Origin of the sequence: Microlunatus ginsengisoli (assembly GCF_039537205.1) — a bacterium.
Taxonomy (GTDB): domain Bacteria; phylum Actinomycetota; class Actinomycetes; order Propionibacteriales; family Propionibacteriaceae; genus Microlunatus; species Microlunatus ginsengisoli.
Genome location: NZ_BAABAB010000002.1, coordinates 36170 through 93840 on the forward strand (window position 1 = coordinate 36170; position 57671 = coordinate 93840).

At 69.8% G+C, this 57671-nt stretch carries 52 protein-coding genes and 3 rRNA genes (1 of these 55 cut by a window edge); 13 read left to right on the forward strand and 42 right to left on the reverse strand.

Translation table 11 applies throughout. The features are described 5' to 3' along the window. Window positions 1–104: 104 nt before the first annotated feature. The 6 genes from ABD747_RS00690 to steA form a co-directional block, all read right to left on the reverse strand. Entirely contained in the window at window positions 105–1772 is a 1668-nt protein-coding gene (locus ABD747_RS00690) for a CTP synthase (RefSeq protein ID WP_344801142.1), read from the reverse strand. Between the two features lie 76 nt (window positions 1773–1848). Then, on the reverse strand, window positions 1849–2886 hold the full coding sequence (locus ABD747_RS00695) for a glycosyltransferase family 4 protein (RefSeq protein ID WP_344801143.1): 1038 nt from the start codon (window positions 2884–2886) through the stop codon (window positions 1849–1851). Further along, complete coding sequence (gene murJ, locus ABD747_RS00700) at window positions 2879–4531, reverse strand: murein biosynthesis integral membrane protein MurJ (RefSeq protein ID WP_344801144.1); 1653 nt, start codon at window positions 4529–4531, stop codon at window positions 2879–2881. Before murJ ends, ABD747_RS00695 begins: the two co-directional genes overlap by 8 nt. Then, window positions 4521–5339, reverse strand: a complete 819-nt coding sequence (locus tag ABD747_RS00705) for a hypothetical protein (RefSeq protein ID WP_344801145.1) — start codon at window positions 5337–5339, stop codon at window positions 4521–4523. Before ABD747_RS00705 ends, murJ begins: the two co-directional genes overlap by 11 nt. Before the next feature lie 80 nt (window positions 5340–5419). Next, complete coding sequence (locus tag ABD747_RS00710) at window positions 5420–6346, reverse strand: copper transporter (protein WP_344801146.1); 927 nt, start codon at window positions 6344–6346, stop codon at window positions 5420–5422. Window positions 6347–6365: 19 nt separating this feature from the next. Beyond that, window positions 6366–7544 carry a putative cytokinetic ring protein SteA gene (steA, locus tag ABD747_RS00715; protein ID WP_344801147.1) on the reverse strand — a complete coding sequence of 393 codons (1179 nt, stop codon included), beginning with the start codon at window positions 7542–7544 and terminating at the stop codon, window positions 6366–6368. Between the two features lie 93 nt (window positions 7545–7637). Here steA and ABD747_RS00720 point away from each other — a divergent pair, with 93 nt between their 5' ends. Continuing rightward, window positions 7638–8846 (forward strand): cation:proton antiporter, encoded by a 1209-nt coding sequence (locus ABD747_RS00720; RefSeq protein WP_344801149.1) that lies wholly within the window; start codon window positions 7638–7640, stop codon window positions 8844–8846. 302 nt (window positions 8847–9148) lie between these two features. Here ABD747_RS00720 and ABD747_RS00725 read toward each other — a convergent pair whose 3' ends face one another. The 7 genes from ABD747_RS00725 to ABD747_RS00755 all read right to left on the reverse strand — a co-directional run bounded on the left by ABD747_RS00725 (window position 9149) and on the right by ABD747_RS00755 (window position 15100). Further along, window positions 9149–10177 (reverse strand): NAD kinase, encoded by a 1029-nt coding sequence (locus ABD747_RS00725; RefSeq protein ID WP_344801150.1) that lies wholly within the window; start codon window positions 10175–10177, stop codon window positions 9149–9151. A gap of 44 nt (window positions 10178–10221) precedes the next feature. Then, window positions 10222–11025, reverse strand: a complete 804-nt coding sequence (locus tag ABD747_RS00730; protein ID WP_425562457.1) for a TlyA family RNA methyltransferase — start codon at window positions 11023–11025, stop codon at window positions 10222–10224. 15 nt (window positions 11026–11040) lie between these two features. Next, window positions 11041–11202, reverse strand: a complete 162-nt coding sequence (locus tag ABD747_RS00735) for a hypothetical protein (protein WP_344801152.1) — start codon at window positions 11200–11202, stop codon at window positions 11041–11043. Between the two features lie 41 nt (window positions 11203–11243). After that, entirely contained in the window at window positions 11244–11960 is a 717-nt protein-coding gene (locus tag ABD747_RS00740) for a hypothetical protein (protein WP_344801153.1), read from the reverse strand. Between the two features lie 68 nt (window positions 11961–12028). Continuing rightward, complete coding sequence (locus tag ABD747_RS00745; protein ID WP_344801154.1) at window positions 12029–13036, reverse strand: HAD-IIA family hydrolase; 1008 nt, start codon at window positions 13034–13036, stop codon at window positions 12029–12031. After that, entirely contained in the window at window positions 13033–13785 is a 753-nt protein-coding gene (locus tag ABD747_RS00750; RefSeq protein WP_344801155.1) for a hypothetical protein, read from the reverse strand. The genes ABD747_RS00745 and ABD747_RS00750 overlap by 4 nt, the downstream gene beginning before the upstream one ends. A 529-nt stretch (window positions 13786–14314) precedes the next feature. Further along, window positions 14315–15100 carry a DeoR/GlpR family DNA-binding transcription regulator gene (locus ABD747_RS00755; protein WP_344801242.1) on the reverse strand — a complete coding sequence of 262 codons (786 nt, stop codon included), beginning with the start codon at window positions 15098–15100 and terminating at the stop codon, window positions 14315–14317. A gap of 222 nt (window positions 15101–15322) precedes the next feature. On the opposite strand from ABD747_RS00755, the gene ABD747_RS00760 reads away from it, so the two are divergent. Genes ABD747_RS00760 through ABD747_RS00780 form a run of 5 tightly spaced genes read left to right on the forward strand, consistent with a single transcriptional unit; the run spans window position 15323 to window position 20475 of the window. Beyond that, window positions 15323–16720 carry an ABC transporter substrate-binding protein gene (locus ABD747_RS00760; protein ID WP_344801156.1) on the forward strand — a complete coding sequence of 466 codons (1398 nt, stop codon included), beginning with the start codon at window positions 15323–15325 and terminating at the stop codon, window positions 16718–16720. A gap of 1 nt (window position 16721) precedes the next feature. Next, complete coding sequence (locus ABD747_RS00765; RefSeq protein ID WP_344801157.1) at window positions 16722–17684, forward strand: carbohydrate ABC transporter permease; 963 nt, start codon at window positions 16722–16724, stop codon at window positions 17682–17684. After that, window positions 17684–18577, forward strand: coding sequence for a carbohydrate ABC transporter permease (locus ABD747_RS00770; protein WP_344801158.1), 894 nt, complete (start codon window positions 17684–17686; stop codon window positions 18575–18577). Before ABD747_RS00765 ends, ABD747_RS00770 begins: the two co-directional genes overlap by 1 nt. Beyond that, window positions 18578–19600: a zinc-dependent alcohol dehydrogenase family protein gene (locus tag ABD747_RS00775; protein ID WP_344801159.1), complete on the forward strand. Its 1023-nt coding sequence runs from the start codon at window positions 18578–18580 to the stop codon at window positions 19598–19600. A gap of 35 nt (window positions 19601–19635) precedes the next feature. Continuing rightward, window positions 19636–20475 carry a DeoR/GlpR family DNA-binding transcription regulator gene (locus tag ABD747_RS00780; RefSeq protein WP_344801160.1) on the forward strand — a complete coding sequence of 280 codons (840 nt, stop codon included), beginning with the start codon at window positions 19636–19638 and terminating at the stop codon, window positions 20473–20475. A gap of 126 nt (window positions 20476–20601) precedes the next feature. On the opposite strand, the gene rrf is transcribed toward ABD747_RS00780, so the two are convergent. The 12 genes from rrf to argC all read right to left on the reverse strand — a co-directional run bounded on the left by rrf (window position 20602) and on the right by argC (window position 35635). Then, window positions 20602–20718: ribosomal RNA gene (gene rrf, locus ABD747_RS00785) — 5S ribosomal RNA — on the reverse strand. A gap of 91 nt (window positions 20719–20809) precedes the next feature. Next, window positions 20810–23921: ribosomal RNA gene (locus ABD747_RS00790) — 23S ribosomal RNA — on the reverse strand. Between the two features lie 324 nt (window positions 23922–24245). Next, window positions 24246–25766: ribosomal RNA gene (locus ABD747_RS00795) — 16S ribosomal RNA — on the reverse strand. Together the 16S, 23S and 5S rRNA genes form the textbook arrangement of a ribosomal RNA operon. 703 nt (window positions 25767–26469) lie before the next feature. After that, window positions 26470–27738 carry a tyrosine--tRNA ligase gene (gene tyrS, locus ABD747_RS00800; RefSeq protein ID WP_344801243.1) on the reverse strand — a complete coding sequence of 423 codons (1269 nt, stop codon included), beginning with the start codon at window positions 27736–27738 and terminating at the stop codon, window positions 26470–26472. A 208-nt stretch (window positions 27739–27946) separates the two neighbouring features. Next, a complete protein-coding gene (argH, locus tag ABD747_RS00805; protein WP_344801161.1) occupies window positions 27947–29350 on the reverse strand; it encodes an argininosuccinate lyase in 1404 nt (467 codons plus the stop codon). Beyond that, window positions 29347–29874, reverse strand: a complete 528-nt coding sequence (locus tag ABD747_RS00810; protein WP_344801244.1) for an arginine repressor — start codon at window positions 29872–29874, stop codon at window positions 29347–29349. Before ABD747_RS00810 ends, argH begins: the two co-directional genes overlap by 4 nt. Window positions 29875–29882: 8 nt before the next feature. After that, on the reverse strand, window positions 29883–30812 hold the full coding sequence (gene argF / locus ABD747_RS00815) for an ornithine carbamoyltransferase (protein ID WP_344801162.1): 930 nt from the start codon (window positions 30810–30812) through the stop codon (window positions 29883–29885). Next, window positions 30812–32056, reverse strand: a complete 1245-nt coding sequence (locus ABD747_RS00820) for an acetylornithine transaminase (RefSeq protein ID WP_344801163.1) — start codon at window positions 32054–32056, stop codon at window positions 30812–30814. Before ABD747_RS00820 ends, argF begins: the two co-directional genes overlap by 1 nt. Further along, window positions 32057–33049, reverse strand: coding sequence for an acetylglutamate kinase (gene argB / locus ABD747_RS00825; protein ID WP_344801164.1), 993 nt, complete (start codon window positions 33047–33049; stop codon window positions 32057–32059). Beyond that, window positions 33046–34197, reverse strand: a complete 1152-nt coding sequence (argJ, locus tag ABD747_RS00830; protein WP_344801165.1) for a bifunctional glutamate N-acetyltransferase/amino-acid acetyltransferase ArgJ — start codon at window positions 34195–34197, stop codon at window positions 33046–33048. Before argJ ends, argB begins: the two co-directional genes overlap by 4 nt. Further along, on the reverse strand, window positions 34194–34604 hold the full coding sequence (locus ABD747_RS00835) for an ACT domain-containing protein (protein ID WP_344801166.1): 411 nt from the start codon (window positions 34602–34604) through the stop codon (window positions 34194–34196). Before ABD747_RS00835 ends, argJ begins: the two co-directional genes overlap by 4 nt. Next, complete coding sequence (gene argC, locus ABD747_RS00840; RefSeq protein ID WP_425562458.1) at window positions 34604–35635, reverse strand: N-acetyl-gamma-glutamyl-phosphate reductase; 1032 nt, start codon at window positions 35633–35635, stop codon at window positions 34604–34606. The genes ABD747_RS00835 and argC overlap by 1 nt, the downstream gene beginning before the upstream one ends. 206 nt (window positions 35636–35841) lie before the next feature. On the opposite strand from argC, the gene ABD747_RS00845 reads away from it, so the two are divergent. From ABD747_RS00845 to ABD747_RS00860, 4 genes are all read left to right on the forward strand, one after another. Next, window positions 35842–36126: a DUF5808 domain-containing protein gene (locus tag ABD747_RS00845; protein ID WP_344801168.1), complete on the forward strand. Its 285-nt coding sequence runs from the start codon at window positions 35842–35844 to the stop codon at window positions 36124–36126. 104 nt (window positions 36127–36230) lie between these two features. Continuing rightward, a complete protein-coding gene (locus tag ABD747_RS00850; RefSeq protein WP_344801169.1) occupies window positions 36231–37265 on the forward strand; it encodes a glycoside hydrolase family 26 protein in 1035 nt (344 codons plus the stop codon). 54 nt (window positions 37266–37319) lie between these two features. Further along, a complete protein-coding gene (locus ABD747_RS00855; RefSeq protein ID WP_425562459.1) occupies window positions 37320–38087 on the forward strand; it encodes a CoA transferase subunit A in 768 nt (255 codons plus the stop codon). Then, a complete protein-coding gene (locus ABD747_RS00860; RefSeq protein ID WP_344801170.1) occupies window positions 38084–38743 on the forward strand; it encodes a 3-oxoacid CoA-transferase subunit B in 660 nt (219 codons plus the stop codon). The genes ABD747_RS00855 and ABD747_RS00860 overlap by 4 nt, the downstream gene beginning before the upstream one ends. Before the next feature lie 24 nt (window positions 38744–38767). Here ABD747_RS00860 and ABD747_RS00865 read toward each other — a convergent pair whose 3' ends face one another. From ABD747_RS00865 to pheS, 7 genes are all read right to left on the reverse strand, one after another. Beyond that, entirely contained in the window at window positions 38768–39292 is a 525-nt protein-coding gene (locus ABD747_RS00865) for a flavodoxin family protein (RefSeq protein ID WP_344801171.1), read from the reverse strand. Between the two features lie 106 nt (window positions 39293–39398). Further along, window positions 39399–40928, reverse strand: coding sequence for an arabinosylfuranosidase ArfA (arfA, locus tag ABD747_RS00870; protein ID WP_344801172.1), 1530 nt, complete (start codon window positions 40926–40928; stop codon window positions 39399–39401). 90 nt (window positions 40929–41018) lie between these two features. Beyond that, entirely contained in the window at window positions 41019–42011 is a 993-nt protein-coding gene (locus ABD747_RS00875; RefSeq protein WP_344801173.1) for a LacI family DNA-binding transcriptional regulator, read from the reverse strand. A gap of 56 nt (window positions 42012–42067) precedes the next feature. Next, window positions 42068–43633, reverse strand: a complete 1566-nt coding sequence (locus tag ABD747_RS00880; protein ID WP_344801174.1) for an ArnT family glycosyltransferase — start codon at window positions 43631–43633, stop codon at window positions 42068–42070. Beyond that, window positions 43630–45360, reverse strand: coding sequence for a glycosyltransferase family 2 protein (locus ABD747_RS00885; protein WP_344801175.1), 1731 nt, complete (start codon window positions 45358–45360; stop codon window positions 43630–43632). Before ABD747_RS00885 ends, ABD747_RS00880 begins: the two co-directional genes overlap by 4 nt. Before the next feature lie 354 nt (window positions 45361–45714). After that, window positions 45715–48225 (reverse strand): phenylalanine--tRNA ligase subunit beta, encoded by a 2511-nt coding sequence (gene pheT, locus ABD747_RS00890; RefSeq protein ID WP_344801176.1) that lies wholly within the window; start codon window positions 48223–48225, stop codon window positions 45715–45717. Next, window positions 48222–49331, reverse strand: a complete 1110-nt coding sequence (gene pheS, locus ABD747_RS00895) for a phenylalanine--tRNA ligase subunit alpha (RefSeq protein WP_344801177.1) — start codon at window positions 49329–49331, stop codon at window positions 48222–48224. The genes pheT and pheS overlap by 4 nt, the downstream gene beginning before the upstream one ends. 185 nt (window positions 49332–49516) lie before the next feature. Between pheS and ABD747_RS00900 the strand changes: the two genes are divergently transcribed. Both ABD747_RS00900 and ABD747_RS00905 read left to right on the forward strand, forming a co-directional pair. Then, window positions 49517–49861 (forward strand): DUF6092 family protein, encoded by a 345-nt coding sequence (locus tag ABD747_RS00900; RefSeq protein ID WP_344801178.1) that lies wholly within the window; start codon window positions 49517–49519, stop codon window positions 49859–49861. Next, the gene (locus tag ABD747_RS00905) at window positions 49858–50397 is read left to right on the forward strand and encodes a nitroreductase family protein (protein WP_344801179.1); all 540 of its coding nucleotides are present in this window, start codon (window positions 49858–49860) and stop codon (window positions 50395–50397) included. The genes ABD747_RS00900 and ABD747_RS00905 overlap by 4 nt, the downstream gene beginning before the upstream one ends. On the opposite strand, the gene ABD747_RS00910 is transcribed toward ABD747_RS00905, so the two are convergent. The 5 genes from ABD747_RS00910 to ABD747_RS00930 form a co-directional block, all read right to left on the reverse strand. Then, entirely contained in the window at window positions 50351–51148 is a 798-nt protein-coding gene (locus ABD747_RS00910; RefSeq protein WP_344801180.1) for a TrmH family RNA methyltransferase, read from the reverse strand. The two genes, ABD747_RS00905 and ABD747_RS00910, sit on opposite strands and share 47 nt — an antisense overlap. Window positions 51149–51243: 95 nt before the next feature. Next, window positions 51244–51621 carry a 50S ribosomal protein L20 gene (gene rplT / locus ABD747_RS00915; RefSeq protein ID WP_344801181.1) on the reverse strand — a complete coding sequence of 126 codons (378 nt, stop codon included), beginning with the start codon at window positions 51619–51621 and terminating at the stop codon, window positions 51244–51246. Window positions 51622–51656: 35 nt separating this feature from the next. Next, window positions 51657–51851 carry a 50S ribosomal protein L35 gene (rpmI, locus tag ABD747_RS00920; RefSeq protein WP_344801182.1) on the reverse strand — a complete coding sequence of 65 codons (195 nt, stop codon included), beginning with the start codon at window positions 51849–51851 and terminating at the stop codon, window positions 51657–51659. Between the two features lie 101 nt (window positions 51852–51952). Beyond that, on the reverse strand, window positions 51953–52651 hold the full coding sequence (infC, locus tag ABD747_RS00925; RefSeq protein ID WP_344801246.1) for a translation initiation factor IF-3: 699 nt from the start codon (window positions 52649–52651) through the stop codon (window positions 51953–51955). Window positions 52652–52993: 342 nt separating this feature from the next. Next, entirely contained in the window at window positions 52994–53524 is a 531-nt protein-coding gene (locus ABD747_RS00930) for an SseB family protein (protein ID WP_344801183.1), read from the reverse strand. Window positions 53525–53679: 155 nt separating this feature from the next. Here ABD747_RS00930 and ABD747_RS00935 point away from each other — a divergent pair, with 155 nt between their 5' ends. Then, window positions 53680–54156 carry a hypothetical protein gene (locus ABD747_RS00935; RefSeq protein WP_344801184.1) on the forward strand — a complete coding sequence of 159 codons (477 nt, stop codon included), beginning with the start codon at window positions 53680–53682 and terminating at the stop codon, window positions 54154–54156. 287 nt (window positions 54157–54443) lie between these two features. Here ABD747_RS00935 and ABD747_RS00940 read toward each other — a convergent pair whose 3' ends face one another. The 5 genes from ABD747_RS00940 to pnuC all read right to left on the reverse strand — a co-directional run. Continuing rightward, a complete protein-coding gene (locus tag ABD747_RS00940) occupies window positions 54444–54983 on the reverse strand; it encodes a PH domain-containing protein (protein ID WP_344801185.1) in 540 nt (179 codons plus the stop codon). Then, on the reverse strand, window positions 54971–55816 hold the full coding sequence (hisG, locus tag ABD747_RS00945) for an ATP phosphoribosyltransferase (RefSeq protein WP_344801247.1): 846 nt from the start codon (window positions 55814–55816) through the stop codon (window positions 54971–54973). The genes ABD747_RS00940 and hisG overlap by 13 nt, the downstream gene beginning before the upstream one ends. A 105-nt stretch (window positions 55817–55921) precedes the next feature. Next, window positions 55922–56653 (reverse strand): hypothetical protein, encoded by a 732-nt coding sequence (locus ABD747_RS00950; protein ID WP_344801186.1) that lies wholly within the window; start codon window positions 56651–56653, stop codon window positions 55922–55924. Window positions 56654–56720: 67 nt separating this feature from the next. After that, window positions 56721–56993 carry a phosphoribosyl-ATP diphosphatase gene (locus ABD747_RS00955; protein ID WP_344801187.1) on the reverse strand — a complete coding sequence of 91 codons (273 nt, stop codon included), beginning with the start codon at window positions 56991–56993 and terminating at the stop codon, window positions 56721–56723. Window positions 56994–57038: 45 nt separating this feature from the next. Next, window positions 57039–57671 carry the 3' portion of a nicotinamide riboside transporter PnuC gene (gene pnuC / locus ABD747_RS00960; RefSeq protein ID WP_344801188.1) on the reverse strand. It continues 78 nt past the right edge of the window, so the window shows 633 of its 711 coding nt (coding positions 79–711); the start codon falls outside the window, past its right edge; its stop codon occupies window positions 57039–57041.

Genomic DNA, 57671 nt, shown 5'->3' on the forward strand with positions numbered 1-57671 from the left:
GGAGTGCAGGAGTGTTTTGTGCCGATACGCTTTTCGTCGGCACAAAACACGACGAACGAGCGAGATCCGGCGGAGCTCATGACCGCGGAGCGCGGAGCGACCATTCAAACCGTGCGGTCCACGGGCAGCCGGGTGGCGAGGTTGCGGTCCAGCGCCGCCTCCACCAGGCCGACGAACAGCGGGTGCGGCCGGGTCGGCCGCGACTTCAGCTCCGGGTGGGCCTGGGTCGCCACGAAATAGGGGTGGACCTCCGCCGGCAGTTCGATGAACTCGACCAGCTTGGAGTCCGGCGATGTCCCGCTGATCACCAGGCCGGCGTCCTCGAGCTGCTTGCGGTAGCCGTTGTTCACCTCATAGCGGTGCCGGTGACGTTCGCTGACCCGGCTCTGGCCGTACCGCTTCGCGACCACCGAACCGCCGGCCAGCTCCGCCGGGTAGGCCCCCAGCCGCATCGACCCGCCGAGATCGCCGTCGCCGGAGACGATGGCGATCTGCTCGGCCATGGTGGCGATCACCGGGTGCGGGGTGTCCGGGTTGAACTCCGAGGAGTCCGCGCCCTCCAGCCCGGCCAGGTGCCGGGCCACCTCGATCACCATGCACTGCAGGCCGAGGCAGAGCCCGAGGATCGGGATCTGGTGCTCGCGGGCGTACTTGATCGCGCCCACCTTGCCCTCCACCCCGCGGATCCCGAAACCGCCCGGCACGCAGACCCCGTCGACCTGGGCGAGCACCCGGGCGGCGCCCTCGGGGGTCTCACACTCGTCCGACGGCACCCAGCGCACGTTCACCTTCGCCCGGTTCGCGAAGCCACCGGCTCGCAGGGCCTCGACCACCGAGAGGTACGCGTCGGGCAGGTCGACGTACTTGCCGACCAGCGCGATGGTCACCTCCTCCTTCGGCTTGTGCACCCGCTCCAGCAGCTCGTTCCAGGTGGTCCAGTCGACGTCGCGGAAGGGCAGGTCGAGCCGGCGGACGACGTACGCGTCCAGGCCCTCGGCGTGCAGCATCTTCGGCAGGTCGTAGATGCTCGGTACGTCGGTGTTCTCCACCACCGCCTCGACGTCGACGTCGCACATCAGCGAGATCTTGCGCTTGGTCGAGTCGGGGATCTCCCGGTCGCAGCGGCAGACGATGGCGTCCGGCTGGATGCCGACCTGGCGCAGCGCCGCCACCGAGTGCTGGGTCGGCTTGGTCTTCAGCTCACCGCTCGGCCCGATGTAGGGGATCAGCGAGACGTGGACGAAGAACACGTTCTCCCGGCCCACGTCGTGCCGGACCTGGCGGGCCGCCTCGAGGAACGGCAGCGACTCGATGTCGCCGACCGTGCCGCCGATCTCGTGGATCACCACGTCGACGTCGGGACCGCCGATCCCGATCATCAGGTCCTTGATCTCGTTGGTGATGTGCGGGATCACCTGGACCGTGTCGCCGAGGTAGTCCCCGCGCCGCTCCTTGGCGATCACCGAGGAGTAGACCTTGCCGGTGGTCACGTTGGCGTCGGCGGTGAGGTTCACGTCGAGGAAGCGCTCGTAGTGGCCGACGTCGAGGTCGGTCTCCGCGCCGTCCTCGGTGACGAACACCTCGCCGTGCTGGAACGGGTTCATCGTGCCGGGGTCGACATTGAGATAGGGGTCGAGTTTCTGCATCGTGACCCGCAGTCCCCGGGCCACCAGCAAGCTGCCGAGGCTGGACGCCGTCAGGCCCTTGCCGAGCGAGGAGGCGACCCCGCCGGTGACGAACAGATGCTTGGTCGTTTTCGCGCGCGGTCCCACGGGCCTCCAGCCTATCCGGCGCTACGCGTTCCACCGAAATCGGCACACCGAACTGGCCGACTTCGGCTCGTCCGGATCAGCGCAACACCGAGTGATACGCGGCGAGCACGTCGGCGGCCACCGCGTCCTCGTCCGGCCAGGCCGCCGCCTCCGCCCGGCCGCGGGCGGCGAGCTCGGCCCGCAGGAACGGCAGCTCGGCCAGGTGCCGCAGCGCGCGGGCGGCCGCGGGCGCGTCGCCGGAGCGGACGAGCACGGCGCCGTCGCCGACCAGCTCGGGCACGCCGCCGACCTTGGTCGCGATCAGTGGTACGCCGGCCAGCAGCGCCTCCTGGGCGACCAGTGCCCGGGCCTCCCAGGTCGACGTCAGCAGGGCGACGTCCGCGGCGGCCAGCAGATCGGGCACGTCGTTCCGCGAGCCGACCAGGGCGACCGGCAGCCGCTCGGCGTCGATCCGGTCCTGGAGCGCGTTCCGTTCCGGCCCGTCGCCGACCACCACGAAGCCGAGCCGTACGTCCGCCCGGACCTCGGCGGCCACGTCCAGCAGCATGCCGAGGTTCTTCTGCGGGGCCAGCCGGCTGACGGTGAGCACCAGCAGCCGGTCGGGCCCGAACCCCAGCGCCGCGCGGACCGCGTCGCGATCGCCGGTCGGCGCGGCCAGCGCCGGCGCCGCGACCGGACCCAACCGCGCGTTCCGGGCACCGCACCAGCGGGCCTGCTGCACCAGGTCGGAGCTCGCGCCCAGGGTCAGGTCCGCGCCACGGGCGACGAAACGCTGCAGCAGCCGGGCGGCCGCGGCCTGCCGGTCCAGCCCGAGGACCGCGTTGTGCCAGCTGACCACCAGCGGCGTCCGGCGGAGCAGCCGGACCGGCACCGCGAGCCCGCCCGCCTTGTAGCCGTGCGCGTGCAGTACGTCGGCACCGCTGAGCCTCCGCAGCTCGGCCGGCGGGCGGACGTCCGCACCGGCGAAGCCGTGCGCCCGCGCGGTCGTTTCGGGCGCATAGACCCGGACCCGGTGCCCGGCGGCGGCGAAGCGCGGCGTCAGGCTCGCGACGTGCCGGCCGATGCCACCGGTGCTGGCGGTCAGCACCAGTGCGATCTTCAGCGACTCAGTCATCGCCATGCCCCCTGCCTTCCGACGCCGTCGACGGGCGCACCACCCGCACCACCTCACCCAGCAGCCGCCGATCCAGCACCCAGACCAACCCCGCGAAGACTGCCGTCGCGGCGAGCGCCGTGCCGACCGATCCCAGCACGGCGGCGACCAGCCCGACACCGGCGAACGCGGTCGCCGCGCCGCCGACCGCGAACCCGGCCACCGCGGCCGCCCCGATCCCGACCAGCAGGGCTCGGCGCAACCCCGGACGTACGCCTGCCCGGGCCAGCAGCAACCATCCCGTCACGGCCCCGATGATCATGGCCAGCGAGGTCGCCCCGGCCAGCCCGGTGACCACCCAGCCGGCGGGCAGCGCGCGGGCCGCGAGCACGAGCACGATCACCGCGGACCAGGCCAGCCCCGTGGTGATCCCGGCGTCCCGGGCGCGGTGCCGGGCGAGCAGCGTGCGGGTGGCCAGACCCATCAGGCTGAAGCCGATCACCGCCGGCGCGAACGCGATGATCGGCCGGGCCAGCGCGGCCGTGTCGCCGGAGCCCGGACCGAGCACGAAGACCCGGGCGACCGGCACCGCGGTCGCCACCAGCAGACCGGCGCCGAGGCACGCCAGCACCGTGATCGGTCCGGCGGCACCGCGCAGGATGGCGGTCACCGGCTCGTCGCCGTGCTCGGCCGCCGCACTCATCCGCGGGAAGATCATCTGCAGCAGCGGTGCGGCCAGCACCGCATACGGCAGCAGATAGATCGCGTTCGCCCAGGTGTAGCGGGTCAGCGCTCCCGGGTCGGGCGTCTGCTGGGCCGCCCAGCTGACCACCAGGATCGAGATCTGCTGGATGATCAGCCCGACCCCGCCGGCCCCGGCAATCCGGATGATCACCGAGCGGTCGTCGCCGGCGAAGCGGAGCCGCGGCCGCAGCCGAAGATCCAGCCCGGCCATCCCGATCACGCTCGTCGCGGCCAGCGCCAGCACCCCGAGCGTCGTCCCGATCCCCAGCACCAGCAGCGATTTCCGGCTGAGCGCGGTGAGGTCGGCGCCCGCGTCCGAGCCGGCGGTGAGCCAGAAGATCACGTACGCGATGATCACCACCAGCGACGACACCAGCGGCGCGGCCGCCGCCGCCAGGAACCGGTGGTGGGCCTGCAGCACTCCGGCGCTGACCACGGCCAGGCCGTACAGCCAGATCTGTGGGACGAACATGATCAACAGTGCGGCGATGGTCGCGGCGCTGCTCGGGCACTCCGGCTTGGCGAAGGCCTGGGCATAGAGCCGCGTCCCGGCCAGCGCCAGCAGGGTCGGCACGGTGAGCACCAGCAGGGTCCACGACAGCAGTGCCGACACCGTCGCCGACGACTCCTCGCGCCGTCCCGCGCCGACGTGCCGTGCGATCACCGGCACCACGACGCCGGCCAGCACGCCGCCGGCGACGATCTCGAAGAGCACGTTGGGGAGCGTGTTGGCCGCGTTGTACGCGTCGCCGAGGCAGGTGTCGCCGACCGTCTTGGAGAACACCAGCGACCGGCCGAAGCCGATCACGCGGGCGCTCAGGGTCAGTGCCGCGATGCCGGCGGCCACCCCGCCGAACGTCCGCCCGACCCGCTCCGCGGCCTCCGCCCGCGGGCCGCCGTCATCGGCGTCCTCAGCGGACACGACCCCAGCCGTCCACCGCGCGCAGCACCGCATTGCCCGCGATCACCTCGGTAAAGCTGACCCGCTCGCTGATCGCGGTCAGCGCGACGACCCCGGCGAGGGAGGCCAGCCGCGCCGGCCGCGGCAGCGCCGCCGCGGCGCTCACGCCGAGACCGGCACCAAGGGCGTTGGCGCCGCAGTCGCCGAGCATGGTCCGCTCACCGAGATCGCTCGGCAACGACCCGGCCGCGGCGCCGACCACCGGACCCGCGCCGCGCCCGGCGAGGGCGGCACCGAGCAGCAGCGCGACCTTGGCCGCCCGCCCGGGTCGCAGGTCGAACAGGTTCACCAGGTTCGCCAGCCCGGCGGTCAGCCCGGTGTCGATCACGATGTCGACCAGGGCACCGACTGCCCCCGCCCGACCCCCGGCCCGATCCCCGGCACGACCGCCCACGCGGGCCCGGGCGAGCAGGCCCGCCGCCGCGGCAGCGCTCAGCCCCACCCCGACGAGCTTGATCATCCCGCTGGTCAGCGTGCCGGCCCGGAGCGCCCGCAGGTGTCCCCGGAAACCCTTGGCCCGGGTGTCGCCGAACAGGTCGTCGTAGAGGCCCACCGCGCCGGCGCCGCCGACCGCGACCGCCAGGGGCGCGCACCCGCGGCGGGAGGCGGTTGCCGCCGCCCCGGCCAGGACGGCCGCCACCGCGACGGGGCCACCGGCCAGCGAGACCGTACGTCCGGCGAAGTTCGTTCTCCGCCAGCGCGATTCCAGGTCCCCGGCAGCGACCCGGTCCAGCATCCGGTTCCCGGCCAGCGCGACGCCCGCGGCCACGCCGGATCCGACAGCGGCTGTCACCGCCGCCGGTGCCCAATCGCGGGCACCTCGGCCGCACCCTCCCCGTGCCCGCACGATCAACGCACCGGCAGCTCGGGGGTGGGGGCGTCGGCGCCGGTCAGCGCGCCGTAGTGGCCGTGCCGGCCGAGCAGCTGCTCCTTGCCGGCCAGCAGAACGGTGGTCACCCCGCTGCTGAGGTCGGCGACGTCGACGGTGCTCAGCACGCCCGCGCCGTTCGCGTCGGTCCGGACCGCCAGCACGTCGGTGCCCTGGATCCCGGTGCTGTTCGGGCCGGCCACGACCGTGCCGGCGGACGTCCCGGCGACGCCGAGGTCGAACTGGACGTGCGCGGCGAGCTGGTCGGCGGTCGGCGTGACGGCCGGCGCCTCCGCCGTGACGATCACGGCGAGGTCGGCCAGCTCGGGTGCCTTTCCGTCGAAGGCGACCAGGCCGGCACCGCTCAGCGCCTTGGTCAGCGCCTTCGCCACCGCGTCCTCGGCGGCCGGCTCCTTGGCCAGCAGCGCTCGTCCGACCGCGACCCCCAGCTTGCCGGCCGCGCTGGCGTCGGGCTCGAGCCCGAGCACGGACTCCTCGCTCCCGATCGCCTCGTCCACCTTGTCCGGTGCGCTGTCGGCGAACGCGCTGTCGTCGATCCGAGCCGTCTTGGTGATCTCGCCGCCGGCCACCGGCACCGCCTTGGCGATGGCGTCCACGGTCGCGCTCGGCGCGTCCGGCATCACGATCAACGCCACCCGGCGCCCGGTCAGCAGGCCGGCGGTGACGGTCGGCGCGACCCGGTCGTCGTACGCCTCTCGATACTTCTCCAGTGCATTGCGCCGGTCGATCTCGGTCCGCAGCTCCTGCACCGTCTTGCGGTCCTGCTCGGCCTGCTGGGTCAGCCCGGAGTCCACCGACGGCCGCAGCGTCACCCCGATCACGATGCCCACGCTGAGCGCGAGGAACACCGCCATCAGCGAAACGATGTGGTAGCGGAAGTTGATCACGAGCGACCGGCTCGCATGATCATGTGAACAACTCCTTCAGCCAATACAGCACGTCGCGGATCCGTGCCAGCACGAGGCTTCCGACCGCCGAGCCGAGATCGGTCATCAGCATCGCCGTGATCAGCGCCAGCAGCGCCGAGGCGATCAGCAAGATCAGGTGCCAGGTCTTGATCTGGCTGTGATAGATCCGCGAGACCCCCTTCGCGTCGACCAGCTTCGGGCCCACCCGGAGCCGGGTGAGGAAGGTCGAGGCCATTCCGGCCCGGCCCTTGTCCAAGAACTCCACCAGCGAGGCGTGGGTGCCGACCGCGACCAGCAGCTGGGCCCCCTTGGAGTCGGCGAGCAGCATGGCGGCGTCCTCGCTGGTGCCGAGGGCCGGAAACCTCACCCCGGTCAGCCCCAGCCTCGTCAGCCGCTCCAGTCCGGGCGCCCGGCCGTCGGGATAGGCGTGCACCACCAGCTCGGCGCCGCTGCGCAGCACCCGGTCGGAGCAGGAGTCCATGTCGCCGATGATCAGGTCCGGCTTGTAGCCCGCCTCCAGCAGCGCGTCCGCGCCGCCGTCCACTCCCATCAGCAGCGGTTTGTACTCGGAGATGTAGGACCGCAGCGCGTCCAGGTCGGAGCGGTAGTCGTACCCCCGGACGACGATCAACACCTGCCGACCCTCGATCTGCGTACGGATCTCGGGCACGCCCACGCCCTCGAGCAGCAGTTCCTTCTCCGCCCGCAGATACGTCATGGTGTTGTCGGCGAACGCCTCGATCTGGTCCGCCAGCCCCACTCGCGCCGCGGCCAGCTGGCCGGCCAGCCGCTCCGGCGTCATCCGTACGCCCTCGGCCACCACCCGGCCCTGCGGATCCAGCAGCCGGCCCTCCTCCAGCCTGACTCGATCACCCTCGTGCAACCGGGTCATCGCCGCCTCACCGACGTCGTCGATCAGCGGGATGTCCGCGTCGAGCAGGATCTGCGGGCCCAGGTTCGGATAGCGGCCCGATACCGACTGGACGGCGTTGACCACCCCGCCCGGCTGTGCGAGCACCAGAGCCTCGGCGCTGACCCGGTCCAGGTCGCTGTGGTGGATCACCGCGATCTCGCCCGGCCGGAGCCGTTTGGTCAGGTTCTTCGTCCGCCGGTCGACGCGCACCAGGCCACCGACCTCGGTCGGTGCGGAGCGGCGACGAAGCGTGGGCAGTCTCATGGTCGGCATCCATCCTCGCACCTGCCAGCGAACGGCCGGGTTCTCACGCCCGGCGCGGTGGACGCCTCCGGACGTGTCACTAGAGTTCAGCCCATGGAGGCACCGGATCCAGCCGTCTCTTTGTTCTGGATCGCGCTCTGCGCCGTCGCGGCGCCGCTGCTCGCCGGTTTCGTGCCACGCAAGATGCTGCCCGAGGTCGTGCTGCTGCTGATCTTCGGCGTGATCATCGGGCCGAACGTGCTCGGTCTCGCCGTCACCGACGAGGCGATCGGCCTGCTCCGCGAGCTCGGGCTCGGCATGCTGTTCCTGCTGGCCGGCTACGAGGTCGAGCTCAAGGAGTTGACCGGCCGCGGCGGCCGCCGGGCGCTGGTGACCTGGCTGATCAGCCTGGGCCTCGCCTTCGTCCTGGTCTGGCTGGTCGGTCTGAGCGGCACGATGCATGCCGAGGTCGCGGTCGCCATCGCGCTCACCTCGACCGCCCTCGGCACCCTGTTGCCGATCCTCAAGGACGCCGGCATGCTCGGCACCCCGTTCGGCGCCGCGGTGCTCAATCACGGCGCCTTCGGCGAGCTCGGCCCGGTGGTCGCGATGGCGGTGCTGCTCAGTGCTCGTGCGCCCGGGCTGTCGATCGTGGTGCTGGCGGCGTTCGCCGTGCTGGCCGTGGTGATGACGCTGCCCTGGACCCGGCTGCGGCACGGCACGACGAGGGTGATGGAGCTGATCCGGTCCGGGTCGGAGACCACCGGGCAGACCACGGTCCGGCTGACCGTGCTGCTGCTGGTCGCCCTGCTGGTGCTGGCAGGGGCCTTCCAGCTCGACTCGGTGCTCGGTGCGTTCGCGGCCGGGTTCATCCTGCGTCGCGCCTTGCCCGACGGCGACGAGCAGCTCGAGCACAAGCTGAACGGGCTGGCGTTCGGCCTGCTCATCCCGATCTTCTTCGTCACCTCGGGGATGGCGATCGACCCGGCCGCGGTGGCCGCCCACCCGCTCGGGCTGATCGCGTTCGTGGTGATGATCCTGGTCGTCCGCGGGATCCCGGTGTACGTCGCCGGCCGGCTCCAGCGCAACGCGCTGACCGGCGAACGCCAGTTCGACGGCCGCGACAGTCTCCGGCTCGGGCTGTACGCGGCCACCGGGCTGCCGATCATCGTCGCCGTCACGACGACCGCGGTGAACGCCGGTCAGATGTCGGCCGAGAACGCCTCCCTGCTGGTCGCCGGCGGTGCCCTGACCGTGCTCGCCCTCCCGATGACGGCCACCCTGCTGGCGCATCCTGCCGATTCGCGCCCGCTCCGCGCTTGACCCCTCTCCCGGTCCCCCGGGCCGCAACTTCGCTCGCTTTGCACCCACTTCGCTCGACGTCATTCACGCGCGAACTGGGTCGAACCCGCGCGAAGACGAGCCAGGGGCCGGCCGGGGCCGAGCAGAAGCCGAGCAGGAGCCGAGCAGGAGCCGACAACCTCGTCCGCACCCCACCCGCTGCAACTTCGCTCGCCCCACGCCCACTTCGCTCGCCTTGCACCCACTTCGCTCGACGTCCTTCACGCGCGAACTGGGTCGAACCCGCGCCGAGTCGAGCCAGGGGCGGGCCAGCGCGGGGGGTGTCAGGCCGAGCGGAGGTGGGTCGGGCTGGCGAGGGCGGTGGAGGGGAACTCCTGGGGCTCGTCCTCCAGCTCGGCCAGGCCGCGCCAGCCCTCGACCCGGAGCCCGAACTTGCGCACCAGGCGGTCGGTGAACGGCGACTCCGACAACCGGGCGAGCCGCAGCCGGTGCCGGCCGCGGACGACCTCGACCTCCATCCCGGGACGGAACTCGATGCTGCGCCGGCCGTCACAGGTGATCAGGCCGCTGGTCGGCGACGCGTCCAACAGCTCGACCACGACCACCGAGCTCGGGCCGAGCACCAGCGGCCTGGCGAACAGGGCGTGGGCGCTCAGCGGGACCACGAGGAAGGCGTCCACGCCCGGCCAGATCACCGGCCCACCGGCCGAGAAGGCGTACGCCGTCGATCCGGTCGGCGTCGCCACCAGCATCCCGTCGCAGGCCCACCGCGACAGCGGCCGGCCGTCGATCTCCACCACCAGCTCGACCATCCGCTCCCGCGCGGCCTTCTCGATCGACACCTCGTTGATCGCGTACGAGCACCACACCGGTCGGTCGTTCTCGCGCAGCGTCACCTCGATGGTGAATCGCTCCTCCACCGTGTACGAGCAGGCGACGACGTGAGCCACGATGCTGTCGATCTCGCTGGACTCGGCCTCGGCGAGGAACCCGACGTGACCCAGGTTGACGCCCAACAGGGGAATGTCGGAGCTCATCACCCACTCGGCCCCGCGCAGGATGGTGCCGTCACCGCCCAGCACGACCATCAGCTCGTACGGCAGCCGTTCCGCGGCCTCGATCTCGCCCTGCTCGATCCGCGGCGGCACGAGCTCACTGATCGAACGACCCAGCCGTTCCTCCAGCACCGGCCGGTCCTCGGTCGGCACGGCCACATCCAGTCCGGCGGTCAGCAAACCGCCGACCAACCGGGTGGCGGCGTCCACCGCCTCCGGTCGGCCCATGTGGGTCAGCACGGCCACCCGGCGCGCGCACTCGGGGGCCGATGCCGGTCCAGCGGTCTGCGCGGTCACCGGGCCAGCATAAGAGGCACGGATCTCGAGCATCGGGTGGCTGCTCAGCCGAAGTCGACCCGGTCCAACGGGTCGCCGGTCGCGGCCGGCCCGCGGACCAGCAGAACGAAGAACTCCACGTTGCCGCCGCCCCCGGGGTGCCGGCTGCGGACACAGCCCCGGACGCCCCAGCCCAGGTCCGCCGCGGTCCGGACCACGTCGACCACCGCTTGCCGCCGCAGCGCCGGATCGCGGACCACGCCGTTCTTGCCCAGCCGGTTCCGCCCGACCTCGAACTGCGGCTTCACCAGAAGGATCAGCACCGCCGTCGGCGCCGCCACGGCCACCAGCCGGTCGAGCACGAGTCCGAGCGGGATGAACGACAGGTCGGCCACCACCACATCCACCGGCTCACCGTCCAGCCGGTCGAGACTCAGCTCCCGCAGGTTGGTCCGCTCCCGCACGACGACTCTGGCGTCGGTCCGCAGCAGCGGCGCCAGCTGGTCGGTGCCGACGTCCACCGCGTAGACGACGGTGCAGCCGCGTTCCAGCAGCACCTGGGTGAAGCCGCCGGTGGACGAGCCGGCGTCGAGCGCACGGCCACGGACCCGCAGGCCGAGATCGTCCAGCGCCCCGATCAGCTTGTGCGCGCCGCGCGACACATAGTGATCGGGCGCAGCGACCGCAACCTCGTCCGCCGGTGTCACCGTTGCGGACGCGCGGCGGGCCGCGACCTCGTTGATCGTCACCAGACCGGCCGTGATCAGTTCCCGGGCCTGGCCTCGCGACCGCGCCAGCCCGCGATCCACGAGGGCGCGATCCAGCCGGATCGCAGCCCGCACTTGCTGCTCGGGCGAGTCGGGGACCACCGGAGGCCCCAACGCTCAGCTCGCCGGTGGCTCGTTCAGCGCACGGTGCAGCGCTTCGTGCACCTCGGCCAGTCGATCATGGTGCTCGCCGACCGGGCGCTCGGCCAGGTCGTCCAGGCCGCGAACCAGCTCGTCGAAGTTCCCGGTCCGCTCCTCCTGCGTCCGCGCAGGGTCCACGGGCCGAGCTCCGGCGGGTGGCCTGGGTATGGGCGCCTCGGTCACGAGGCGCCGTCGGCAGCGGGAGCCTTCTTCGCGGCGGACTTCTTGGCGGCGGACTTCCTCGCCGGAGCTCTCTTGGCCGGGGCTTTCTTCGCGGCGGTCTTGCTCGCCGTGCTCTTCGCAGCTGCGCTCGTCGGGGCCGCAGTCGTCGAGGCTGCGCTGGCGGAGGCCGCGCTGGCGGAGGCAGCGCTGGTGGAGCTCGGGGCCTTCTTGGCCGGCCGCTTGACCGGCGCGACCGGCGCCGGTTCGGCCGCGGGAGCGCTGGCGGCGGGCTCCGCCGCAGCGCTCGCTGCAGCGGGTGCCTTCTTCGCCGGCGCCTTCTTGGCCGGCCGCTTGGCCGGCGCCGGGCTGGGCCCCGCCGCCTGGCCTGCCGCCGCCGGGCCTCCTGTAGTCGGGCCCGCCGCCGCGGTCGCCGCCCGCAGCGCGGCGATCTCTGCCTTGATGGCCTCGAGGTCCTCCGCCTTGGCCAGCCCGAGCTTGCCGACCGCCTTGGTCACTTCGGCGTCGACGAACTTCGTGAGCGCCTGCCGGTTGGCCTTGCTGGTCGCCAGCAGCTCGTCGGCCAGCTTGGTCACCCGGTCGCCCGCGTCGGCCGCCACGTCGCCGAGACCGGCCTGGTCCAGCAGGCCCTTGGCGGTCGCCATCGCCTTCTCACGCGTCGTCTTGGTGAGCCCGCTCGCCAGCTGGGCGTAACTCTGCAGGGCTTCGATGACCATCGTGGTCTCCTCACTCGTCCGGCCGTGCCCCTACCGTATCCCCGGCGGCTCGTCGGGCTCCCGGCGAGCTACGGCGTGCCGAGCAGCGGGGAGATCGAAGTGTGGTCGAGCGGTCGACCGGAATCGGCGTACGTCCAAGCGAGCCTGGCGGCCGCCCACAGCCCGGCGACCGCCTGCGCGCGATTCCGCGGCGGCGCGAGCAGCCGCAGCGCACCGTTCTCGACGACCGCCGTCGCCCCGCCGCTGCTCGCCCGGTCGCCGTCGACCGTCACCGACAGCGCGGGCTCCAACAGCGCCTGGACGTTCCAGCCGAGGTACGTCGGTCGGGCGTCCGGTCCGGCGGCCAGCAGCTCGGCGGCCCCGTGGGCTCCGGTCAGCACCATCATCGAGTCGATCCCGAGCGCCACGGCGCCGTTGATGTCGGTGTCCAGCCGGTCCCCGACGAAGATCGGCTTGGCCGCCCCCAGACGCTCGATCGTCTCGGCGAACAAGGGCCGGTAGGGCTTGCCGGCCACCTCCGGATCGACGTCGACCGCAACCCGGACGGCTGCGACGGCCGCGCCGTTACCCGGCACGATCCCGCGATCGGTGGGCCGGGTCATGTCGGTGTTCGTCGCCAGCCAGTGCGCTCCCCGGTTGACGGCCACGGCTGCCTCGTTGATCTGCTCCCACAACAGATCTGTCGACCAGCCCTGGATGACGGCGACCGGATCGTCGTCAGCGGATCGGACGCCGGTCAGGCCGGCCTCGGCCAGCGCGGCCCACAGCCCTCCCCCGCCGACGACGAGCACCTTCGCGCCCGGCCCGAACCGCTCGCGCAGCAGATGCGCGCCGGCCTGGGAGGAGGTGACCACGTCGCTGGTCTGCGCGGAGATGCCCAGATCGCGCAGGTGTTCGGCCACGCTGGCCGGCGTCCGGGCGGCGTTGTTGGTGACGAAACCGATCTTGGTGCCGCGCGCCCGCAGCCCGGCCACACCGTCGGCGGCACCCGGCACCGGCTCGGGTCCGAGATAGATCACACCGTCAAGATCGAACAGGGCAGCGTCGTAGGACCCGATCACCGGCTGGTCGCTCACTCGGCACCCCGCCGGGCCGCCGGACCGGGGTCCGCGGTCCGCACCCGATCGGCCGGGTGATCACCGTGATCGTCCCCGTTCAGATCGTCCCCGCCCAGATCGTCCCCGTCGTCGAAGTCGATCACCAGGCCGTCGAGCTCGTCCACCCGCTCGGCCGCGTCCGTCTCCTGGTCGGTGTCCAACGCGGCGGCGGTGGCGAAGGCGCGCCGGGCGTCCGGCTCTCGCTCGGCTCGGAGCAGCGCCTCGCCGTAGGCGTAGAAGAGTCGCCCGCGCGCCGCCCGCAGCCGCTCGCCGCCGGCGGCGAACCGCTCGACAGCCGCGGCAAGCACGCGCAGCGCCTCGGCCTGCTGGCCGAGATCGGCCCGGGCTCCGGACTCCACGATGATCATCTCGATCTGCAGCGCCGGGTCGAGGTCGTAGCGGCGCGACTCCTTGGCCAGCTTCAGCGCGGTCTGTGGCCGCCCGAGCGCGCGCTCGCAGTCGGCCATCACCGGCAGGTAGTCCTGGGTTCCGGTCATCCGGCGCAGCGCCCGGAACTCTTGCAGCGCAACGTCGAAGCGGCCACTGGCGTACGCGGTCTCGGCGACCGCTTCACGCACGATCGGAAGCCGCGCCGCCCGGCGCTTCGCCGCCTCCGCGTGCGCATGCGCTCGATCCGGATCGGAGTCGATCAGCTCACCGGCCACCACCAGGTGACTGGCGACGATCTCGGCCAGGTCCTTCGGCAGCCCGCGCAGCTCGGCTCGCACCGCTCGGTGCAGTGCGCGCGTGTCGACATCGGCCGGAATGGGCGGCTCGTCAGGTCGGCGGTCGAGTCCCGGCGGGGCCGGTGGCTGGCCTCCCGAGCCACGCAGGGAGTCCCGTCGCTGGCTGCTCTGGCCTCGTCGCTCGCCGCTCGGGCCCCGTCCCTGGCCGGACTGCTCCGGCCGGTCGCCGCCCTTCCGCGCCTGATCGGCCGATGACCGCGCCGCGCCGTGAGTGGTGCTGTTGGGCCGCGACGACGCCGGGCGGGAGCCGCGCGGCTTGCCAGCGGCGGTCTGCCCCGAGCTCGGCCGGCCGGCCGCGGCACTATCGCGTCCGCGCGAGTCCGATCCCCCGCGTCCACGCGAGTCCGATCCCCCGCGTCCACGTGCGCCCGAGCCGTCGCTCGCGCGACCACCCGAGCCCTCGCCCCCGCGACCGCGACCGGGCGGTCGGGAGCCACGCGGCTTCCTGTCGTCTACCACCGCTCAATCCTGTCTGGTCGAGACCGCCGACGCAAAGCGGTCGCCCGCCGGTTCAGCCCGCGGACGCGGATCCGACCACGACCACCTCCGGACCGGCCGCGGCGAGCTCACGGATGGTATCGGCGCCGGCGCCGGCGTCGGTGATCACCAGATCCACCTCGCTCACCGCCGCGAAGGCGCAGAACGAGTTTCGACCGAGCTTGCCCGAGATGACCGGCACGACCCGCCGCCGGCCCGCGAGCACCATCGCCCGCTTGGCCGCCGCCTCCTCCGGGTTGGTGGTGGTGAGGCCGTGGCCGACGCTCAGCCCGTTGACCCCGATGATCGCGAGGTCGACGGTCAACGTGCTCAGCCGCCGGCTGGTCCAGACATCGACGGCCGCCGAGGTCACGCCGCGCAGCGTGCCGGGCAATGTGATCACGCGAAGGTTCTCCAGGCCGGCCAGGTAGTGCGCGGCGGGCAGGTTGTTGGTCACCACGGTCAGCGCCCGGTCGCGCGGCATGGCGCGCGCGCAGACATAGGTCAGCGACCCGGAGTCCAGGATCAGCACCCCGTCCTCGGGCAGCTCGGTCATCACCCGCTCGGCGATGACGAGCTTGTCCGCGTACTGCTCGGCATGCCGCGCCGCCAGCGCCTGCTCGAACGGCGTGCTCCGCAGCAGCTCCGCGCCGCCTCGGATCCGGCGGACCAGACCTCGCCGCTCCAGCACGTCGAGGTCGCGCCGCACGGTCTCACCCGTCACGCCCAGTTGCTCGCTGATCTGGGCCACGCTCGCCCGGCGGCCGTCCAGACCGCGCAACAGCTCGGTGATGGTTCGTTGCCGCTCGGGCGGGTACATGCTCAACGGTTGTGCTCCTCGGCTGGACGACCATTCAAGCACGGCTGCCCACAGGCCGCCTCATTGCAGCGAAACGGGCATCAATTCTGCATCGAACTCGTCTTTGTGACTAGACCTGCACCAATCGGGTGGGCTATGGTGCGTCAAAACAACCATTCGGGCCTTTATCACAGCGATTCTCACACCCACCGTTCCGCCCCAACGACGAGAGAGTGACGACGCGTGTCCATCACCAGCCCCCCTTTAGTCCCACGGCCGCGACCGCGGCCGTCTCGCCGGACGATCGCCGCCGGCGGTCTCGGCCTGTCGTTCGCGCTGGCCCTGTCCGGGTGCGCCGGGTTCGGCAACCTGGGCACCCAGCCGGGCGTCACGACGGTGACGTTGGCGAGTGTGAACAATCCGCAGATGCAGGACATGGCGCAGTTGTTGCCAGAGTTCGAGAAGCAGCATCCGGACATCAAGATCAACATCATCTTCATGGAGGAGAACGACCTCCGCAACGCGGCCACGAAGGACGTGGCGACCAAGGGCGGCCAGTACGACATCATGACCGTCGGTGCCTACGAGGTGCCGATCTGGGGCCAGAACCGGTGGCTGATGGACCTGACCGACAAGGCGGCCGAGGACCCCGCGTACGACGTGGACGACTTCTTCAAGCCCGTGCGCGACGGCGTGTCATACGACAAGCGGCTGTATGCGGTGCCGTTCTACGGCGAGTCGTCGTTCCTGATGTATCGCAAGGATCTGTTCCAGCAGGCGGGGATCACGATGCCCGAGCGACCGACCTGGGACCAGATCGCGGAGTACGCCGCCAAGCTGAAGGACCCGAGCCAGGACCGGGCCGGGATCTGCCTGCGGGCCAAGCCGGGTTGGGGTGAGATGTTCGCCCCGCTCACCACGGTGATCAACACCTTCGGCGGCCAGTGGTACAACATGGACTGGCAGGCCCAGGTCAACTCGCCGGCCTATACGGACGCGGTGAAGTTCTACATCGACACGCTCGAGGCGTCCGGCGAGGGCGACCCGGTCTCGTTCGGCTTCACCGAGTGCCTCAACCTGTTCTCTCAGGGTCATGCGGCGATGTGGTACGACGCGACGTCGGCGGCGGGCTCGGTCGAGGACCCGAAGAACTCGAAGGTGGCCGGCCAGGTCGGCTACGTCCGGGCGCCGGTCAAGATGACGGAGAACTCGGGCTGGCTGTGGTCGTGGAACCTCGGCATCAATGCCGAGTCCAAGCACCAGGACGCGGCCTGGACGTTCGTCAAGTGGGCGACGTCGAAGGACTACGCGAAGCTGGTCGGATCCCAGCTGGGCTGGGCCCGGACGCCACCGGGGACGCGCAAGTCGACGTACCTGATCCCCCAGTACATCAAGGCGGGCGGAGACTTCGCGCCGCTGACGGCCAAGATCATGAACGAAGTGAACCCGACCCAGCCCGGGGTCGATCCGCAGCCGTGGGTCGGCATCCAGTACGTGACCATCCCCGAGTTCCAGGACGTCGGAAACCAGACCTCCCAGCTGCTCGCGGACGTGATCGCGGGCAGACGACCACTGAACTTGGCACTGGACCAGGGACAGAAGATCGCCCAGCGGGCCGGCGACAACCAGAAGAAGGGCTGAGATGAGCAGCACCGTGGAGGAGACGCCGACGCTCCAGCCGCCCAAGGCCGAGCCGAAGCGCAAGAAGACGACGATGGCCGACCTCAAGGGCCAGGACCTGGCCCAACGCAAGTTCGGCCGCAAGCTGATCATGCCGGCCCTGGTGGTGGCGATCCTGGTCACCCAGATCCCGTTCCTCGCCACGATCTACTACTCGTTCCAGGACTGGAACCTGGCCCGCCCGAACGAACGATCGTTCGCCGGGTTCTCCAACTACGTCGCGGTCATCACCAACGGCGCGTTCCTGCCGTCGATCTGGGCCACCATCCGGATCGTCGGCGGCTCGATGTTGCTGTCGCTGCTCCTCGGCCTGGTCCTGGCCGTGTTGCTCGACCGCGAGTTCAAAGGGCGGGCCCTGGCCCGGACGCTGTTGATCACCCCGTTCCTGGTCATGCCCGCCGCCGCGGCGCTGATCTGGAAGTACTCGCTGCTCGATGTGAACACCGGCATGATGAACTGGGCGCTCGGACTGGTCGGAATCGACCCGATCGCCTGGAACACCGATCTGCCGGCCACGACCATCGTTTTCACCCTGACCTGGCAGTACACCCCGTTCATGATGCTGATCCTGCTCGCGGGCCTGCAGTCCCAGTCGGGTGAGGTCCTGGAGGCGGCCGACGTCGACGGCGCGAGCGCGTTCCAGACGTTCCGCTTCATGACCCTTCCCCACCTGCGGACGTACGCCGAGCTGGCCATCCTGCTCGGCACGGTCTTCATGATCCAGGTCTTCGACCCGATCAACATCATGACCAAGGGCGCCGGCAACACCAAGACCATCGCCTACCTGCTCTACGAACGAGCCTTCATCGGCCAGCAGGTCGGCGAAGCCGCCGCGTACGGCGTGATCACGGTCATCCTGACCATCGTGTTCGCCACCCTCGCACTGCGCACCATGTTCCGGATCTTCACCGAGGAAGGCCGCTGATGTCCGCCACCGCCGAGGCCACCCGTCCGCAGGCCACCCAGTCCGCCCGCAGCGAACGGACCGGACCGAATCCGTTCACCCGCCGCAAGATCGGCGGCTACTTCCTCACCCTGCTCACCTGGATCCTGGTCTTCCTGTTCTTCTTCCCCGTGCTGTGGATGATCATCACCAGCTTCAAGACCGAGGGCCAGGCCGCCTCCTTCCCGCCCCAGTTCATCTTCACCCCCACGCTCGATCGCTACGCCGCCGTGTTCGACCGCGGTATGGCCCTGTACCTGCTCAACTCGCTGTTCCTCGCCGTCGGCTCCACCATCGTCGTGATGCTGCTCGCGATCCCGGCCGCCTACGCCTTGTCGGTCCGGCCGATCATCCGCTGGCGAGACGGGCTGTTCTTCTTCATCTCCACCAAGTTCATGCCGGTCGCCGCCTCGATCATCCCGGTCTTCCTGCTGCTCCGCACCCTCGGACTGCTGGACAACCTGTGGGCGCTCGGCCTGCTCTACCTCGGCATCAATCTCCCCCTCGCCGTCTGGATGATGCGCTCCTTCTTCGCCGAGGTTCCGATCGCCGTCGTCGAGGCGGCCCAGATCGACGGGGCCAGCTACAACCGCGAACTATGGCGGGTATCGCTGCCGATCGTCGCCCCCGGCGCCGCAGCGGCAGCGCTGATCTGCTTCATCTTCGCCTGGAACGAGTATTTCCTCGCCAATCTGCTCACCGCCGTCGTGGCCCGCACCACGCCTCCGTTCCTCGGCAGCTTCGTCGACGGCCGCGGTCAGTTCCTGGCCGTCCTCTCCGCCGCTTCCACCATCGCCGTCCTCCCCGTCATCGTCGCCGGCTGGCTGGCTCAGAAGCGGCTGGTGCGCGGGCTGGCGATGGGCGCGGTGAAGTAGATGCGGGCGGTCGTCTTCAGGGCCCCCGGCGAGCTCGCGATCGAAGAACGCCCGGATCCGGTGCCCGGGCCGCGCGAGGTGGTGGTCCGGGTCGAGGCGGTCGGCATCTGTGGCACGGACCTGCACGTCCTCGACGGTGAGTTCGCTCCCACCGTGTTCCCGATCGTCCCAGGTCACGAGACCTCTGGCGTGGTGGAGTCGGTCGGAGACGCGGTCACGGAGTTCAGTCCGGGGGATCTGGTCAGCGTCGATCCGACCCTCACCTGCGGCGAGTGCAGCTTCTGTGCGGTCGGCCGGTCCAACCTCTGCGAGAACTGGAACGGCTCCGGCGTCGCTCGCACCGACGGCTCGACGGCGGAGTTCCAGCTCGCGCCGGTGAAGAATGTGCACCGGCTCCCCGACGGGGTCGATCTCGCCCTGGCGGCGATGATCGAGCCCCTGTCCTGCGCCATCCGTGGTTACGACCTGCTGCCGCGCCGGCTCGGTGACCATTACTTGATCTACGGCGCCGGCACCATGGGCCTGATGATGGCGCAGCTGGCGCCGCGCGCCGGTGCGGCCAGCGTAACCGTGGTCGACCGGAACCCCGCCCGGCTCGAGGTGGCCAAGGAGGTCGGCGTGGAGATCCTCGCCGAGTCCGCCGACGACGTCGCCCGGCGGGGCGGCTGGGAGGTGGTGATCGACTGCACCGGTGCGGTGCCGGCGATCGAGGACGGGCTTCGCCGGATCCGGCGCGGTGGGACCTTCCAGCAGTTCGGTGTTGCGCCCGTGGACGCGAAGGCCACATTCTCCCCGTTCCGCATCTACAACGACGAGATCACCATGGTCGGGTCGATGGCCGTGCTGAACTCCTACGCCCGGGCGGTGGAGATGTTCGCCGCCGGAGCGCTCCGTGCCGACCGGATGGTGTCGCACGCATTCTGCCTGGACGACTACGCTGAGGCGCTCGATCAGTTCCGAGCCGGCCGCGGTCGAAAGCTGCAGATCCGGCCACAGACCACCCGTTCGGTGGAACTCTTGTAGCCGGAGCTGGGTGGGCCCAGCAGTCGAGGGGAGCCATGACCGACCGAGCCGGCACGCCGGAGCATCGTCAGTCGACCATCCGAGAACTCCTCGCTGCGCGGGGGCGGGTCGACGTCGCTGAGGTGGCGGACCGGTTGGGCGTCGCCCAGGAGACGGTCCGCCGCGATCTGCGGGTGCTGGAGTCGACCGGTGTGCTGCGCCGGGTGCACGGCGGCGCGGTCGCGGTGGAGGCCGAGACCCGCGTTCCGATGCCCGTGCTGGCCACCCCGAGCCGTGACGACGCGGCGCTCGCCGAACGACTGTGGGCGGAATTGCCGCGGACCGGCACGCTGTTGATCGGCAGCGGCGCCACGGCGGTGGCGCTGACGGCGGCGATCAGCGCCGCGCCGCCCGCTTCCGCCGGGCTGACCGTGGTGACGAACTCTCTCGACGCCGCCGTCCACCTGGCCAAGATCTCGACCCTGTCGGTCTACAACGTCGGTGGCACGGTGGCACCCGCCACTCGCGCGCAGGAGGGCGACTGGGCCCTGGAGGAGCTGAGCCGGCTCCGGGTCGACACCGCCGTGCTGTCCCCCGCCGGCGTAGCCCTCGGGCACGGGCTCAGCGAGTCGACACCCGCGGCCGCCGCCGTCGCGCAGGCAGCGATCCAGTGCGCGACCCGGCGCATTGTCGCCTGCTCCGGCGCGGTTCTCGGCCGGACCGCGTTCGTCAAGTACGCCGAACTGTCCGAGGCCGATCGCATCCTCGTCGCCGGCCACGCCGACCCGGCCACCGTCCAGCAGTTCCACCAGTCCGGAATCGATCCGGAGATCATCTCGGCCGTCCCCGAGGCTGTGGCTGCCCCCGCGACCGGGCAGCACGTACGGACCGCCTGAGGCGTCGCGCGCTGCGACCAAGTTCCCCGGCCCGGCAAGGTTGCGCCGCAGGGGGTTTCCGCCTCGAGCAGTTCCCGCCGGAAAAACAAAAAGGCCAGCCCGAAGGCTGGCCTTTTTGTTTGTGTTGTCCGGCGACGTCCTAGTCTCCCACACGGTCCCCCGTGCAGTACCATCGGCGCTGAGAGGCTTAACTTCCGGGTTCGGAATGGAGCCGGGTGTTTCCCTCTCGCTGTGATCACCGAAACTCTATGGAGATTCGCGGTGCACTCGAAATTTATGAGCGCAGTCCCGACCGTATCTCGGGAACTGCACAGTGGACGCGTAGCATCTTTGTAGGAACAAGCCCTCGGCCTATTAGTATCGGTCAGCTCCACACATTGCTGTGCTTCCACATCCGACCTATCACCCAGTGGTCTGCTGGGGGCCTTACCAGGTTACCCTGTGGGAGCCATCATCTTGGAGCGTGCTTCCCGCTTAGATGCTTTCAGCGGTTATCACTTCCGAACGTAGCCAACCAGCCGTGCTCTTGGCAGAACAACTGGCACACCAGAGGTTCGTCCGTCCCGGTCCTCTCGTACTAAGGACAGCCCTCCTCAAGACTCCTACGCGCGCAGCGGATAGGGACCGAACTGTCTCACGACGTTCTAAACCCAGCTCGCGTGCCGCTTTAATGGGCGAACAGCCCAACCCTTGGGACCGACTCCAGCCCCAGGATGCGACGAGCCGACATCGAGGTGCCAAACCATGCCGTCGCTATGGACGCTCGGGCAAGATCAGCCTGTTATCCCCGGGGTACCTTTTATCCGTTGAGTGACGGCGCTTCCACGTGCCACCGTCAGATCACTAGTCCCGACTTTCGTCCCTGCTCGAGATGTCTCTCTCACAGTCAAGCTCCCTTGTGCACTTACACTCGAAACCTGATTGCCAACCAGGCTGAGGGAACCTTTGGGCGCCTCCGTTACCTTTTGGGAGGCGACCGCCCCAGTCAAACTACCCATCAGGCACTGTCCCTGATCCGGATAACGGACCTAGGTTAGATATCCAGAACAGCCAGAGTGGTATTTCAACGTTGACTCCACGACCACTGGCGTGATCGCTTCACAGTCTCCCACCTATCCTACACAAGCTGTACCGAACACCAATACCAAACTATAGTAAAGGTCCCGGGGTCTTTCCGTCCTGCTGCGCGTAACGAGCATCTTTACTCGTAGTGCAATTTCGCCGAGTCCGCGGTCGAGACAGCGCCCAAGTCGTTACGCCATTCGTGCAGGTCGGAACTTACCCGACAAGGAATTTCGCTACCTTAGGATGGTTATAGTTACCACCGCCGTTTACTGGCGCTTAAGTTCAGAGCTTCGCTTGCGCTAACCCTTCCCCTTAACGTTCCAGCACCGGGCAGGCGTCAGTCCGTATACATCGTCTTGCGACTTGGCACGGACCTGTGTTTTTAGTAAACAGTCGCTTGGGCCTGGTCTCTGCGGCCGCCACTGCTCCGGGCACGTATGTCCCTTCACAGTATTGGCCCCCCTTCTCCCGAAGTTACGGGGGCATTTTGCCGAGTTCCTTAACCACGGTTATCTCGATCACCTTGGTATTCTCTACCTGACCACCTGTGTCGGTTTAGGGTACGGGCGGCTCTAGAACTCGCTCACGAAGTTTTTCTAGGCAGCATAGGATCACCCACTCACGCCGTCCGTAGACGACCTAGTCCTAACGTCTCAGGCATATGAGGTGCGGATTTGCCTACACCTCGCCCTACGCGCTTAACCCGGGACAACCATCGCCCGGGATGGGCTACCTTCCTGCGTCACTCCGCAGCTTGCCTAATACGAACTTGGGTCGCAGACTCACTCGCGTCGACCCGAAGGTCTCGACGAGCTCGCGTGCTTAGCATTGTTCGCCTCGGCAGGGACGTGCTAGCGCCGGTACGGGAATATCAACCCGTTGTCCATCGACTACGCCTGTCGGCCTCGCCTTAGGTCCCGACTTACCCAGGGCAGATTAGCTTGACCCTGGAACCCTTGGTCTTTCGGTGGAGGAGTTTCTCACTCCTCATTCGCTACTCATGCCTGCATTCTCACTCGTGTGCTCTCCACGACTGGGTTACCCCGCCGCTTCGCAGCGCACACGACGCTCCCCTACCCATCCACACACCTGGATCGAAACCTAGTACACGTGTGAATGACACAGCTTCGGCGGATTGCTTGAGCCCCGCTACATTGTCGGCGCAGAATCACTTGACCAGTGAGCTATTACGCACTCTTTCAAGGGTGGCTGCTTCCAAGCCAACCTCCTGGTTGTCTCCGCAACTCCACATCCTTTTCCACTTAGCAATCTCTTGGGGGCCTTAGCTGGTGTTCTGGGCTGTTTCCCTCTCGACTACGAACCTTATCGCCCGCAGTCTCACTGCCGCGCTCTCACTTGCCGGCATTCGGAGTTTGGCTAACTTCGGTAAGCTTGTGGGCCCCCTAGGCTATCCAGTGCTCTACCTCCGGCAAGAAACGCGCGACGCTGCACCTATATGCATTTCGGGGAGAACCAGCTATCACGGAGTTTGATTGGCCTTTCACCCCTATCCACAGCTCATCCCCCAGGTTTTCAACCCTGGTGGGTTCGGGCCTCCACGACGTCTTACCGTCGCTTCACCCTGGCCATGGATAGATCACTCCGCTTCGGGTCTAGAGCACGCGACTAAATCGCCCTATTCGGACTTGCTTTCGCTACGGCTTCCCCACACGGGTTAACCTCGCCACGTACCACTAACTCGCAGGCTCATTCTTCAAAAGGCACGCCGTCACCCGATCTAAAAGATCCGGCTCCGACGGATTGTAAGCAATCGGTTTCAGGTACTATTTCACTCCCCTCCCGGGGTACTTTTCACCTTTCCCTCACGGTACTGGTCCGCTATCGGTCACCAAGGAGTATTTAGGCTTAGCGGGTGGTCCCGCCAGATTCACACGGAATTTCAGGGGTTCCGTGTTACTTGGGGTGGCGCCCAGCAGTGACTCACTTACGTCTACAGGGGTGTTACCTTCTGTGCCGCACTTTCCCAAAGTGCTTCGACTTCATGAATCATTTATGACTGCTTGACCGATCGACAGCTCGGTCAGGGCGGCCCCACAACACCTCACATGCAACGCCTGTCAGCTATCACACATGCGAGGTTTGGCCTCTTCCGCGTTCGCTCGCCACTACTTACGGAATCACGGTTGTTTTCTTTTCCTGTGGGTACTGAGATGTTTCACTTCCCCACGTTCCCTCCCATCACCCTATGTGTTCAGGTGAGGGTCGCCGGACATTACTCCGGTTTCCTTCGAGGTTTCCCTATTCGGAGATCCCCGGATCAAAGCTTGTTTACCAGCTCCCCAGGGCTTATCGCAGGTTACAACGTCCTTCTTCGGCTCTTGGTGCCTAGGCATCCACCGATTGCTCTTAGTAGCTTGTTGTTACTACAAAGATGCTCGCGTCCACTGTGAAGTTCTCAACATACGGGCGGTAACGACGGGCCCGACCCATCGAGACGATGTCCGGGCTCCGGTCCGCGTGAAGTGCGGTTGCCGAGGCAACCGAAACTTCAGGACCCAACAGCGTGCTTGCCGGCCACTCTCATCCCTCGGGGTTCCACTCCCACTCGCGTGGGTTGTACTGATGAGGCAATTCGAGTGCGCCGGCTAACTGGTCAATGTTCCACATTCCAGAGCAGTTCGGCGTCAGAACATGCGTCTGACCAACCGAACATGGACGAGACATGCTCGCCAGTTGCTCCTTAGAAAGGAGGTGATCCAGCCGCACCTTCCGGTACGGCTACCTTGTTACGACTTAGTCCTAATCGCCAGTCCCACCTTCGACGGCTCCCTCCCACAAGGGGTTAGGCCACCGGCTTCGGGTGTTACCGACTTTCATGACTTGACGGGCGGTGTGTACAAGGCCCGGGAACGTATTCACCGCAGCGTTGCTGATCTGCGATTACTAGCGACTCCGACTTCATGGGGTCGAGTTGCAGACCCCAATCCGAACTGAGACTGGCTTTTTGGGATTCGCTCAACCTTGCGGTATTGCAGCCCTTTGTACCAGCCATTGTAGCATGCGTGAAGCCCTGGACTTAAGGGGCATGATGACTTGACGTCATCCCCACCTTCCTCCGAGTTGACCCCGGCAGTCTCCTATGAGTCCCCGGCATTATCCGCTGGCAACATAGGACGAGGGTTGCGCTCGTTGCGGGACTTAACCCAACATCTCACGACACGAGCTGACGACAGCCATGCACCACCTGTATACCGACCTTGCGGGGGCTACATCTCTGCAGCTTTCCGGTATATGTCAAACCCAGGTAAGGTTCTTCGCGTTGCATCGAATTAATCCGCATGCTCCGCCGCTTGTGCGGGCCCCCGTCAATTCCTTTGAGTTTTAGCCTTGCGGCCGTACTCCCCAGGCGGGGCACTTAATGCGTTAGCTTCGGCACGGAACTCGTGGAATGAGTCCCACACCTAGTGCCCACCGTTTACGGCGTGGACTACCAGGGTATCTAAGCCTGTTTGCTCCCCACGCTTTCGCTTCTCAGCGTCAGGAAATGCCCAGAGAACCGCCTTCGCCACCGGTGTTCCTCCTGATATCTGCGCATTCCACCGCTCCACCAGGAATTCCGTTCTCCCCTGCATCCCTCTAGTTTGCCCGTATCGGAAGCAGGCTCAGAGTTAAGCCCTGAGTTTTCACTTCCGACGCGACAAACCGCCTACAAGCCCTTTACGCCCAATAATTCCGGACAACGCTCGGACCCTACGTATCACCGCGGCTGCTGGCACGTAGTTGGCCGGTCCTTCTTCTGCTCCTACCGTCACTTGCGCTTCGTCGAAGCTGAAAGCGGTTTACAACCCGAAGGCCGTCATCCCGCACGCGGCGTTGCTGCATCAGGCTTGCGCCCATTGTGCAATATTCCCCACTGCTGCCTCCCGTAGGAGTCTGGGCCGTATCTCAGTCCCAGTGTGGCCGGTCGCCCTCTCAGGCCGGCTACCCGTCGAAGCCTTGGTAGGCCGTTACCCCACCAACTAGCTGATAGGCCGCGAGCCCATCCTTGACCGCCGGAGCTTTCCACCTCCGTGCGATGTCGCAAGAGGTCATATCCGGTATTAGCAGCTGTTTCCAGCTGTTATTCCAGAGTCAAGGGCAGGTTGCTCACGTGTTACTCACCCGTTCGCCACTCGTGTACCTCCGAAGAGGCCTTACCGTTCGACTTGCATGTGTTAAGCACGCCGCCAGCGTTCGTCCTGAGCCAGGATCAAACTCTCCGTTGAAATCTATCGATGCGCCCGCACGAATGCGGGTGAATCGTCATCAACAAGTTCGATCGCTGACAAGACGATCCATCGCTGGATCTTTTTGTCAATCAATCAAAGGAATCCGAACCCAAGAAACCGACTCTCCGAATTGCTTCGAGTGAGTCAATCTGCCTGGGCACGGGGTTTTTGTGCATTATTTGGCATTGACTTTTAGCACGCTGTTGAGTTCTCAAGCTTCGGGTGCACACCGCACCGGGGCTTTCAATTCCCGGTTTGGGGCAACTCGACTAACCTTACGGAGTGTTTCTCACCATGTCAAATCGGCGATTTGCATTCCGTTTTGTTGCTTTTCCCGGAATCTTCATCCCGGTTCGGGCAACTCGATCAACCTTACGGAAGAGATTATCCGGAGTCAAATCCGGGTCATTTCTCCCATTCACCCCCACGCTTCGATCTCCGAGACCAGAAATCTGGATCGGAGATCTCTCGTAGGTGTGGGCCCTCGGGTCGGCCGCTGCAGGTTTCCCTGCCGCGTCCCGCACCCCCGTGGGGCCTAGAGAACAATACGCTCGTCCTCGACCGCAGTCAAGTCGGAGTGTTTGTGGCTCGCGCCACATCGTCCTGGCCTGCGCGACCCGGGTTCCCGATCCGCTGCTGCGGTCCCTCACCACGGGTCAGGATCAACGATAGCGATCCGATCAAGCCGCGCCCGACGGGGTCAGCCTCGGATCACCGACGCCGCGCCCACCGTGCGCTTGCCGCGCCGCACGACGACGTACCGGCCGTGCAGCAGGTCCTCCTCGCGCAGCCGGGCATCGGGGTCGGTGACACGCTGGTTGTTCACGTACGCCCCGCCCTCGGCGATCGCGCGGCGGCCGGCCGACCTGCTGGCGACGACTCCGGTGCGCTCGAGCACGTCCACGACGCTCGGTAGCTCGCCGGCGGCCGCCAGCTCCGGGGCCTTCAGCTCTTGCACGACGCTGGACAACACCTCCGCGGACAGATCCGCCAGCTCGGACCGCCCGAACAGGGCTGCGGCGGCGGCCACCGCGGCGTCCCGGTCCGCCGGCGAATGGACCATCGCGGTGACGTCGTCGGCCAGGGCTCGTTGGGCCGCCCTGAGCTGCGGCGCCTCGGCGGTCTGCCGGGCCAGGTCCTCGATCTCGGCTCGCGGCCGCTCGCTGAACACCCTCAGGTAGTCGATCACCTTGGCGTCCTCGGCGTTCAGGAAGAACTGATGGAACGCGTACGGGGAGGTCAGCTGCGGATCGAGCCAGACCGTGCCGGACTCGGTCTTGCCGAACTTCGTCCCGTCCGCCTTGGTCAGCAACGGCGTCGCCAACGCGTGCACATGCGCGCCGTCGGACCGGCGGAGCAGCTCGACCCCGGCGGTGATGTTGCCCCACTGGTCGCTGCCGCCGAACTGCAGCGTGCACCCGTACGTCCGGAACAGCTGCTGGTAGTCGAAGGACTGCAAGAGGACGTAGGAGAACTCGGTGTAGGAGATGCCCTCCTCCAGCCGGGTCCGGACCACGTCGCGAGCGAGCATCCGATTGACCGGGAAGTGCTTGCCGATGTCGCGCAGGAAGTCGAGCGTGTTCAGCTCGCCGGTCCAGTCCAGGTTGTTCACCATCCGGGCCGGGTTCTCCCCGGCGAAGTCCACGAACCGGGACACCTGGCGCTGGATGCTGCGGACCCAGCCGGACACCGTCTCCTTGGGGTTCATCACCCGCTCGCCGGTCTCCTTCGGGTCGCCGATCAGGCCGGTCGAGCCGCCGACCAGCATCAGCGGTCGGTGCCCGTTGCGCTGCAGCACCCGGGCGACGAGCAACTGGACGAGATGGCCGATGTGCAGGCTGGGTGCGGTCGGGTCGAAGCCGACATAGAAGGTGACCGGTCCGGCGTCGAGGTGCTCGGCCAGCGCCGCCTCGTCGGTCGAGTTCGCCATCAGGCCACGCCACTTCAGCTCGTCGAGGACTGCGTTCATCACCTTCACCATGTCGATCCGGGCGCCCGACCGATCGCGCGCCATCGTCCGCCGGCACAGGGTCGCGTCGACCCGGCCGCTGACACCCTAGACGAACAGGGGAACCGGTGGCGTGGACCTGTGCTGTCGCATTTCGGGCGCTCGAACCGCGATCGGGCGCCGAGCGGGCAGGAAACGGCGATCGAGCGCCCGAAAAGCGTCGCCGGGATCAGCCGCTGAACTCCGCCAGCACGGTCGCGATCTCGGCCAGCTGGGCGCGCACCTGGGCGGTCGCCGTCCCGCCACGCCCGTTGCGGCTGGCGATCGAGCCCGCAACGGTGAGCACGTCCAGCACATCCGGGGTGAGCTCCGGTGCGATCTGCGGCAGCTGATCGGCGGTCAGGTCGGAGAGCTCGAGACCGTTCTGCTCACAGAACCGGACGCAGGCGCCGGCGATCTCGTGCGCCTGCGCGAACGGCACCCGCTGCCGCACCAGCCAGTCGGCGACGTCGGTCGCGAGCGAGAAGCCGCGCGGTGCGAGCGCCTCCATCCGGTCCGGGTGAAAGGTCAGGGTGCCGACCATCCCGGCCACCGCCGGCAACAGCACCAGCAACTGGTCGATCGAGTCGAAGACCGGTTCCTTGTCCTCCTGCAGATCCCGGTTGTAGGCCAGCGGCAGCCCCTTCAACGTGGCCAGCAGGCCCGCCAGGTTGCCGATCAGCCGGCCGGCCTTGCCGCGGGCGAGCTCGGCCACGTCCGGGTTCTTCTTCTGCGGCATGATGCTGGACCCGGTCGACCAGGCGTCGTCGAGGGTGGCGAAGCCGAACTCGTGGGTGACCCACAGGATCACGTCTTCGCTCAGCCGCGACAGGTCCACAGCGATCTGGGCGAGGACGTACGCGGCCTCTGCGGCCAGGTCACGGGCGGCCGTACCGTCGATCGAGTTGGGCACGCTGGCGCTGAACCCGAGCTCGGCGGCCACCGCTTCCGGGTCCAGGCCGAGGGAGGTGCCGGCCAGCGCGGCCGAGCCGTACGGGCTGACCGCCAGCCGGCGATCGAGGTCGGCGATCCGCTGCCGGTCACGGATCAACGGCCAGGCGTGCGCGAGCAGATGGTGCGACAGCAGCAACGGCTGCGCGTGCTGCAGGTGGGTCCGGCCGGGCATCGCGACGCCGAGGTGCCGCTCGGCCTGGGCGTGCAGCGCGTCCACCACCTCGAGCACCGCGGCCCCGACCTCGGCGAGCGCGTCGCGCAGATAGAGCCGGATCAAGGTCGCGATCTGGTCGTTGCGGGAGCGGCCGGCCCGGAGCCGGCCGCCGAGGTCGGCCCCGACCCGCTCGATCAGCCCGCGCTCCAGGGCGCCGTGAACGTCCTCATCCGTCGGCGCCGGCCCGAACGCACCGGAGCGGACGTCGGCGTCCAGCCGGTCCAGTCCCGCCAGCATCCCGGCCAGCTCGGCCTCGGTCAGCAGCCCGGCCCGGTGCAGCGCGCGGGCGTGCGCGCGGGAGCCCGCGATGTCGTAGGAGGCCAGCCGCCAGTCGAACTGGGTGGACTGGCTCAGCGCGAACATCGCCTCGGCCGGCCCACCGGCGAACCGGCCGCCCCACAGCCTGCCCTCGTGCCCGGCGCTCATGCGGTTTCCTGTTCGCTCGCGCCCGGTGCGGTCCGGGCACTCATCGTCAGGAAGCGGTCGGCCATGGCCGCCCCGCCCTGCGGGTCCCCGGTGATCAGCAAGATGGTGTCGTCGCCGGCGATCGTGCCCAGGATCTCCGGCCAGGCGACCCGGTCGATGGCCGAGGCGAAGTACTGCGCGGCGCCGGGCGGGGTGCGCAGCACCACGAGATTCGCCGAGGCGCTGGCGGAGACCAGGATCTCCCCGCACAGCCGGACCAGGCGGCCCTCGAAGGCTGCGAACTCCCCCGACTGCGGGCTCCGGTCCCCGCCTTCGCCGGGCACCGCGTAGACCAGGTGGCCATCGCTGCCGCGCATCCGGGACGCGCCGACCTCGACCAGGTCGCGGGACAGCGTGCCCTGCGTGACCTGGACACCGGAGGCACTCAGCAGGTCGGCGAGCTCGGTCTGCGAGCGCACCTCATGCTGGGTCAGCAGCGCGACGATCCGTGCCTGCCGGGCGGTCTTGGTGAGCGGCGCGGACATCACCGCGATCACCGTGCGGCCTGCTCGTCGAGAAAGGCCAGCACGGCCTTCTGCACGTGCCGCCGGTTCTCCGCCTCGTCCCAGACCCGGGACTGCGGGCCGTCGATCACGTCGGCGGCGATCTCCTTGCCCCGGTAGGCCGGCAGGCAGTGCAGCACGATCGCGTCCGAGTTGGCCCGGGCCAGCAGCGCGGCGTCCAGCGCGTACGGACCGAAGACCGCCTCCGGGTCGGTCCGCGAGTCCTCCATCCCCATCGACACCCAAGTGTCGGTAGCGATGACGTCGGCACCGGTGGCCGCGTCCGCCGCCGCGTCGGTGACCTGCACGCTGCCGCCGGTGCTGTCGGCGATCCGGCCGGCCCGCCGGACGAGCTCGGGGGACGGCTGGAACCCCTCCGGTGCCGCGATCCGGACGTGCATGCCGGCCAGTGCGGCGCCCAGCAGGTAGGAGTTGGCCATGTTGTTGGCGCCGTCGCCGGTGTAGGTCAACGTCACGCCGGCCAACGCGCCGGCGTGTTCGCGGACGGTCAGCAGGTCGGCGAGCACCTGGCACGGGTGGTAGTCGTCGGTCAGCGCGTTCACCACCGGTACGCCCGCGAAGGCGGCCATCTCCGCCAGGTCGGACTGGGCGAAGGTCCGCCAGACGATCGCCGCGGTCTGCCGGCCGAGCACCCGGGCTACGTCGGCGACCGACTCCCGGGTGCCGATGGCGGCGAGCCGGGAGTCGACCACCAACGGGAAGCCGCCGAGCTCGACGATGCCGGCCGCGAACGAGCTCTGCGTGCGCAGCGTCGGCTTGTCGAACAGGACGGCGACGCTGCGCGGTCCCTCGTACGTCCGTACGGCGAACGGCTCGTCCTTCATCCGGGCGGCGAGGTCGAGGACGAGGGCCTGCTCGTCGGCCGACAGATCGTCGTCGGCCAGCAGATGGCGGACCATCAGTGCTCCCCTTCCCGCGCGGTGTCCAACAACCCCGGCAGCGCGGCCACGAAACCGTCGAGCTGGGTGGCGGTGACGATCAGCGGCGGCGCCAGCCGGAGCACGTCCGGCCGCGGCGCGTTGATCACGAAGCCCGCGTCGAGCGCCGCATCGCTGACCGCGCCCGCGATCGGCTCGGTCAGCACGATCCCGCGCAGCAGCCCGCGACCGCGGACGCCGGCTACCAGCGGGTGGCCCAGCCGGCCGACGGCGTCCACGAGGTGCTCCCCCATCGCCGTCGCGTGCGCGAGCAGCCCGTCGCGCTCGATCACGGCCAGCACCGCGAGACCGGCGATCGCGGCGACCGGGTTGCCGCCGAACGTGCTGCCGTGGGATCCCGGGCCGAGCAGCTCGGCGGCCGCTCCGGCGGCGACGCAGGCGCCGATCGGGAAGCCGTTGCCCAGGCCCTTGGCCAGCGTGACGATGTCCGCGTCGACGCCCTCCGCCCGGTGCACCAGCCAGTCGCCGGTCCGGCCGACTCCGGTCTGCACCTCGTCGATCCACAGCAGCGCGCCGTGCGCTGCGGTGAGCTCGCGGGCCCGGGTCAGATAACCCGCCGGTGGCACGACCACACCGTTCTCGCCCTGGATGGGCTCGACCACCACCGCCGCGGTCTCGCCGTCGACGGCGGCCGCCAAAGCGTCGGCGTCGCCGTACGGCACGAACGTCACCTCGCCCGGCAGCGGCTCGAACGGCTCGCGGTACTTCGCCGAATGGGTGATCGCCAGCGCACCCATCGAACGGCCGTGGAATGCGCCCTCGCAGGCAATGATCTTGGTCCGCCCGGTCAGCCGGGTGATCTTGAACGCCGCCTCGTTGGCCTCGGTGCCGGAGTTGGTGAAGAACACCCGACCGGGCCGGTGACCGGCCGCCATCGCCACCAGCCGGTCGGCCAGGGCGACCTGGGCCGGCGTGGCGAAGAAGTTCGAGACGTGACCCAGGGTCGCGATCTGGCCGGTGATCGCCGACAGCACGGTCGGGTGCGCGTGCCCGAGAGCGTTCACCGCCAGGCCGGACAGGAGATCCAGATAGCGCCGGCCCTCGGCGTCCCAGACGTAGCAGCCCTCGCCGCGGACGAAGACCCGCTTCGGCGTGCCGAACGTCTTCATCAACACCTGGTCATAGCGCTCCAGCACGGCCGCCGAGCCGACGCCGGAGCCGGCCAGGCCGCTCAGCTGGTCGCTGACCGCGACAGGTGAACTCATTCAGATCTCCTCGCGGGGCAGCAGGAACTCCCCGTTGTAGCGCTCGTGGACCGGGATGCCGGTGTCGGCGGAGAAGACCCGGCTACCCAGCCGGATCAGGCCGTCCTGGGTGACCATCGTGCCGATGCCGGCATTGGTGAAGATCTCCAGCAGGAGCGAGTGCGGCACCCGGCCGTCGGTGACGGTCGCCCGCGTCAGCCCGCCCTCGACCGCCCGCAGGCAGGCCTCCATCTTCGGCACCATGCCGGCGGACAGGCTCGGCATCAGCTCGCGCAGCTCCGACGCCGGGAGCTCCTTGACGATGTCGGTGCTGTTGGGCCAGTCGCGGTAGAGGCCCTCGACGTCGGTCAGCACGACCAGCCGCTCGGCGCCCAACGCCACCGCGAGTGCGGCGGCCGCGGTGTCGGCGTTCACGTTGTGCACCTGGCCGGTCGCGTCCGGGGCGATGCTGGCCACGACCGGGATCCGGCCGCCGGCGATGAGCCCGGCGATGGCCTCGGTATGCACCGAGGTGACGTCGCCGACCAGCCCGATGTCCACCAGCTCGCCGTCCACCAGGGCGCCCCGGCGCTCCGCGGTGAACAGGCCGCCGTCCTCGCCGGACATCCCGACGGCCAGCGTGCTGTTGGCGTTGATCAAGTTCACCAGGTCGCGGCCGACCTGGCCCACCAGCACCATCCGGACGACATCCATCGCCTCGGGCGTGGTCACCCGCAGCCCGCCGCGAAACTCCGAGGCGATCCCCAGCCGGTTCAGCATCGCCGAGATCTGCGGACCGCCCCCGTGCACGACGACCGGGTGGACGCCGCAGCGCTTCATGAACACGATGTCGGAGGCGAAGGCCCGCTTGAGGTCGTCGTCGATCATCGCGTTGCCGCCGTACTTGATCACCACGATCTTGCCGGCGTAGGTCTCCAGCCAGGGCAGCGCCTCGGTCAGGATCTGCGCCTTCTCGATCAAGGTGAGCTGGTGCTCGGAACCAGACACGCTCATGTGGAGTACTCCGCGTTCTCCTTGACGTAGTCGTAGGTGAGGTCGTTGGTCCAGATGGTGGCCTCGGCGGCGCCGGCGTGCAGATCGATCTCGATCCGGACCGCGCGCGAGGACAGGTCGACCAGCGAGCGGGGTTCGCCGATCCCGCCGGCCCGGCAGACCCGGACACCGTTGAACGCCACGTCGAGCCGGTCGGGCTCGAAGGCGGCCGCGGTGGTGCCGATCGCGGCCAGCACCCTGCCCCAGTTGGGATCCCGGCCGAAGACGGCACACTTGAGCAGGTTGCTCCGAGCCACCGTCCGGCCGACCTCGACCGCGTCGGCGGTGCTCGCCGCGCCGCGGGTGGTGATCGCGATCGTGTGCGCGGCTCCCTCGGCATCGTCGATCAGCTGCCGCGCCAGGTCCAGGCAGACCCCGGTCAGCGCGGCCTCGAACTCGTCGTCGTCCACCGCGGTCCCCGAGGCACCACTGCTGAGCAGCAGGACGGTGTCGTTGGTGGACATGCACCCGTCGGAGTCGATCCGCTCGAAGCTCACCGAGCAGGCCCGGGCCAGGTGATCGCCGAGGGCGGCCGGGTCCATCACCGCATCCGTGGTGATCACCACCAGCATCGTCGCCAGCCCCGGAGCGAGCATGCCGGCGCCCTTCGCCATCCCGCCGATGGACCAGCCGTCCGCCTCGTAGTCGGCGGTCTTCGGCACGGTGTCGGTGGTCATGATCGCCCGCGCCGCATCCGCGCCGCCGTCGGCGCTCAGCGCATTCACCAGCGGCGAGATGGCGCCGCTGATCTTGTCCATCGGCAGCCGCTCACCGATCAGCCCGGTCGAGCACACCGCGACGTCGACCGCACCGATGTCCAGCGCGGCGGCCACCGCCTCCGCGGTGCGGTGGGTATCGGCGAAGCCGTCCGGGCCGGTGCAGGCGTTGGCGCCGCCGGAGTTCAAGATCACCGCCTGGACGGTGCCGGTGCGCAGCACCTGCTCCGACCACAGCACCGGCGCCGCCTTGACCCGGTTGCTGGTGAACAACCCTGCCGCCGCGTACGTCGGACCGTCGTTGACCACCAGGGCCAGGTCGTCCTTGCCGCTCGGCTTCAACCCGGCGGACAGTCCCGCGGCCCGAAAGCCCTTGGGGGTCGTTGTGGTCACGAGTCCTCTTCCTCGACGACGGTGATGGCATGGCCGGCGGCGCTCCAGACGTCTGCGGCGGTCTCGGCCTGCGGTGTCGGCACCAGGATCCAGTCGGTGTCGAAGGTGGACTGGGCCATCACCGACACCCCCGCAGCGGCGAGTGGGGCGAGTAGCCCGGCCAGCACGCCGATCAGCGAGTGGTCCAGTGGCCCGTCGATGCTGAACGCCAGATACGGACCGGACGCGCTGACGCTTCCCGGCACGGCGTCGTAGCCGCAGATGATCGACAACTCCTCAGCCGTCCGGGCGACACTCCAGAACGGAGCCTCCCCGTCCTCGTCGTACGCCCAGCGCGGCAGGCTGGCGTGCGCCGGCAGCTGGACGAGGGCGAGCTCGCCCGGATGCCTGGTCAGTTCCCAGCTCATCAGGGCGCGACCCCGACCGTGCTCAGCCCGAGGGCCTCCGGCAGTCCGAGGGCCAGGTTCATGCACTGGATCGCGCCGCCGGCGGTGCCCTTGGTCAGGTTGTCCAGCGCCGCGACGGCGATCAGCCGGCCGGCCGCCGGGTCCACCGCCACCTGGACGTGGACCGCGTTGGAGCCGAGCACGGCCTGGGTCTGCGGCCAGTGGCCGGCCGGCAGCACGTGCACGAACGGCTCGTCGGCGTACGCGTCCAGGTAGGCCCGGTGCGCCTGCTCGGTGGTCAGTCCGGCATCGCGCACCGGCGCCGAGCAGGTGGCGAGGATTCCCCGCGACATCGGCACCAGCATCGGCGTGAACGACACCGCAACGCCAGAGCCGCCGCAGGCGGTGAGGTTCTGCACCAGCTCCGGGGTGTGCCGGTGGACGCCACCGACGCCGTACGCGCTGGCCGAGCCCATCAGCTCGGCGCCCAGCAGGTGCCGCTTGAGGCTCCGGCCGGCACCGGACGGTCCGCTGGCCGCGACGATGACCACGTCGGCGGGATCGATCAGCCCGGCGGTGACCGCGGGCAGCAGCGCCAGCGTGCCGGTCGTCGGGTAGCAGCCCGGCACGGCGATCCGGCGGGTGCCGGCCAGCTTCTCGCGCTGACCGGGCAGCTCCGGCAGCCCGTACGGCCAGGTGCCGGCGTGCGGGGTGCCGTAGAACTGCTCCCACGCGGCGGCGTCGAGCAGCCGGAAGTCGGCGCCGCAGTCGATCACCACGGTGTCGGGGTCGAGCTCGGCGGCGACCTGCGCCGACGCCCCGTGCGGCAGGGCCAGGAAGACCACGTCGTGACCGCGCAGGGTCTGCACGCTGCTGTCGGTGACGACCCGGTCGGCGAGGGGCACGAGGTGGGGCTGGTGCTCGCCGAGTCGCGACCCGGCGCTGGCTCCCGCGCTGACCACGCCGATCTCGACCTCGGGATGACCGAGGAGCAGCCGGAGGATCTCCCCGCCCGCGTACCCGGTCGCTCCGGCGACTGCCACTGTCCGCATTTGCATGAGTATGCCACAGCCCGCATGACTATGCATACGCGGCCGGATCGGCTTCTCGCGTCGGGGCAGGCAAACCCGGCCATGGCCGGAATGTCGGGTCGATCCGGCCGCCGGCGACCCCGGAACCCCGCCGCGGCGGGAAACTCGGGGCGCGGGCGTGGTCCGCCCGACATAGGCTGACCGTTCAGAACGAGGAGGTGGCCGTCGTGGCGAAGAAGAAGGGCCCGTTGGGCAAGGCGATCGGCGTGGTGGCGGCAGGCCTGACCGTGGCCGCGGTGGTGCAGGAACTGGCGAAGCCGGCCGACCAGCGCACCTGGCACGGCCGGATCGCGTACGTGCCGTACGACTTCCGGATCCCGACCGTCGACCGGCTGCTGGCCAGCTGGTGGAATCCGGAGGATCCCCGGCTGATCACGCCCCGCACGTTCGGCCTCGGCTGGGCCGTGAACGTCGGCCGGATCGTGGCGCTGGCCACCAAGCAGCAGAGCTGAGCCGCAGGCGGGTGCTGCGACGCCATTGGTAGGGTCGGCGTCATCGGGGAAGCTCCCTTCGGAGCGCGATGTCGACCCAGTGGACCCTCTGACGGAGTCACGGCATGACCCGACCACATCTGTGGGCACGCGCGGTTGCGTGCCTCGCCGGCCTGTTCTGCGTCATCGCCGGACCGGCCTGCAGCGCGGCCACGCCGCGCGGCTCGGCGGCGACCACCTCGACCACGGTCAACAAGATCGAGTGGGGCGTCTACACCGGACCGGGCGCGAAGGGTGTCAACGGCGCGACGTCGTTCGCCGCCAAGACCGGCATCCCGGTCGTCCGGGTGCTCGACTTCCTCCCCGACGACTCCTGGTCGGCGATGACCGGCGCGGACTGGCTGATCAACGCGCACCGCGGGACGCCGTACCACCTCGAGTTGTCGGTGCCGTTGCTGCCGCGGACCGGGGCGACGCTGTCGGCCTGCGCCTCCGGCAGCTACAACCAACACTGGCGCACGATCGCGAAGAAGCTGGTCGCGGCCGGGCTCGGTGACAGCACGATCCGTGCGGGGTGGGAGTTCAACGGCTCCTGGTACACCTGGTCGGCCAAGGGCAAGGTCGGCGCGTTCATCGGCTGCTACCGCCAGCTGGTCACCACCATGCGCGCCGCCGCGCCGAAGCTCACCTTCAGCTGGACGGTGAACAACGGGTCCAACGCGATGTCGGCGGACGAGGCGTGGCCGGGCCCGTCCTACGTCGACGTGATCGGCGTCGACGTGTACGACTACGACTACCGCTGGTACCCGCCGGCGGCGGGCACGACCATGGACCAGGCGCGGACCGAGTCGTGGAAGTGGGCGCTGCACGGGACCCGCGGCCTGCGTTACTGGTCGGCGTTCGCGGCCGCTCGGAACAAGCCGCTGGCGCTGGCGGAGTGGGGGCTGGCATGGCGGTCCGACGGTCATGCCGGTGGCGACAACGCGATCTTCGTCAACGGCATCCTCGACTTCGTCTACGATCCGACCAGCCGGGTGCAGTACGCGACGTACTTCAACAACAACGACAGCACGAGCCTGAAGCACAACGTGACAGCCGCGAACCAGGTGTTCCCGACCGCCAGCAAGGTGCTGAGCCAGCGGGTGAAGGCGGGCCGCTGACCGGCGAGAGCCGCACCTGGCCTAGGGTCGAGGCCGTCTCGCTGAGGAGGTCTGGTGGACAAGGTGGTCGCATCGGCCGGCGCAGCCGTGGCCGACATCGAGCCGGGCGCGACGCTCGCGGTCGGCGGGTTCGGGCTGTGCGGCATCCCGTCGGCACTGATCGAGGCCGTGCTCGCGGCCGGCATCGGCGACCTGGAGGTCGTCTCGAACAACTGCGGGGTGGTCGGCTGGGGTCTGGGCCGGCTGCTGGACGCCAAGCTGATCCGCCGGATGGTCGCCAGCTACGTCGGCGAGAACAAGGAGTTCGAGCGGCAGTATCTCTCCGGCGAACTCGAGGTCGAGCTCACCCCGCAGGGCACCCTGGCCGAGCGGATGCGGGCCGGCGGCTCGGGCATCCCGGCGTTCTTCACCGCCACCGGGGTCGGCACCCAGGTGGCCGACGGCGGCCTGCCGTGGCGCTATGCCGCGGACGGCTCGATCGCGGTGGAGTCGCCGCCGAAGGAGGTGCGCGAGTTCGAGACGGCCGAGGGCAGCCGCAGGTACGTCCTCGAGCGCGCGATCGTCGCCGACTTCGGCCTGGTCCGGGCCTGGAAGGGCGACCGGCACGGCAACCTGGTGTATCGGATGTCGGCCCGCAACTTCAACCCGCTGGCGGCGATGTGCGGCCGGGTGACGATCGCGGAGGTGGAGGAGCTGGTGGAACCGGGCGAGCTCGGCCCGGACGAGATCCACACCCCCGGCGTCTTCGTCCAGCGGGTGGTCCCGCTCACTCCCGAGCAGGCGGCGGAGAAGCGGATCGAGAAGCGGACCGTCCGGGCATGAGCGGCTGGAGCCGGGAGCAGATGGCGGCGCGGGCCGCCGCCGAGCTCACCGACGGTTCGTATGTGAACCTCGGGATCGGGTTGCCGACGCTGGTGCCGAACTACGTGGCCGATGACGTCGAGCTGGTGCTGCAGTCGGAGAACGGCATCCTCGGCGTGGGCGCCTACCCGACCCCCGACGAGGTCGACCCCGACCTGATCAACGCGGGCAAGGAAACGGTCACCCTGCGGCGCGGGGCGTCCTTCTTCGACTCCGCCACCTCGTTCGGGATGATCCGCGGCGGCAAGATCGACGCCGCGATCCTCGGCGCGATGCAGGTGTCGGCCGACGGCGACATCGCGAACTGGATGATCCCCGGCAAGATGGTGAAGGGGATGGGCGGCGCGATGGACCTCGTGCACGGCGCGAAACGGGTGATCGTGCTGATGGAGCACACCGCCAAGGACGGCGGCCACAAGATCGTCGAGCACTGCTCGCTGCCGCTGACCGGGCAGCGGGTGGTGCACCGGATCATCACGAACCTCGCCGTGATCGACGTCGTGCCGGCCGGCGAGCGGACCCCGGGCGCGCCCTCGCTGCGGCTGGTCGAGCTGGCACCCGGGGTGGACTCCGACGAGGTCGTCGCCGCCACCGAGCCGGCACTGCAGCTGCCCTGAGCCGTCCCGCCGGCCCGGGCGGCCTCAGCGCACCGACGCCGGCGTCTGCACGATGATGCGGCCGAGACCCTCGGCCCAGCTGCGGGCCCGGGCTGCCTCGTCGGGCAGCAGCGTGTCGTGGCTGACCAGGAAGCTCTCCGGCTCGGCCACCAGATGGAAGCCGTGCCGGCGCAGCCGGTGCGCGATGCCCTTGGACGCGCGACCGGTCATCAGCGCGGACGCGTCGATCCGGGTGTCGAAGGCCGCGGCCGGGCCGGCGCCCTGCTCGATCTCGTCGAACCACTCGCGCAGCCCGTACGCGGGTGCCTCGGCGGAGACGCCGTCCGCACCGCGATCGACCGCCGACTCCCGGCTGTGCGCGCTGGTCATGGCGTGCGCATGGGTCGGGCCGCCGACCACCAGCAAGTCGACGTCGATCGCGCGCATCCCGCGGGCCTGCGCCACCGGCAGCACGTGAACCGTGCCGTAGCAGGTCAGCCCGGCCCCGATCGCTTCGGCCACCTGCTGCGTGCAGCCGAAGTAGGACTCGTACACCACCATCGATCGCATGACGCCTCCTGTTGTCGACGTCTCCACGCTGCACCGCGGGAGCCGCCGCCGGCAGGGTCGAGAGTCCCGCTGGCAGCGGTCGAACGGCGCAATCCCACCCGGGCGGTCAGGACCGGCGGGCCTCCAGCTCGAACACCGTCCAGGACAGCGGCGGCAGCTGGGCGGACAGCGTCCCGTCGGCGAGCCGGGCATTCTTCAGCGCCCCGGGCACGACCGCCGTGTGGTCGTCGCGATTGGTCGTGTGCCGGTCCTGCCCGTTGCCCGCGTGCAGGGTCGTCGCCGCGAGCAGCGCCGACCCGCCGATGTCGCGCAGGTCCACCTCGAGGCCGGCGGTCTCGTCCAGGCTTCGGTTGGCCACGAAGACCGCGCTCCGGCCGGTCTCGGCGTCGTAGGTCGCGGTGGCGTCCACGATCGGTACGTCGGTGTAGCCGGCCGAGTCGTAGCGGTCGCCGGTCGCGGTGACCCGGAGGATCTGCCCGGTCGCCAGCCGCCGCATCTGCTCGAACGGGTAGGCGATGGTCTGCTTCCACGCGTCGCCGCCCGGCTCGGAGCGGAGCAGGCCGATCACGTTCACCAGCTGCGCCTGGCAGGCAACCGTGACCCGGTCGCCGTGCCGCAGCAGCGAGTTCAAGAAGGTGCCGACGACGACGGCGTCGGTCACGCTGTACTCGTCCTCGATCAGCCGCGGGTGCTCGACCCAGGGCCGGTCCTTCGGCTGCGGCCCGTCGCCGTGGAACTGCTCGGTGTACCAGACGTTCCACTCGTCGAAGGACAGGTTGATCCGCTTGCGGTGCCGCCCCTTCGCCCGGACGGCGTCGGCGGTGGAGATCACGTCCTCGATGAAGTGGTCCATGTTGACCGCCTGAGCGAGGAACGTCAGCGGGTCGTCGGCACGCTCCTCGTAGTAGGCGTGCAGCGAGATGTAGTCCACCGCGTCATAGCTGTGCTCGAGCACCTCGGTCTCCCATGCGCCGAAGGTCGGCATGGCCGAGTTCGACGAGCCGCAGGCGACCAGCTCGATCTCGGAGTCGATCAGCCGCATCGCCTTGGCGGTCTCGTTGGCGAGCCGGCCGTATTCCGCCGCGGTCTTGTGCCCGACCTGCCACGGCCCGTCCATCTCGTTGCCGAGACACCACAGCTTGACCCCGAACGGGTCGGCCGCTCCGTCGGCGATCCGCCGGTCCGACCAGTACGTCCCGCCCGGGTGGTTGGTGTACTCCAGCAGGTCGCACGCGTCCTGCAGGCCGCGAGTGCCGAGGTTGACCGCCATCATCGGCTCGGTGCCGACCTTGCCGGCCCAATCCATGAACTCGTGCAGCCCGAACTGGTTGGTCTCGATCGAGTGCCAGGCGAGGTCCAGCCGGCGGGGACGCTCGGCCTTCGGGCCGACCCCGTCCTCCCAGCGGTAGTTGGAGACGAAGTTCCCGCCCGGGTAGCGGACCACGGTCGGACCGACCTCGCGGACCAGATCGAGCACGTCGGAGCGCAACCCGGCGGCGTCCGCGGTGGGATGACCGGGTTCGTAGATCCCGGTGTAGACGCATCGGCCCATGTGCTCCACGAACGAACCGAACAGGCGGCGCGGGACGGGCGCGAGGGCGAAGGCGGAGTCGAGAACGAGCTTGGCGGAGGGCACTGTGGCGTTCCTTCCCAGGGGACGTACAACGTTGAAACGTCATGCTACATCGTTGTAATGATGCTCGCGCAAGACCCTCGCCGGGTTTCTTCAGCGGCTGCGGACGCTTTCCCGCTCGACCACGCGGTAGGGCACGGTCACGCTGCGGATCGGCCGGCCCGGATCGGCGATCCGCTCCACCAGCATGGCCATCGCGGTGCCAGCGAACTCGGACCGGTCGAAGCCGATGGTGGTGAGCGGGGGCACCAGGTAGGCCGCCTCGGCGATGTCGTCGTAACCGACCAGGGACACGTCCTCGGGCACCCGCAGGCCGGCCGACCACAACGCGTGCAGCGCGCCGATGGCCATCGAGTCGGTCAGGCAGATCACCGCGTCCGGCGCCGGGTGGGAGACCAGCCAGGCCGACAGCGCCTCGGCCCCGCCGCGCGGATGCCACTCGGCGGCGATGATCAACTCTCGATCGCGGGGCAACGACGCGGCCGCGAGCGCCTCGGCATGGCCGGCCAGCCGCAGGCGCGCCGACTCCGTGGGCAGCCCGCCGAGCACCGCGATCCGGCGGTGTCCGTGCCCGATCAGCAGGGCGGTCAGGTCGCGGACGGCCGCGACATTGTCCACCCAGACGTGATCGGCGATGGGCTGGTCCACCTCGCCGATCAGCACCACCGGAGGCAGCGCCACGTCGGGTTGGACCGCGCTGGTCTCGAGCCGGATCGGGTTCAGGATGAGCCCGTCGACCAGCTGGGCGCGCGCCCGCGACAGCAGCCGCTGCTCCCCCTCGGCCTCGCCGCGGGTCTCCTCGATCTGAACCGACAGGCCGCGTGCCTCGGCCGCCTGGACGACGTGGTGCGCGATCTCGGAGGAGTACGCAGTGTCCAGGTCGGGCAGCGCGAGCGCGATCATCCCGCTGCGGCCGTTGCGCAGGCCGCGAGCCGAGAAGTTCGGCACGTAGTCGAGCTCGGCGATGGCCCGCTCCACCCGCTCCCGGGTCGCGGGGCTGACCGGAACCGTGCCGTTGACCACGTTCGAGACGGTCTTCGGCGACACCCCCGCCCGGCTCGCGACGTCCCGCACGGTTGCTCGCACGGGCCCATCTTGCCGCAGCCATCGCGGCCGAGGGCGTCGATTCATCGGATGCCCGGTTATCTGATGGGGGTGTAGCGCTGCGTCTGCGGGGTCCAGACCAGCCAGTAGCCGACCTGCTCGCCGTTGATGTAGCCCGGCACCTGAGCGACCAGGTGGTAGTAGCGACGTTCCGGATCGCCGGCGCTGAGCAGCTTGACGATGTTGTGCGACTCGGCGGTGGTGAAGTTCAGATAGATCACGCCGAAGTAGTGATCGTCGATCGCCCGGCGGTAGGCCTCCAGCCCACTCACGCCGTCGTAGTTGAAGACGTAGGTGTCGTTCCATTGCCGCGGCGTGGTGATGTCACGCAACTCGTAGCGCTGGGCCGAGGACTGCTCGGTGAGCATCGGCTTGCCCGGGTTCGCCGCGACCACCTGCCGCAGCACGCGCTGGAAGGCCGAGTCCTCCGGGTACGCGCGCAGGAACTGGCCGCCGAAGTGCATGCCGTGCAGGGTCAGCCCGACCAAGATCGCCGCGGCCAGCGGGGCGAGGAACCAGCGCCGGGCGAGCCGCGCAAGCAGGTCGCCGACCAGCGCGCAGGCGAAGATCAGCCCGAATGCGACGTGCTTGCGCAGCGAGGTCGCCTCGCCGATGTGGATCTGCTGCAGCGGCGCGAGCACGCTGCCGACCAGCAGCACGGTGACCAGCAGCGGTTGCCGGCGGACCCGGAACGCGGCGCCGACCACGGCCAGCAGCAACCACGGCCCCACCCACAGCGCCGTCTGCTGCAGCAGCTGCACCGAGGTCGCCGGGTTGAGCACGTGCCGGGCCGTGGTGGTCTGGGACAGACCGGGCAGCAGGCCGCGACCCCAGATCAGGACCACGAAGAAGAAGACGATCACCGTCGTGGCGGCGATGAACGCCGACCGCCACACGATCCGCCAGCGGTAGCGCTGCCAGCCGACCGCCACCGCGAGCCCGCAGACGATCGGGACGTACATCGCCCCGGCGTACTTGGCGAAGATCGCGGCGAACAGCAACACACCGACCAGCGGCGCCAGCAGCAGGCCGTCCCGCTTGGTGCTGCTCACCGCGAGCCAGGCGGCCAGCGCGGCGAACATCATCGAGAGCGCGTCGAAGGTCGCCCACTGGGACAGATAGATCACCGATCCGCAGACGGCGAAGGCGGCCGCCCCGAGCAGGCCCGCGAGCCGGCCGAACAACCGCTCGGTCAGCCCCTGGCAGCCGATCATGGTGACGATGACGAAGATCAGGCTCAGGTCCCGCGCGGCCTGCAGACCGCCGACGTTGTCGGCGATCGCGGCGAGCACCGGATAGAACGCCGGGGCGCCGGAGAAGTAGGCCCCGGGGAACTCGAACAGCCGCTCGCCGCCGAGCAGTTGATCGATCACCCGGTGACCCATGAAGATGTAGAGACCCTCGTCCTGGAAGGCCGTCGCGTGCTTCGGGACGACCCGGCTGAGCACCACCTGGCCGATCGCGATGATCGCCAGCCAGGGCCAGCGCGAGGTCCAGAACCGACGCAGCCGGGATGCTCGGACCGGCTCGGTCGCCGGATCGGGGGTCGGCTCCAGCGGGAGATCGCGGCCGAGCGGCGTCGGCAGCTCGATCAGGGAGGTCATCGGGCCCGCTCCTCGGACTCCAGCAGCCCGTGCGCGGCCACCGGCCGCAGCCGCCGGAGCCGTGCCGAGACCAGTGCCGGCAGCCGCGGGATGTCCCGCAGCAGCGGGGCGTTCGGGTCGTTCACGATCAGCGGATAGACCAGATAGAGGTTCATGATCGCGAAGACGATCAGCAGCCACCAGCGGTCCAGGCCGTAGCTCGGCACGTGCACCACGATGGCCGCCCAGAGCAGCACCTGGACACCGATGCACCAGGCCCGGGTGAGGTTGAGCACCCGGGTCGAGGTCCGCGATCGCGCCTTCGTGCCGGTGGCCACCCAGGCATCGGTGCGGTTCCGCAAGACGTCGAACAGGGCAAGCGCGTGGCAGAAGGAGTACGACATCTGGACCCGGGTCAGGCCCATCATCGACTCCGACTGCAACGTGATGAACGGAACGACGGTCTGCCGGGTGATCATCGCCAGCAGCACGAAGACGTAGTTGGCCGGGGTCACCCCCGCGGGCACGAACCAGGCCATCAGCAACGCGGGCAGCACCATCACGAAGACGTTGATCGCGGTGGTGACGTAGTAGAGGAAGCCGGACCAGTAGCACAGCCGCTGGCGCAGCGTCATCCCGATCCGGTGGAACTCCTTCGACATCAGCAGGCTCATCGAGCCGGTGCACCACCGGTACTGCTGGGTGTAGAACTGCTCCAGCGTGTCCGGGCAGAGGCCCTTGGTGACGACCACCGGGACGTAGCGGATCCGGAAGCCGACCTTCATCAGGTTCACCCCGGTGTGCACGTCCTCGCTGTGCCCGATCAACGCATAGCCGCCGGACTTCTCCAGCGCGGCCCGGCGGTAGAGCGCGCTGGTGCCCACGCAGATGGCCGCGTTCGCGCGGTCCCGGGACGGCTGAACCCAACGGTAGAAGAGGATCTGGGTCGCACCGGCGGCCCGCTGCAGCCAGTTCATCCGGGTCGAGACGTCGAAGTACTGCGGCGACTGCACGATCCCGATCTCGTCGTCGTCGAGATAGGGCGCGAGGTTGTCCAGCGCGTCGGGACGCGGCACGAAGTCCGCGTCCAGCACCAGGATGTAGTCGCCGTCGGAGCGCTCGAAGCCGAACCGGAGATTGCCGGCCTTCTTGAAGTAGCCGCGGTCCGGGCGGGTCAGGTAGCGGAAGCCGCGCTGCTCGGCCAGGGCGCGCACCTCGGACCGGGCGGAGTCGTCGAGGACGTACACCGCCAGCCGGCCGCGCCAGCGCAGCGCGGCGACGTGGTCGTACGTGTTGCGCAGCACGGCCAGGTCTTCCCCTGCCGACGGCAGGAAGACGTCCACGCTGGGCACCCGATCGGGGGCCCAGCCCGCCGTCACCGCGCGATGGCTGTGGATACTGTCCCGCCGCGGCCGAGACGAGGTGAACAGCGACACCACCGTGCCGACCGCGCTGATCCCCAGGGGCACCAGCAGGAAGGCCGCCCACGGCTGCCGGTAGACGAAGTAGCTGATGCTCAACACGATCAGCAGATAGCCCACGAAGCTCACCGGGGTCACCCAGCGCCACTGCGCGCCGAGGTAGAGGTACTGCTCGCGGTCGGTCGGCGCACTCGGCAGCGCGGCGTCGGCGGCGACGGCCGGGGCCGGTCGCGGTGACGACCTGCGCGGCGGAGCCGGCTGGACGACGGCCTGCTCAGTGGAAGCGCTCTCAGAGATGGACGGAGACGGTGCGAGACTGGCGGACACGAGCGACTCCCGTGGACGTACGACGACCCGGCCTCGATCGGGGCGGCAGGCGTCAGCCCGCCACGGATCCGTCCGCGGTCGGCAGCATCGTTGTTCTCGGCGGGGTGGGAACGGCCCGGCCGGATTCGGCCTGGGCCGCCGTGATGTGCCACGGTCGGCGTCTCGTCGATGAGTCGGCGCGCACCGCTTCGACGTCGGTACCCCCTGCGCGCGCGACTCGATTCTCACACATGACGCCGGGCCTACCGAATCCGTCCAGCCCGGGTTCACCCACCGGTAACGATTCGGCACACGTCTGTCACGACGCGGCCGAGTCGTGGCGCTGCGAACGACCCGCGGACGGCGAGAACGGGCTCAGTCGGTGCGCTGGATCGCGCCGAACGCGGCAACCGTCCGGGCGACCGCGGCGTCGCGGGCGGCGGCGGTCTCGGCGTCGGTCAACGTCCGACCGGCCGCCCGGAACCGGAGCGCGAAGGCCAGCGACTTCTTGCCCTCACCGATCTGCGGTCCGGTATAGATGTCGAACAGCCGGACGGACTCCAGCAGCTCGCCGGCACCGGCCCGCAGCTCCGCCTCGACATCGGCCGCCGACACGGCGGCATCGACGATCAGTGCGACGTCCTCCTTGGCCACCGGGAACGACGAGATCGCCGCCACGTCACCGCCCGCCGGCGCCCCGGCGATCAGCGCGTCCAGGTCCAGCTCCGCGGCGCAAGTACGGGCTGGCAGACCGAAGGCGGCACAGACGCTCGGATGCAGTTCACCCGCGTAGCCGACCGCCTGCTCGTCGCCTGCGAACCGGAACTCCGCGCAGCGACCCGGGTGCCACGGCGCCTGCCGGGCCGGCGACCGAACCAGGGTCGCGCCGAGTGCGGCGGCGGCGGTCTCGACGAACCCGACGGCATGCGTCCAGGACGCCTTCTCCGCGCCGCCCTGCCAGCTGGCCGGGCGCCAGTTGCCGGTCAGCACGACGGCGAGCTGCCGCGGCTGATCCGGCAGGGCGTCGTCCATCGCGTCGAGCACGTCCTGGGCCGGACGGGCCGTCACCGAGGGGCGGGGCGCCGGGGTCACCGGCCGCCGGGCGCGGAAGACCGATCCGGCCTCGTACAGGGCGAGGTCGTCGTTACCGCGACTGGTGTTGCGGTTCACGGCGGCGAACAGTCCCGGCAGCAGGGTGGAGCGGAGATATGGGCTGGTCTCCGCCAACGGGTTGAGGATCCGGACCAGATCGCGGCGGACGTCGCCGGCGGCCAGGCCGAGCCGCTCCAGATCCGCCTCGGCCGCGAACGGGAAGCTCAGCACCTCCACGAATCCCGAGCTCGCCAGCGCCGCGTTCACCGCCCGGCGGGCCCTCTGCACCCGGGTCAGGCCACGCCCGACCGGCGCCCGGGGAACGACGGCCTCGATCGTCTCGTAGCCGATCAGCCGGCCGACCTCCTCGACGTAGTCGTAGGGGTCGCGCAGGTCCGGCCGCCAGCTCGGCGCGGTCGCGGTGATGGTCGAGTCGGCGAGCTCCACCCGGGCACCCACGGCCCGGATCAGCTCGGCCGCCCGCTCCCCGTCGACCGGGGTGCCCAGGATGCGCTCGGGCAGATCGGCGTGCAGGGTGGTGGTCTGCGCCGGCGGCAGCGCGCCGGCCACCGTCTCGGCCGGCACGAGCGTGCCGCCGGCCAGCTCGACCAGCAGGCTCGCGACCCGGTGGGCGGCCGCGTACGCAGCAGCCGGATCGACGCCGCGCTCGAACCGCCGGGACGCCTCCGAGGACAGCTTGTGCCGGCGCGAGGTGCGCGCGATCGTCATCGCGTCGAAGTGCGCGGCCTCGATCACCACGCTCGTGGTGGTGGCCGAGATCTCGGTCGTGGCGCCGCCCATCACCCCGGCCAGCCCGATCGGGCCCGAGTCGTCGGTGATCAGCAGGTCACCCTGGTCGAGGTCGCGGGCCACGTCGTCCAGGGTGGTGAGCTTCTCGCCGGCCGCGGCCTGCCGGACCACGATCGCGCCCGCCAGCCGGTCGGCGTCGTAGGCGTGGATCGGCTGACCGGTCTCCAGCATCACGTAGTTGGTGATGTCGACGACCAGGGAGATGGAGCGCATGCCGGCCAGCTGGACTCGGCGGGACAGCCAGCGCGGGCTGGGCCGGCTCGGATCGATCCCGGTGACGCTCACCGCGGCGAACAGCGGGCAGGCGGCGGAGTCGAGCCGGACCGGGTAGCCGGCCGCTGTCTGCGCCGGCGTCGGTCGGTCCACCGGGTCGGTGAATGCGACGCCGGTCGCCTGGGCGGCCTCCCGGGCCAGGCCCCGAATCGACAGGCAGTAGCCGCGGTCGGGGGTGACGGCGATGTCGAGCACGTCGTCGCGCAGCTGGAGCGCCTCGGCGGCGTCGGTGCCGGGGACGAGGTCTCCGCCCTTCAGCACCAGGATCCCGGTGTGATCGTCGCCCAGCCCCAGCTCCCGGGCCGAGCAGATCATCCCGTCGGAGACATGGCCGTACGTCTTCCGCGCGGAGATCTCGAATGGGCCGGGCAGCACCGCCCCGGGAAGCGCGACCACGACGATGTCCCAGACCGCGAAGTTGTGCGCGCCGCAGACGATGCCGCGCCAGCCCTCCGGCCCGTTGTGCTCGGGCCCGACGTCGACCCGGCACCAGCGGATGGACTTGCCGTTGGAGTGCTGCTCGACCTCGTACCCGAGCACCCGGCCCAGCACCAGCGGGCCGGTGACGTCGGAGCCGGCGCGTTCGACCGTCTCCACCTCGAGCCCGGCCGCGATCAGCTTCTCGGCCAGCTCGCGGCCGGTCATGTCCCGTCCGTCCGGCGCAGGGGGCAACGCGACCCAGTCCCGCAACCAGCCCAGCGGCGCCCTCATCGGGCGAGCCCTTCCAGCGAGCGGCTGAACCGGACGTCACCCTCGATCATGTCGCGCATGTCCTCGGCGTTGTTGCGGAACATCAGGGTCCGGTCGACGCCCATGCCGAAGGCGAAGCCGGAGTAGACGTCGGTGTCGACGCCACAGGCCTGCAGCACGCGTGGGTTCACCACCCCGCAGCCGCCCCACTCGATCCAGCCCTCGCTGCGACAGGTCCGGCACGGGTTGTCCGGGTCGCCGACCGAGGCGCCGTGGCAGACGAAGCACTGCAGGTCGACCTCGGCGGACGGCTCGGTGAACGGGAAGTAGTTCGGCCGCATCCGGGTCCGGGTGTCGCCGAACATCGCCCGGGCGAAGTGGTCCAGGGCGCCGCGCAGGTGAGCGAGGGTGATCCCCTTGTCGACCACCAGGCCCTCGATCTGGTGGAACACCGGCAGGTGGGTCGCGTCGAACTCGTCGGAGCGATAGACCTTGCCGGGACAGACGACGTACACCGGGAGATCGCGGGTCAGCAGCGCACGCGCCTGCACCGGGGAGGTATGCGTGCGCAGCACGATGCCACCGTCGGCCGGCTCGACGAAGAAGGTGTCCTGCATGGTGCGGGCCGGGTGGTCGGGGATGAAGTTGAGCGCGTCGAAGTTGAGCCACTCGGCCTCGACCTCGGGTCCCTCGGCGACCTCCCAGCCCATCGCGACGAAGATGTCCTCCATCTGCTGCATCAGCGCGGTGATCGGGTGCACCGCGCCCTGCGGATGCAGCTCCACCGGGAGGGTGACGTCGACCCGCTCGTCGGCCAGCCGTTGCTCGAGCTCGGCGGCGCCGAGCTCGGCCTCGCGCTCCTTCAGGGCCGTGTTGATCCGGCCGCGAGCCTGGCCTACCCGGGCGCCGGCCTCCTTGCGGGCCTGCGGCGGCAGCGCGCCGATCTCCCGGTTGGCCAGCGCGATCGGAGACCGGTCACCGGCGTGGGCGATCCGGGCCTGCTTCAGCTCGGCCACCGAGGTCGCGGCCGCGAAGGCCGCGAACGCCTCGGCGATCATCGCCTCCACGTTCTCGGCGCTCAGGGGCGCGACCTGGACGGGGTCGTAGCTCGTGTTGGGCCCGGACATCGCTCCTGCTTCGCTTCGTGGGACTGCTTCGTGGGACTGGACGGGTGACGCGACCGCTCAGTCTAGGTCCCCCGCACGGTCGGCCCGCACCGATAATCACGTCCCGCCCATCACCACAGCCGGCCCATCGCCACAGCCGGCCCATCGCTACAGCCGACTCGTCGTCGGCGCGAGACGATACGGATATGTCATCGCCATTGGTGCTGTCCGAGGACGAGGCGCTGGAACTGCTGGCGTTCCTCGTCACCGCGGCGCGAACACAGGTGGACGAGGCGAAGGAGTACGGGCCGTTGCGGCTGCTCAGTGCGGCGAACCGGCTGGCCGAGGCGATCCGGCACCGGGCGTCGCCGGAGACGGCCGCCTTCGTCGACGGCGCGCTGCCGCGGGTTCCGTTGCTCGCCGTGCCGCGTGACGACCCGCAGGCGTACGTCGCGAGCCTGGACGAGTTGTGCGCGGCGGTCGCCCGATTGCTCAGGACGCGGGCCGCCGGCGATCCGCGGGAGGCCGGCGATCCGCGGGAGCGACCGTGACCGACCCGGTGCTCGACGCCATCCGCCGACGGCGGGTGGTGCGCTCGATGACCGACGAGCCGGTCGACCGGTCTCTGATCGAGAGCGTGCTGGACGCGGCCCGCTGGGCTCCGACGGCGGGAAACCGTCATCTCCAGCGCTATCTCGCGACCGATGACCCGGACACGCTCCGGATCTTGCGCGCGGTGTCGCCCGGGATGATCCAGCGACCACGGGCGGCGATCACGATCTGCGTCGACCGCCGGCTGGCACAGGAGTACGGTTTCGGCCCCGCCGCGCCCGGACCACTGATCGACGTCGGGACGGCGGCGGCCACGATGCTGCTGGCAGCGCACGCCCTCGGCATCGGAGCCGGCCCGGTGACCTCGTTCAGCCGCGCCGCGGCCGCGGTCGTGCTCGACCTACCCGACGGCTGGAGCGCCGAGATGATCGTCTGCCTCGGGCACCCGGCCGCCGTCCAGCCCGCGCCGATCGGTGCACGGCGCAAGCTCAGCTGGCGGGACCTGACCCGGTGGGCTCCCGCCGCTGCGCGGTAGCTGTGGCATACAGCAGCGCGGCGGCCGCGGTAGAGAGATTGAGACTTTCGGCGCGACCGTACATCGGCAGCGAGACCAACCGGTCGACCAGTGCGGCGTGCTCGTCGGCGAGCCCGTGGGCCTCGTTGCCGAACACCCACAGGATCGGTTCGGCGAGCGCACCGGAGCGGTCCAGGTCGTCCACGGTGCAGTGCGCGCCGCCGTCGGCGCCGTACGTCGCCAGCCCGGCCGCACGAGCAGCACCGAGCGCGTCGGCCACGTCGATGCCCACGCCGATCGGCAGATGGAACAGGCTGCCGGTGCTGGCCCGGACGGTCTTGGGGTTGTAGAGATCGACCGAGTCGGTCGAGACCAGCACGGCGTCGGCGCCGAACGCGTCGGCGCAGCGGATCACCGTGCCCAGGTTGCCGGGATCGCGCACCTGGTCGCACAGCACGACCAGCCGCGCGCCGGGCTTCAGGACCTCACCGGCCGGCACGTCGACCGCGTCGCAGACGGCGAGAATGCCTTGGGGCGTGACCGTGCCGGCCAGCTCGGCGAACGTCCGGGACGGCACGGTGCCGAGCCCGATCCCCGCCCGGGCGGCGACGTTCAGCAGGTCCTGGTGCCGCTGTAGTTCCGCCTGGTCGACGAACACCCGCCGGACGTACGCCGTCTGCAGCGCCTCCGTCACCGCCTGCCGCCCTTCGGCGAGGAACTGGCGGAGCGCCTGCCGGTCCTTGCGGCGCAACAGCCGACGAGCCGACCGCACCGCACCCGCCGTGGCGGGACTCGGGGCGATCGACTCGTCGAACGTGAGGTCCAGCCGGCTCGTGAAGGCCGGCCGGTCGCGGTCGGTCAGGACCGTCAGGCGGCCGCGGTGGCCTCGGCCGGCTGGTTCGCCTTGGCGACCTCGACCAGGGCGGTGAACGCGGTCGGATCGGTCACGGCGAGATCGGCGAGGATCTTCCGGTCGACCTCGACGCCGGCGTTCTTCAGGCCGGAGATGAACCGGTTGTAGGTCATCCCCTCGGCCCGCGCGGCGGCGTTGATCCGGGCGATCCACAGCTTGCGGAAGTCGCCCTTCTTGGCCCGGCGGTCACGGTAGGCGTAGACCGAGCTGTGGAGCACCTGCTCCTTGGCCTTGCGGTAGAGACGGGACCGCTGACCCCGGTAGCCGGAGGCCTGATCCAGGACCTCACGGCGCTTCTTGTGCGCGTTGACGGAGCGCTTGACGCGTGCCATCTCGAAACTCCTCTTGCCTAGGTTGGGTCAGCGGGTCACTTGCCGAGCAGACGGCGCGCCTTGCGGGCGTCACCGGGCTCGAGCGGCTTGTCGCCGTCGAGCCGGCGGGTGCGTCGGGTCGGCTTGTGCTCGTTCAGGTGCATCTTCCCGGCCTGGCGGTGCATGATCTTGCCGGTGCCGGTCACCCGGAACCGCTTCTTCGCACCGGAGTGCGTCTTCATCTTCGGCATTGTGGTCGCCGCTCCCATCTCATCTCGCTCGCCGCCCGTCGGGCGGCACCATCAGGCCCGCGGACCGAAACCGGCCCGCGGGGTCGTACTCGAACCAAGAGTCAGCTCAGGTCGATATCCGGATCGAGGTTGTCCGCCGGACCGCGCCGCCGCTTCGGCGCTGCCTCGGCCTCGGCCGCGGCCTGCGCCCGGCGCTCGGCCAGCTCGCGCTGCTCGGCGTCGGCGTCGGCCTGCCGGGCGGCCGCCCGACGATCCCGCTCCGCCTGCGCCTCGGCGCGAGCCTCGGTCTTCTTCTTGTGCGGACCCAGCACCATCAGCATGTTGCGCCCGTCCTGCTTCGGCGAGGACTCGACGAAGCCGAACTCGTCGACGTCGTCGGCCAGCCGCTTGAGCAGGTTGTAACCGAGCTCGGGACGCGACTGCTCGCGCCCGCGGAACATGATCGTGATCTTGACCTTGTCGCCGGCCTTGAGGAAGCGCACGACGTGACCCTTCTTGGTCTCGTAGTCGTGGCTGTCGATCTTCGGCCGGAGCTTCATCTCCTTGATCACGGTGTTCGTCTGGTTACGCCGGCTCTCCCGAGCCTTCTGGGCGTTCTCGTACTTGAACTTGCCGTAGTCCATCAGCTTGACCACCGGCGGACGGGCCATCGGGGCCACCTCCACCAGGTCCAGCTCGGCCTCGCGCGCGAGACGCAAGGCATCCTCGATCCGGACGATCCCCACCTGCTCCCCCGCCGGTCCGACGAGACGGACCTCAGGGACGCGGATGCGGTCGTTGATGCGCGGTTCGGTGCTGATCTGTCCTCCATTGGGTTGGTTGTGAACTTCTCGATCGACTCAGCCGCCAGCTGGAACCGCCTGCGTCCGCGAGGCCCGACAACGCAAAAAGGGCCCCCGCGGATGCGAAGGCCTGACCACGTGCGACCCGCGGCGTCCGAACCGGACGCCGCATCGGGCGACGGACCCGACGGCTGTCGCTCCTCGCGGAGCGGGTGTCGTGCGGGTGGGAGATCAGGTCTCCACTTGGCGGATCCAGCTCGAAGCTGAATCGGTCGCGTAGGAGTTTATCACCGAGACCCACTCGACACACATCGAGCGCCCGGCCTGCCCCTGCGATGAAGAACGTACGCCCGGCGCCGGCTATTCCGCCGCCGGAGTCGGGTCGGTCGTGGTGACCGCCCAACCGAAGCCGTCGTCCAGCTCGACCAGCCGGTTGCCGGCCGCCAGCTGCGCCAGCACCTCGCCCTCGATCGCCAGCGGATCGGGTCCGGCGAGATCGACCAGCAAGGCGGCCGCGCCGTCGGCCAGGGTCGCCTCGGCCGCCTTGTCCAGGGTGACCGGCACCGGCCGGGCGGTCGCGTCCCAGGCCTCGAGCGAGTCCATCCCGGTGAACGCGAGCAGCGCCCGGCGGCCGTCCGGCGCCTGGACCCCGACCACCGACATCTCGGCCTCCTTGTCGGAAAAGAGCCCGCCCGTCCCCCGGTCCAGCCTGGTCGCGGTCGCCACCACCGGCACCAGGACCCGATCGCCGCACAACGCGGCGACCACGCGCAGATAGCCGTCGGTGCTCGGCCCGGCGCTGAACGCGGCGAGCAGCCGGCGGGTGCGCGGGTCCGGGTCGCCCGTGTCCCCCGGGAACGCCGAGGTGCTGAGGGTTCGCTCGTGCTGCACGCGCACACTGTACGTCCCGGCCCGGCCGGGACGGCCCGGTCGGGACGGCGCCGGTCGGAACGGTCGAGACGGCCCGGTCGGGACCGTGCCGGATCAGGGATCGGCGGGTGGGCTCACCGATGGGATCGGCCTCTTCGCTGTGGCAGGGTGTGGAAATGCCCGCCGCTGACACCGTTTTGCTTCCGATCTGCGTAGGTCTCACCCTGCTCGGCATCATCGCGACCGGCATCGCCTGGCGTCGCGGGAACCGCGGCCGGGTGATCCAGGGGATCGGGCTCGCCCTAGCGCCGATCGCGCTCTATTTCACCGGGCTGCTGCGGATCCTGTGGGACTTCGTAGTCGCGGTGATCGGCTGGGCGAGCCGGATCATCTTCTCCCCCGCCGTCTGGATCGGGCTGAGCCTGCTCGGGGTCTGCATCGTGCTGTGGGTGGTCGGCGGCGTCGTGGCCCGGCGCTCCGCCGCCAAGGCCGGCTCCAACTCGGGCGGCACGGCGAAGGCCGCGGCCGGGCGTACGTCCTCGGCCAAGGCCGTCGGCCCGGCGAAGCCCGCTGGCAGATCGACGTCGACCCCTCCGATCGACGACGACTTCGCCGAGATCGAGGCCCTGCTGAAGAAGCGCGGCATCGAGTAGCCGCTCGGGTCGTCTCGCGCCGGCCCGTCGGGATCGAGATCGGCGGACCGCCACTCCGCACCCCACCCGACCACCCCCGCCGCTCCGCACCCCACCTGACCGGACCCGCGGCACTCCGCACCCCACCCGACCAACCCCGCTCCACTCCGCACCCCGCTGGGCGACTCCGCGCCCCGCGTGCGGGGTGCGGAGTGCATGTGCGAGGTGCGGAGTCGGCATCGGGGGGCCGAGCTACCGCTGGTGCGGAGTCGCGATCGGGTGCGGAGTCGAGGTCGCAGGAGCGAAGCTCAGTGCGCCCGGGAGGCGGCGAGCCGGCGACGCAGGTCCTCGACCGCGGCGATCGCCGGCTGGCCGTCGCCGGCCTGAATGCCCAGCACGTGCCGCTTCTCCGCGTCGAGCTCGGACTCCATCGGCCCGTCGTCGGGCCGGATCAGCACCAGCGCCCAGGCGTCGCCGGGGCGCAGCAGGATCTTGTGGATGTCGGCCCAGGCGATGGAGTGCGTCCGTAGCCCATTGCGGAACTTCAGCCCGGTCGCGTCGGCCCGGACGTAGCTCGCGGCCAGCGCCCACATGAAACCGACGATGAAGGCCAGGATCAGCAACAAGGTGACGATCTGGGACGGCAGGAACTGGGCCCGCAGCCCGGCCGGCAGGCCGAACCAGCCGACGAAGGACAACAGCACCAGCGACCCGGACGCAACGGTGGCGACCAGCCGGAGCAGGCGGGGGCGATAGACCACCGGTCCGTCCTCGGGCGGCCGGGCGTCCGGCGGTCTGTCCTCGGGGCGTACGTCCTCGGGCATCGCGCCGCCCGCTAGATCCGGCACGCGGCGATGTCGGTGACCAGGATCGCCCGGGCACCAACTGCCCAGAGGTCGTCCATGATCTGCTGGGCCTGCTTGCGCGGCACCATCGCCCGCACGGCGTGCCAGCCCTGCCTGGCCAGCGGGGAGACGGTCGGCGACTCCAGTCCGGGAGTGATCGCGCACGCGTCGGCGACATGGTCGTCGGAGACGTCGTAGTCCATCATCACGTAGTTCCGGGCGACCAGGACGCCGTTCAGCCGCCGGACGAACTGGTCGAAGCCGCGCGGCGGCTCCACCCCGGTCCGGGTGATCATGATGGCCTCGGACTGCAGGATCGGGTCGCCGAACAGCTCCAGCCCGGCCTGCCGCAGGGTGGTACCGGTCTCCACCACGTCGGCGATCACATCCGCCACCCCGAGCCGGATGGCGGTCTCCACCGCGCCGTCGAGCCGGATCAGCCGGACGGAGATGCCGCGCTGGGCGAGGTAGGCACCCACCAGTCCGGGATAGGAGGTGGCCAGCCGCAGCCCGTCCAGCTTCTCCAGCTCGAGGTCGCTACCGGCCGGTGCGGCGAATCGGAACCGGCTGCCGCCGAAGCCGAGCGACAACTGCTCCACCGCCGACGCGCCGGAGTCGAGCAGCATGTCCCGCCCGGTGATGCCCACGTCGAGCGTGCCCTCGCCGACGTACAGGGCGATGTCGCGCGGGCGGAGATAGAAGAACTCGACCCCGTTGGCCTCGTCCAGCAGCACCAGTTCCTTGCTGTCGGTGCGCTGGGCATATCCGGCCTCGTGCAGCATCTGCGCCGCGGCCTCCGACAGCGCGCCCTTGTTCGGCACGGCGATCTTGATCAGCCGCTTGCCGGCCTCCGCCGCCCACGTCGATGTCACGGCGGACATCCTAGGTCGCTCGCGGGCGGAGACCCGGCGGGTCTCAGCCCACCCGACCCCGCCCGACCCTCAGCCGGCTCGTGGCCGCAAGGCAACCGCCGCCGTCAGCCGCGGCCACAGATCGGAGGTCTGCCGGATCGGCGGGTCGAACGGCATCTCGAGCCTGGTGACCCCGTCCGCGGTCAGCACGTCCAGGGCTACCCCGGTCGCGCTCAGCCGGCGGATGCAGACCGCGGCCCCCGGCCAGCCGCAGCGGGTGGCGAGCTCGCTGAGCTCCCGCGCGTGGGCGACCTCCAGATGAGCCGCCACCCTCGACCCGTGCACGAGCAGCCAGTCAGGCTCGACCGCCTCGATCGCGTCCGGGGCCACCTCGACCGCGAGCGCGTCGCCGAGCGGGGCGACCACCCGTGCGCCGAGCAGACCGAACGGCACCACGACCACGTCGTCCAGCGGCCCGGGCGGCTCCCGCAGGCAGCCGCGATGCTCGTTGAAGACCTGCATCGCGGCCCGGTCGCGGACCAGCATCCGCGGCCGGCCCAGCCACGCGTGGAAATCGAGCACGCCGAGGTCGTCGGCGGTCGCGACGCCGGTCAACTCCGCCCCCTCGGTCAGCCAGGGAAGGGCAGCCGAAAGCACCAGGTATGGCACCCCACCGACATCCAGCATGCCGACGGCCCGTGCCGTTCCCGCGTGACCGGGATCGCACCAGACCTCGTGACAGCTGGCCAGGATGGTGCGCGCCCGGACCACCGCGCTGACCTCTCCGGCGCCGGCACCGGCCGGATCGCGTTCGACGGACACGCTTACCTCCTCTGAGCTGAAGTTAGGTAAGGCTAACCTAGCCCATCAGAGGTGAGCGGTCCAGCGTTCAGAGCCGGTCGTACACGTCCTCGAGGTCGAGATCGAGGGCGAGCATCAGTACCTGCAGGTGATAGAGCAGCTGGCTGATCTCCAGCGCGGCGTCGTCGCGGGTCTGGAACTCGGCGGCCATCCACACCTCGGCCGCCTCCTCGACGATCTTCTTGCCGATCTCGTGCACGCCGGCGCGGACCCGGACGACCGTCGACGAGCTCGGGTCGCCCTCGGCCACCTTGGCGGTGAGCTCGGCGAACAGGGTGTCGAACGTCTTCGGGGCGGTCACGACGGGAGTTTAAGGCGTCGGCGGCGCCGAGCCTCGCCGCTCGAACTAGCCAACCGTCTCGATCTGCGGCGAGGTCGCCGCAACGGGCTCGACCCGATCGCGGTCCCGACGCTCGATCCGCCACCAGGAGATGAAGCCGATCACGCAGAACACGCCGTAGACGACGTACATCAGGGCGGACGGGTAGTAGCCCGCGATCAGCAGCAACGGCACCCCGACCAGGTCGACGGCGATCCAGATCAACCAGAACTCGGTCCAGCCGCGCGCCATGCCGTACGTCGCCAGGATCGAGCCGGTCAGGATCCAGGCGTCCGCGATCGGGCCCCAGGAGCCCAGCGCCTTCAGCGCGAAGTACGAGATCGTCCACAGCACGACGGCACCGATCAGCAGCTCGAGCCGGCCGCGCCAGCCCGCCCAGCCCGGCCGGACGCCGACCTTGTCCTCGGCCCCCGCGGTCTTGCTGAACTGGTACCAGCGGATCCAGCCGTACACGCTCACGATGAAGAAGAAGATCTGGCGGCCCGCCTGCCCCCACAGATCCAGGTCCTGCGGAGTGTGGAACACCCCACCCAGGAACACCGTGAACAACAAGATGTTGCCGATGATCCCCACCGGCCAGGCCGCGACCTTGCGTCGCATGCCCAGGATCGCGCTCGCCAGGCCGAAGCCGTTGCCGAT

Coding starts and splice junctions, on each gene's coding strand:
- ABD747_RS00695 (WP_344801143.1), bottom strand. CDS start 2,886: ATGACTGAGTCGCTGAAGATCGCACTGGTGCTGACCGCCAGCACCGGT.
- steA (WP_344801147.1), bottom strand. CDS start 7,544: ATGAGACTGCCCACGCTTCGTCGCCGCTCCGCACCGACCGAGGTCGGT.
- ABD747_RS00720 (WP_344801149.1), top strand. CDS start 7,638: ATGGAGGCACCGGATCCAGCCGTCTCTTTGTTCTGGATCGCGCTCTGC.
- ABD747_RS00740 (WP_344801153.1), bottom strand. CDS start 11,960: ATGGTCATCGAAGCCCTGCAGAGTTACGCCCAGCTGGCGAGCGGGCTC.
- ABD747_RS00755 (WP_344801242.1), bottom strand. CDS start 15,100: ATGTACCCGCCCGAGCGGCAACGAACCATCACCGAGCTGTTGCGCGGT.
- ABD747_RS00765 (WP_344801157.1), top strand. CDS start 16,722: ATGAGCAGCACCGTGGAGGAGACGCCGACGCTCCAGCCGCCCAAGGCC.
- ABD747_RS00770 (WP_344801158.1), top strand. CDS start 17,684: ATGTCCGCCACCGCCGAGGCCACCCGTCCGCAGGCCACCCAGTCCGCC.
- ABD747_RS00775 (WP_344801159.1), top strand. CDS start 18,578: ATGCGGGCGGTCGTCTTCAGGGCCCCCGGCGAGCTCGCGATCGAAGAA.
- ABD747_RS00780 (WP_344801160.1), top strand. CDS start 19,636: ATGACCGACCGAGCCGGCACGCCGGAGCATCGTCAGTCGACCATCCGA.
- tyrS (WP_344801243.1), bottom strand. CDS start 27,738: ATGAACGCAGTCCTCGACGAGCTGAAGTGGCGTGGCCTGATGGCGAAC.
- argH (WP_344801161.1), bottom strand. CDS start 29,350: ATGAGCGCCGGGCACGAGGGCAGGCTGTGGGGCGGCCGGTTCGCCGGT.
- ABD747_RS00810 (WP_344801244.1), bottom strand. CDS start 29,874: ATGTCCGCGCCGCTCACCAAGACCGCCCGGCAGGCACGGATCGTCGCG.
- argF (WP_344801162.1), bottom strand. CDS start 30,812: ATGGTCCGCCATCTGCTGGCCGACGACGATCTGTCGGCCGACGAGCAG.
- ABD747_RS00820 (WP_344801163.1), bottom strand. CDS start 32,056: ATGAGTTCACCTGTCGCGGTCAGCGACCAGCTGAGCGGCCTGGCCGGC.
- argB (WP_344801164.1), bottom strand. CDS start 33,049: ATGAGCGTGTCTGGTTCCGAGCACCAGCTCACCTTGATCGAGAAGGCG.
- ABD747_RS00835 (WP_344801166.1), bottom strand. CDS start 34,604: ATGAGCTGGGAACTGACCAGGCATCCGGGCGAGCTCGCCCTCGTCCAG.
- argC (WP_425562458.1), bottom strand. CDS start 35,635: ATGCGGACAGTGGCAGTCGCCGGAGCGACCGGGTACGCGGGCGGGGAG.
- ABD747_RS00850 (WP_344801169.1), top strand. CDS start 36,231: ATGACCCGACCACATCTGTGGGCACGCGCGGTTGCGTGCCTCGCCGGC.
- ABD747_RS00860 (WP_344801170.1), top strand. CDS start 38,084: ATGAGCGGCTGGAGCCGGGAGCAGATGGCGGCGCGGGCCGCCGCCGAG.
- ABD747_RS00865 (WP_344801171.1), bottom strand. CDS start 39,292: ATGCGATCGATGGTGGTGTACGAGTCCTACTTCGGCTGCACGCAGCAG.
- ABD747_RS00880 (WP_344801174.1), bottom strand. CDS start 43,633: ATGACCTCCCTGATCGAGCTGCCGACGCCGCTCGGCCGCGATCTCCCG.
- pheT (WP_344801176.1), bottom strand. CDS start 48,225: ATGAGGGCGCCGCTGGGCTGGTTGCGGGACTGGGTCGCGTTGCCCCCT.
- pheS (WP_344801177.1), bottom strand. CDS start 49,331: ATGTCCGGGCCCAACACGAGCTACGACCCCGTCCAGGTCGCGCCCCTG.
- ABD747_RS00900 (WP_344801178.1), top strand. CDS start 49,517: ATGTCATCGCCATTGGTGCTGTCCGAGGACGAGGCGCTGGAACTGCTG.
- rplT (WP_344801181.1), bottom strand. CDS start 51,621: ATGGCACGCGTCAAGCGCTCCGTCAACGCGCACAAGAAGCGCCGTGAG.
- rpmI (WP_344801182.1), bottom strand. CDS start 51,851: ATGCCGAAGATGAAGACGCACTCCGGTGCGAAGAAGCGGTTCCGGGTG.
- ABD747_RS00935 (WP_344801184.1), top strand. CDS start 53,680: ATGCCCGCCGCTGACACCGTTTTGCTTCCGATCTGCGTAGGTCTCACC.